The 57671-nt window shown below is 63.6% G+C and carries 47 protein-coding genes (1 of these 47 cut by a window edge); 30 read left to right on the top strand and 17 right to left on the bottom strand.

Annotated features, from left to right (window positions below):
* Positions 1-19 precede the first annotated feature (19 nt).
* Positions 20-430 (bottom strand): response regulator, encoded by a 411-nt coding sequence (locus PRZ01_RS10790; protein ID WP_273596788.1) that lies wholly within the window; start codon positions 428-430, stop codon positions 20-22.
* Between the two features lie 399 nt (positions 431-829).
* Here PRZ01_RS10790 and PRZ01_RS10795 point away from each other — a divergent pair, with 399 nt between their 5' ends.
* Positions 830-1597 carry an MHFG family PEP-CTERM protein gene (locus PRZ01_RS10795; protein WP_273596789.1) on the top strand — a complete coding sequence of 256 codons (768 nt, stop codon included), beginning with the start codon at positions 830-832 and terminating at the stop codon, positions 1595-1597.
* Positions 1598-1687: 90 nt separating this feature from the next.
* On the opposite strand, the gene uvrA is transcribed toward PRZ01_RS10795, so the two are convergent.
* Positions 1688-4618, bottom strand: coding sequence for an excinuclease ABC subunit UvrA (gene uvrA / locus PRZ01_RS10800; protein ID WP_458296225.1), 2931 nt, complete (start codon positions 4616-4618; stop codon positions 1688-1690).
* 291 nt (positions 4619-4909) lie between these two features.
* On the opposite strand from uvrA, the gene PRZ01_RS10805 reads away from it, so the two are divergent.
* From PRZ01_RS10805 to PRZ01_RS10825, 5 genes are all read left to right on the top strand, one after another.
* Positions 4910-6988 carry a hybrid sensor histidine kinase/response regulator gene (locus tag PRZ01_RS10805; RefSeq protein WP_273596791.1) on the top strand — a complete coding sequence of 693 codons (2079 nt, stop codon included), beginning with the start codon at positions 4910-4912 and terminating at the stop codon, positions 6986-6988.
* Between the two features lie 130 nt (positions 6989-7118).
* Positions 7119-8339, top strand: coding sequence for a hypothetical protein (locus PRZ01_RS10810; RefSeq protein WP_273596792.1), 1221 nt, complete (start codon positions 7119-7121; stop codon positions 8337-8339).
* A gap of 131 nt (positions 8340-8470) precedes the next feature.
* Entirely contained in the window at positions 8471-11557 is a 3087-nt protein-coding gene (locus PRZ01_RS10815; RefSeq protein ID WP_273596858.1) for an ATP-binding protein, read from the top strand.
* Positions 11558-11750: 193 nt separating this feature from the next.
* Positions 11751-12767, top strand: coding sequence for a TRAP transporter substrate-binding protein (locus PRZ01_RS10820; protein ID WP_273596793.1), 1017 nt, complete (start codon positions 11751-11753; stop codon positions 12765-12767).
* Positions 12764-14620: a TRAP transporter large permease gene (locus tag PRZ01_RS10825; protein WP_273596794.1), complete on the top strand. Its 1857-nt coding sequence runs from the start codon at positions 12764-12766 to the stop codon at positions 14618-14620. The genes PRZ01_RS10820 and PRZ01_RS10825 overlap by 4 nt, the downstream gene beginning before the upstream one ends.
* Position 14621: 1 nt before the next feature.
* Here PRZ01_RS10825 and PRZ01_RS10830 read toward each other — a convergent pair whose 3' ends face one another.
* A complete protein-coding gene (locus tag PRZ01_RS10830; protein WP_273596795.1) occupies positions 14622-18173 on the bottom strand; it encodes a Dyp-type peroxidase in 3552 nt (1183 codons plus the stop codon).
* 333 nt (positions 18174-18506) lie between these two features.
* Here PRZ01_RS10830 and PRZ01_RS10835 point away from each other — a divergent pair, with 333 nt between their 5' ends.
* The 3 genes from PRZ01_RS10835 to PRZ01_RS10845 all read left to right on the top strand — a co-directional run bounded on the left by PRZ01_RS10835 (position 18507) and on the right by PRZ01_RS10845 (position 21266).
* Positions 18507-18809 (top strand): hypothetical protein, encoded by a 303-nt coding sequence (locus tag PRZ01_RS10835; protein WP_273596796.1) that lies wholly within the window; start codon positions 18507-18509, stop codon positions 18807-18809.
* A 146-nt stretch (positions 18810-18955) separates the two neighbouring features.
* Positions 18956-19897 carry an ABC transporter ATP-binding protein gene (locus tag PRZ01_RS10840; RefSeq protein WP_273596797.1) on the top strand — a complete coding sequence of 314 codons (942 nt, stop codon included), beginning with the start codon at positions 18956-18958 and terminating at the stop codon, positions 19895-19897.
* A 61-nt stretch (positions 19898-19958) separates the two neighbouring features.
* Positions 19959-21266 (top strand): ABC transporter permease, encoded by a 1308-nt coding sequence (locus PRZ01_RS10845; RefSeq protein ID WP_273596798.1) that lies wholly within the window; start codon positions 19959-19961, stop codon positions 21264-21266.
* 24 nt (positions 21267-21290) lie between these two features.
* On the opposite strand, the gene recQ is transcribed toward PRZ01_RS10845, so the two are convergent.
* Complete coding sequence (gene recQ, locus PRZ01_RS10850) at positions 21291-23162, bottom strand: DNA helicase RecQ (protein ID WP_273596799.1); 1872 nt, start codon at positions 23160-23162, stop codon at positions 21291-21293.
* 32 nt (positions 23163-23194) lie between these two features.
* Here recQ and PRZ01_RS10855 point away from each other — a divergent pair, with 32 nt between their 5' ends.
* Both PRZ01_RS10855 and ssb read left to right on the top strand, forming a co-directional pair.
* On the top strand, positions 23195-23695 hold the full coding sequence (locus PRZ01_RS10855) for a cupin domain-containing protein (protein ID WP_273596800.1): 501 nt from the start codon (positions 23195-23197) through the stop codon (positions 23693-23695).
* 125 nt (positions 23696-23820) lie between these two features.
* Positions 23821-24387 carry a single-stranded DNA-binding protein gene (gene ssb, locus PRZ01_RS10860; protein WP_273596801.1) on the top strand — a complete coding sequence of 189 codons (567 nt, stop codon included), beginning with the start codon at positions 23821-23823 and terminating at the stop codon, positions 24385-24387.
* 106 nt (positions 24388-24493) lie between these two features.
* Here the strand turns inward: ssb and PRZ01_RS10865 are convergent, their stop codons facing one another.
* The gene (locus PRZ01_RS10865; RefSeq protein WP_273596802.1) at positions 24494-24793 is read right to left on the bottom strand and encodes a hypothetical protein; all 300 of its coding nucleotides are present in this window, start codon (positions 24791-24793) and stop codon (positions 24494-24496) included.
* Between the two features lie 101 nt (positions 24794-24894).
* Positions 24895-25143, bottom strand: a complete 249-nt coding sequence (locus PRZ01_RS10870; RefSeq protein ID WP_273596803.1) for a hypothetical protein — start codon at positions 25141-25143, stop codon at positions 24895-24897.
* A gap of 147 nt (positions 25144-25290) precedes the next feature.
* On the opposite strand from PRZ01_RS10870, the gene gspG reads away from it, so the two are divergent.
* From gspG to PRZ01_RS10940, 14 genes are all read left to right on the top strand, one after another.
* Positions 25291-25770 (top strand): type II secretion system major pseudopilin GspG, encoded by a 480-nt coding sequence (gene gspG, locus PRZ01_RS10875; protein WP_273596804.1) that lies wholly within the window; start codon positions 25291-25293, stop codon positions 25768-25770.
* A gap of 28 nt (positions 25771-25798) precedes the next feature.
* Positions 25799-27031, top strand: coding sequence for a type II secretion system F family protein (locus tag PRZ01_RS10880; RefSeq protein ID WP_273596805.1), 1233 nt, complete (start codon positions 25799-25801; stop codon positions 27029-27031).
* The gene (locus PRZ01_RS10885) at positions 27028-28581 is read left to right on the top strand and encodes a GspE/PulE family protein (protein ID WP_273596806.1); all 1554 of its coding nucleotides are present in this window, start codon (positions 27028-27030) and stop codon (positions 28579-28581) included. The genes PRZ01_RS10880 and PRZ01_RS10885 overlap by 4 nt, the downstream gene beginning before the upstream one ends.
* Entirely contained in the window at positions 28574-30094 is a 1521-nt protein-coding gene (locus PRZ01_RS10890) for a hypothetical protein (RefSeq protein WP_273596807.1), read from the top strand. The genes PRZ01_RS10885 and PRZ01_RS10890 overlap by 8 nt, the downstream gene beginning before the upstream one ends.
* Entirely contained in the window at positions 30091-30669 is a 579-nt protein-coding gene (locus tag PRZ01_RS10895) for a hypothetical protein (RefSeq protein WP_273596808.1), read from the top strand. The genes PRZ01_RS10890 and PRZ01_RS10895 overlap by 4 nt, the downstream gene beginning before the upstream one ends.
* Positions 30666-31295 carry a hypothetical protein gene (locus PRZ01_RS10900; protein WP_273596809.1) on the top strand — a complete coding sequence of 210 codons (630 nt, stop codon included), beginning with the start codon at positions 30666-30668 and terminating at the stop codon, positions 31293-31295. The genes PRZ01_RS10895 and PRZ01_RS10900 overlap by 4 nt, the downstream gene beginning before the upstream one ends.
* Positions 31292-33553, top strand: a complete 2262-nt coding sequence (locus tag PRZ01_RS10905) for a secretin N-terminal domain-containing protein (RefSeq protein ID WP_273596810.1) — start codon at positions 31292-31294, stop codon at positions 33551-33553. Before PRZ01_RS10900 ends, PRZ01_RS10905 begins: the two co-directional genes overlap by 4 nt.
* Positions 33554-33599: 46 nt before the next feature.
* Complete coding sequence (locus PRZ01_RS10910; protein ID WP_273596811.1) at positions 33600-34103, top strand: type II secretion system protein; 504 nt, start codon at positions 33600-33602, stop codon at positions 34101-34103.
* Positions 34103-34552 (top strand): type II secretion system protein, encoded by a 450-nt coding sequence (locus tag PRZ01_RS10915; RefSeq protein WP_273596812.1) that lies wholly within the window; start codon positions 34103-34105, stop codon positions 34550-34552. Before PRZ01_RS10910 ends, PRZ01_RS10915 begins: the two co-directional genes overlap by 1 nt.
* Positions 34553-34560: 8 nt before the next feature.
* Complete coding sequence (locus tag PRZ01_RS10920) at positions 34561-35091, top strand: type II secretion system protein (RefSeq protein WP_273596813.1); 531 nt, start codon at positions 34561-34563, stop codon at positions 35089-35091.
* Positions 35092-35208: 117 nt separating this feature from the next.
* Positions 35209-35577: a cation efflux protein, CzcI family gene (gene czcI / locus PRZ01_RS10925; protein WP_273596814.1), complete on the top strand. Its 369-nt coding sequence runs from the start codon at positions 35209-35211 to the stop codon at positions 35575-35577.
* A 67-nt stretch (positions 35578-35644) separates the two neighbouring features.
* On the top strand, positions 35645-36862 hold the full coding sequence (locus tag PRZ01_RS10930; RefSeq protein ID WP_273596815.1) for a TolC family protein: 1218 nt from the start codon (positions 35645-35647) through the stop codon (positions 36860-36862).
* 18 nt (positions 36863-36880) lie between these two features.
* Positions 36881-38086, top strand: coding sequence for an efflux RND transporter periplasmic adaptor subunit (locus PRZ01_RS10935; RefSeq protein WP_273596816.1), 1206 nt, complete (start codon positions 36881-36883; stop codon positions 38084-38086).
* A 13-nt stretch (positions 38087-38099) separates the two neighbouring features.
* Positions 38100-41303, top strand: a complete 3204-nt coding sequence (locus PRZ01_RS10940) for an efflux RND transporter permease subunit (RefSeq protein ID WP_273596859.1) — start codon at positions 38100-38102, stop codon at positions 41301-41303.
* A gap of 115 nt (positions 41304-41418) precedes the next feature.
* Here the strand turns inward: PRZ01_RS10940 and PRZ01_RS10945 are convergent, their stop codons facing one another.
* The 7 genes from PRZ01_RS10945 to PRZ01_RS10975 form a co-directional block, all read right to left on the bottom strand.
* Complete coding sequence (locus PRZ01_RS10945; protein ID WP_273596817.1) at positions 41419-42912, bottom strand: PA domain-containing protein; 1494 nt, start codon at positions 42910-42912, stop codon at positions 41419-41421.
* A gap of 5 nt (positions 42913-42917) precedes the next feature.
* Positions 42918-43373, bottom strand: coding sequence for a post-PEP-CTERM-1 domain-containing protein (locus tag PRZ01_RS10950; RefSeq protein ID WP_273596818.1), 456 nt, complete (start codon positions 43371-43373; stop codon positions 42918-42920).
* An 87-nt stretch (positions 43374-43460) separates the two neighbouring features.
* A complete protein-coding gene (locus tag PRZ01_RS10955) occupies positions 43461-44093 on the bottom strand; it encodes a choice-of-anchor J family PEP-CTERM protein (RefSeq protein WP_273596819.1) in 633 nt (210 codons plus the stop codon).
* Positions 44094-44419: 326 nt separating this feature from the next.
* Positions 44420-45589: an ABC transporter permease gene (locus tag PRZ01_RS10960; protein WP_273596820.1), complete on the bottom strand. Its 1170-nt coding sequence runs from the start codon at positions 45587-45589 to the stop codon at positions 44420-44422.
* Between the two features lie 6 nt (positions 45590-45595).
* Complete coding sequence (locus PRZ01_RS10965) at positions 45596-46753, bottom strand: ABC transporter permease (RefSeq protein WP_273596821.1); 1158 nt, start codon at positions 46751-46753, stop codon at positions 45596-45598.
* Between the two features lie 43 nt (positions 46754-46796).
* Positions 46797-47534, bottom strand: coding sequence for an ABC transporter ATP-binding protein (locus PRZ01_RS10970; RefSeq protein WP_273596822.1), 738 nt, complete (start codon positions 47532-47534; stop codon positions 46797-46799).
* 20 nt (positions 47535-47554) lie between these two features.
* Complete coding sequence (locus PRZ01_RS10975; RefSeq protein WP_273596823.1) at positions 47555-48835, bottom strand: efflux RND transporter periplasmic adaptor subunit; 1281 nt, start codon at positions 48833-48835, stop codon at positions 47555-47557.
* A 161-nt stretch (positions 48836-48996) separates the two neighbouring features.
* Between PRZ01_RS10975 and PRZ01_RS10980 the strand changes: the two genes are divergently transcribed.
* Positions 48997-49548: a CAP domain-containing protein gene (locus PRZ01_RS10980; protein ID WP_273596824.1), complete on the top strand. Its 552-nt coding sequence runs from the start codon at positions 48997-48999 to the stop codon at positions 49546-49548.
* 37 nt (positions 49549-49585) lie between these two features.
* On the opposite strand, the gene PRZ01_RS10985 is transcribed toward PRZ01_RS10980, so the two are convergent.
* From PRZ01_RS10985 to PRZ01_RS11000, 4 genes are read right to left on the bottom strand one after another with little or no spacing between them, the layout of a single operon-like run.
* Positions 49586-50281: a response regulator gene (locus PRZ01_RS10985; protein ID WP_273596825.1), complete on the bottom strand. Its 696-nt coding sequence runs from the start codon at positions 50279-50281 to the stop codon at positions 49586-49588.
* A complete protein-coding gene (locus PRZ01_RS10990) occupies positions 50278-51546 on the bottom strand; it encodes a sensor histidine kinase (RefSeq protein WP_273596826.1) in 1269 nt (422 codons plus the stop codon). The genes PRZ01_RS10985 and PRZ01_RS10990 overlap by 4 nt, the downstream gene beginning before the upstream one ends.
* Positions 51547-51550: 4 nt before the next feature.
* Complete coding sequence (mnmA, locus tag PRZ01_RS10995) at positions 51551-52708, bottom strand: tRNA 2-thiouridine(34) synthase MnmA (RefSeq protein WP_273596827.1); 1158 nt, start codon at positions 52706-52708, stop codon at positions 51551-51553.
* A gap of 45 nt (positions 52709-52753) precedes the next feature.
* Positions 52754-53257 carry an NUDIX hydrolase gene (locus PRZ01_RS11000; protein WP_273596828.1) on the bottom strand — a complete coding sequence of 168 codons (504 nt, stop codon included), beginning with the start codon at positions 53255-53257 and terminating at the stop codon, positions 52754-52756.
* Between the two features lie 152 nt (positions 53258-53409).
* On the opposite strand from PRZ01_RS11000, the gene PRZ01_RS11005 reads away from it, so the two are divergent.
* The 4 genes from PRZ01_RS11005 to PRZ01_RS11020 all read left to right on the top strand — a co-directional run.
* Complete coding sequence (locus PRZ01_RS11005) at positions 53410-54528, top strand: Re/Si-specific NAD(P)(+) transhydrogenase subunit alpha (protein ID WP_273596829.1); 1119 nt, start codon at positions 53410-53412, stop codon at positions 54526-54528.
* A 4-nt stretch (positions 54529-54532) separates the two neighbouring features.
* Positions 54533-54856 carry an NAD(P) transhydrogenase subunit alpha part 2 gene (locus PRZ01_RS11010; RefSeq protein ID WP_273596830.1) on the top strand — a complete coding sequence of 108 codons (324 nt, stop codon included), beginning with the start codon at positions 54533-54535 and terminating at the stop codon, positions 54854-54856.
* Positions 54853-56280 carry an NAD(P)(+) transhydrogenase (Re/Si-specific) subunit beta gene (locus PRZ01_RS11015; RefSeq protein WP_273596831.1) on the top strand — a complete coding sequence of 476 codons (1428 nt, stop codon included), beginning with the start codon at positions 54853-54855 and terminating at the stop codon, positions 56278-56280. Before PRZ01_RS11010 ends, PRZ01_RS11015 begins: the two co-directional genes overlap by 4 nt.
* Positions 56281-56513: 233 nt before the next feature.
* Positions 56514-57671: the 5' portion of a long-chain-fatty-acid--CoA ligase gene (locus tag PRZ01_RS11020; protein WP_273596832.1), read on the top strand. The gene runs 525 nt beyond the window's last position; only the first 1158 of its 1683 coding nucleotides appear in the window; its start codon is at positions 56514-56516; its stop codon lies beyond the right edge, outside the window.

The raw sequence follows: 57671 nt of genomic DNA on the forward strand, positions 1-57671 counted from the left end.
GCGTATCAAGCCACAGGCATCAAGCCGGCTGGGTCAGCAAGGGGGTCTGCAGATGAGATTGCAGCAGCGTCACGAATCGACGCACCTCGATGGGCTTGGGCCAGTAGTCGCAGAACCCGGCATTCTTGGCCGCTTCGATGGTGGCAAGATCGTCGTCGGCGGAGAGGGCCACGCAGCGCAGCGTTTCCAGGTGCGGGTCGCGTTGTAGGCGTCGCCGCAACTCCAGGCCGCTGGTGTCCGGCAGGTTCATGTCGATCAGCGCCAACACGGGAATCGGGCCGGCTTGCAGCAGTTGGAGCGCCTCGGCACCCGTTTCAGCGCAAATCAGCTGCCAGTCGGGCAGGTGCCGAAATACCTCTTCCATCAGGACGATGTTGATGCGGTCGTCCTCGACATAAAGCACTCGCTGCGGTGCTGAATCCTGCTGCATGGGTGCGGTGGGGGAAGCTGTTGAATGAAACGGCGCACAGAGTAGCAGTGAATTGCCCCCGCGATATCAAAACCCTGCACGGCGACGTCCTAAATCTGCGCGGGCCTTGTTTTTTGGCATGAATTGATGCTGTTGCTTGCACACGTGCCATCTGCGAAGGCTGGGGCAGAACCCTCAAACAAGGGGGTGATGAATTGCGCTGAATCGTGAATTTGCTCACCCCTTGGAGCGACGGAGGATGGGGTGAGCCACGGCTTTGGCGCAGCCACTTTGTACACTAGAGTCCTGGCAGTTTCTTGACGAACTACAGGGAAATCACAAGCCAAAAGCCCAAGAGCTTCGACCGCGCCGCCAGTCACATTCGGCGCTGTGGTCAGATTGAACGGAACAGGAACCAACATGTCTTTGCTCGCATCGATTGCACTCGCGGCCTCCGGCGCGGCGTCTGGCGCCGTGCTGCCGCATTGCTCATGGGACAAGCCGGGGGTGAACCCGTTCATGGGCGATGTGGTGGCCGCGGTTGACCGCTACACCGATATTCCCGCCGACACCCGGGCGCGTTTGAAAGAGCGCATGAAGAAGCGCGACTACGACGAACTCGTGAGCATTCAGCGCGACGGCATTGTTGGCAAAGCGCAGTACGGCAGCGAAATTCGCGACATGTATTTCGGCGCCAACAATGTTTGCAAGACGGTGAGCCGAGCCAAGTGGTCGCTCAAGGCCGAGGAGCGTGGCTTGGTGTATTGCGAAGATGGGCAGTGCATTCTGGTGCCGACGGTCTGCCGCAACGTCAGCCGTATCACCCGTTTGCCCTCCAAGGCGGCGCCCGTCGCTGCAGCCAATTCACCGGCGAATGATTCGCAGGCGCCCCTGGAGTTGGAGCCTACATCAGCCGGCCCCTTGGCCACTGGTGGCCCCGCTGCGCCAGGCAGCTTTGCACAACTTGCGGGTGCGGGTTCGGGGCTGGAAGGCTTGCCACCCACCTCGGCAGGCCCCCTCGGCACCGCCCTTCAGGGGCCAACGACGGGCGCAACCAGCGTCCCGAGCCTGCCCGCAGGTACCGCCACGCCACAGACAGTGGTGCCGGGTGTGCCAGAGCCGGGCACCTGGGCGATGTTGTTGTCGGGGCTGTTTGCCGTGGGTTTCGTGGCCCGCCGCCGTGCCTGATCCGCGGCTCTTCGCCTGCACGGCCCTTTGATCGCATCTGCTGCATCTGCCGCCTCAGCGCAGCAGATGCAGCAGCAGTTCCTCCGCCTTTTAGCGCAGCAGCGCTTTCAAATAGCGGCCCGTGTGGCTGCCTTCATGGGCGGCCAATTGTTCGGGCGTACCGGCCAGCAGCAACTGACCGCCACCTGAGCCGCCTTCGGGGCCCATGTCGATCAGCCAGTCAGCGGTTTTGATCACGTCCAGGTTGTGCTCGATCACGACGATGGTGTTGCCCGCATCGCGCAATTGGTGCAGCACTTTCAGCAACAGGGCAATGTCGGCGAAGTGCAGGCCGGTAGTGGGCTCATCCAGGATGTAGAGCGTGCGGCCGGTGTCGCGTTTAGACAATTCCAACGCCAGCTTGACCCGTTGCGCCTCACCGCCCGAGAGCGTGGTAGCGCTCTGCCCCAGCTTCACATAACCCAGCCCCACGTCCAGCAGCGTTTGCAGCTTGCGGGCCAACGTGGGCACGGCACTGAAGAATTGGTGCGCGTCCTCGATGGTCATGCCCAGCACCTGGGTAATGTTCTTGCCCTTGTACAGCACCTCCAGCGTTTCGCGGTTGTAGCGCGCGCCGTGGCAGGTGTCGCAGGGCACGTAAACGTCGGGCAGAAAATGCATTTCCACCTTCAGTACGCCGTCGCCCTGGCAGGCCTCGCAGCGGCCACCGGCGACGTTGAAGGAGAAGCGACCTGGGCCATAACCCCGTTCACGAGCGGTGTTCATTTCCGCAAAAAGTTCGCGGATCGGCGTGAATAAGCCGGTGTACGTGGCCGGGTTGGAGCGCGGCGTGCGGCCGATGGGCGACTGGTCCACATTGATGACTTTGTCGAAGGCGTCCAGGCCCTCGATGTCGTCGTGCGGCGCGGGGTCAGCATGGCTTTGGTAGAGCTTTTTGGCCACCGCGGTGTACAGCGTGTCGTTGACCAAGGTGCTTTTGCCGGAGCCAGAAACACCGGTCACACAGGTCAGCAGTCCGACCGGGATTTCGACGGTCACGCCTTTTAGGTTGTTGCCTCGGGCGTTGACGATTTTGAGCGACAGGGGCTCGGGCATGTCGGCCAGGCTGTGGCGCTTTTTCGGGACTTCAATGCAGGCGGTGCCCAGCAGATAGCGGCCGGTCAATGAGTCAGGGTTGTGCGCCACTTCGTCCGGGGTGCCCTGGGCAATGATGTGGCCGCCATGGACGCCGGCGCCGGGCCCCAGGTCCAAAACATAATCGGCCGCCCGGATGGCATCCTCGTCATGCTCGACGACGATCACCGTGTTGCCCAAGTCGCGCAAGCGGCGCAGGGTGGCAATCAGTCGGTCGTTGTCGCGTTGGTGCAGGCCAATGGAGGGCTCGTCCAGCACATACATCACGCCGGTCAAGCCGGAGCCGATCTGCGACGCCAGGCGGATGCGCTGCGCTTCGCCGCCAGACAGCGTGTCGGCACTGCGGTCCAGGCTGAGATAGTTCAAGCCCACGTCGTTCAAGAATCGCAGGCGTGAGGTGATTTCGCGCACCACCTTGTCGCCGATTTCGGCCTTGGCGCCCTTGAGCTTCAGTCCTTCGAAGTAGTGCAGGCAATCGCGCAGGGTTGAGTGTTCAACCTCGTAGATCGGGCGGCCTGTGCTGCCGGGTTCGGCATCGGCCGCCTGCAGCACCACATGGCGGGCTTCACGGCGCAGGCGGGCCCCTTCGCAATGGGGGCAGGGCTTGGCGGCCATATAACGCGCCAGGTCTTCGCGCACCGCAGTGGAGTCGGTCTCCTTGAAGCGGCGTTGCAGATTCGGCAAGATGCCTTCAAAAGGATGGTTGCGCTTGACCGAGCGCTTGCGGCCACTGCTGGCGCTGGTGCTGGTTTCGGCCTGGTAGACAAAGGTGATCTCTTCGGTGCCCGAGCCGTAGAGCAGCGCTTGGCGGGCGGGGGCCGGTAACTCTTCAAACGGCAGTTCGATGTCGAATTGATAGTGCGCCGCCACCGCCTCCAGCATCGAGAAGGTGTAGGCGTTGCGGCGGTCCCAGCCTTTGACCGCTCCACTGCCCAGGCTCAGCGACGGAAAGGCGACCACCCGCTCTGGGTCGAACACCGTCATCTGCCCCAGCCCTTCGCACGAGGGGCAGGCGCCCACCGGTGAGTTGAAGGAGAACAGGCGGGGCTCCAGTTCCGGCAGCGAGTAACTGCAGATTGGGCAAGCGAATTTGCTGGAGAAGATTTGCTCGACGCCGCTGTCCATATTGAGCACCAGAGCCCGGCCCTCGGCCAGGCGCAAAGCGGCTTCAAAGCTCTCGGCCAGGCGCTGGCGCAGGCTGTCAGCGCTGTCGGCCTTCAGTTTGATGCGGTCGACCACCACGTCGATGTCGTGCTTTTCGGCCTTTTTGAGCGTCGGAAAATCGGGCGCATCCACCGTTGCGCCATCCACCCGAAAACGGATGTAGCCCTGCGCCTGCAATTGCTCGAACAGGTCCAGAAACTCGCCCTTGCGGTCGCGCACCACGGGCGCCAGCACCATCAGTTTGCTGTCTTCGGGCATGGCCAGCACGGCGTCCACCATTTGGGCGATGCTTTGGGCTTCAAGCGGCAAATGGTGGTCGGGGCAGAACGGCGTGCCCGCACGGGCGTAGAGCAGGCGCAGGTAGTCGTGAATCTCGGTCACCGTGCCGACGGTCGACCGCGGGTTGTGGCTGGTGGCCTTTTGCTCGATGGAGATGGCGGGCGACAGGCCCTCAATCACGTCCACATCGGGCTTGTCCATCAACTGCAGGAATTGGCGGGCATAGGCCGACAGGCTCTCGACATAACGCCGCTGGCCTTCGGCGTAGAGCGTGTCAAAGGCGAGGCTGGATTTGCCCGAGCCGCTCAGGCCCGTGATCACCACCAGCTTGTTGCGGGGCAGATCAACGTCTATATTTTTGAGATTGTGGGTGCGGGCGCCCCGGACCCGGATCATTGGCACCTCGGGAGGAGGTGATACGGGGCGGGAGTCGAGGTCAGACATGGCTTTGACAGCGGGTGCGGGCTGAGAGAAAACAACTGGACATCATAGGCCGCTTGCCTATCCGCCGCTGATGGGGTGTGTGCGCCGCAGGTTTCAAGGGCACTTCATGGCGGTGCCCGTCGTCAATCGCACGGGTCATCGGAGCCGCGTCCTTCATTTTGGGGACAAACGACTCAAGTCTTCATGAGTCGCACCGAAGTGCATGGAGGAGGCTTGGCTGACCCAAGGTCAAGCTGCGTGGACGTTCTGAATGCAGACCGCTGTCCTGGGGCAGCGCAAGGAGAACCGGCAATGGCTGTTGTGACCCGGATGCGGACGGATGATCGCCACGCGTTGGACCAGCGCTTGTTGCAGATCGCGGCGCGCTTGTCCGAGCTGGGGGCGTGGATTCAGGAGCGCGGCCCGGCCGGGCGTTTCCATGCCAGCGGCAAGGCGCACGATATTTTGAACGTGCCCTCCGGCAGTCTTCAATCCTTGGCCGACTGCTGGGCCGTGTTGCAGGACCAAGATCGCGCTGCGGCCGAGCTGGCCCAAGCTCAGTGCGAGGCCGGCGGGCGCGCCTACACCCTGGAGTTCCGCTTGCCGGAGCTTGCGCGCTCAGGGCCGCAGGACGCCGATGTGGGGCCGGTCTGGTTGCGTGTTCAGGCGGTGCCGATGTTTGGGCCTGACGGCAGTGTCAGCCGGGTGGAGGGTGCATTCTTTGACATCAGTGCCGCCAAATCGGCCGAACTGGCGCTGCAAGATAGTGACATGCGTTTTCGTGCTTTGATCGAAGGGGTCGAGCGCGTCTCCGTGCAAGGTTATGACAGCCAGCGCCGGGTGATCTTCTGGAACAAAGCCAGCGAGCGCTTGTACGGCTACAGCGCAGACGAAGCCATCGGGCGCCAGCTTGAAGACCTCATCATCCCCGGCACGATGCGTGCGCAGGTGATTGAAGGCACCCAGCAATGGCTGCAGTCGGGCGTTGTCTCGGCGCCGGCAGAGGAGCTGGTGCTGTGTGACAAGGCCGGCGCACCGGTACCCGTTTTTTCCAGTCACACCCTGCAGTACAGCCGCAGCGGCGAGCCCTTGCTGTTCTGCGTGGACATTGACCTGCGTGAACGAGTCAAGGCCGAGGCGCTGCGCCACCAGTTGGAGTCACAGTTGCGGGAGGCGCAAAAAATTGAGGCGCTCGGCATCATGGCGGGTGGCATCGCCCATGATTTCAACAACGTGCTGGGCGCCATCTTGTCCAACGTCAATCTGGCCAGCGCCCTGTTGGGGGCAAGCCACCCCAGCGAGCGCCACCTGCGCCTGATCACCCAGGGTGCCGAGCGGGCCCGCAGCATGGTGAAGAAACTGCTCACCTTCAGCCGCCGAGATGCTCCTCATCCGCAATGGCTGGCGCTGGCGGAACAACTGCGAGACACCCTGGACCTGCTGCGCGCGGGGCTACCGTCGCAGGTGACTTTGAGCCTGGGTGAATTGGATGAAACCTTGCAGGTGGAGGCCGATGCGGCTGAGCTGCAGCAAGTCCTGTTCAATCTTTGCACCAACGCCTCGCAGGCCTTGCCGCCCGAAGGTGGCACGGTGCGTGTGAGTTTGTACCGCTGTCAATTGCCGGAGGATCGGCCGCTGCTTCAGCTGCCCCCGGGGCTATACGCGCAGCTGTCAGTGTGTGACAACGGCAGCGGCATCAGCGAGGCCCAACAGGCGCGGATTTTCGAGCCCTTTTTCACCACCAAGCCGGCAGGTGAGGGTACGGGCCTGGGTTTGTCGGTGGTGCACGGCATCGTCCATCGCCATCAAGGCAGCATCGTGCTGGACAGCAGGGAAGGCGAAGGCAGCTGCTTTCATGTGCTCTTGCCCTGCGCGACGGCGGTCAATTTTCCGGCGAACCTGTCGCCGCCCGATCCTCCGGGTATCTCCAGACCCAGCGAGAAAGGCGACAAGAACACCATGGACGAGTGGGGGCATCGGGTGCCGCGCTTGCTCTACGTCGACGACGATGAAGTGATGCGACTGACGGCGCAGAGCCTGCTGCAGCGCGCGGGCTATCAGGTGGAAACCTGTGCGTCAGCGGATGCGGCCATGCACTGCCTGGGTGAAGCGAACGGCCCGTCAGCGTTGCTGGCTGGGTCGCCCTTTGCTGCCGTCATCAGCGACTACAACATGCCGGACCGCGACGGTTTTAGCTTGGCAGACGCCTTGCGTCAGACGTACCCGGGCCTGCCGGTGATCCTGGCTTCGGGTCACGTGAGCGACAGCATGCAATTGCAGGCCCATGCGCTGGGCCTGGCCCCGCTCATCAAAAAAGAGAATTTGCTGGAAGAGCTGGTAGCTGCGGTTGATCGGCGCCTGGTTGAAATGGGGCGGCGAATGCCGACATGACCCTTTTCTGGGGCTCATGATCGAATGAATCGGGCGCCGGCGCCGCCCTCGCGTCGCCGGGTATCTCCGACAATGCCCCTGGCTGCATGCCGCAGGCCGCCCATCAAAAGAACCGGATCGGAGACTTGAGTTGAAGGACGCGCGACGCCAAAGAAAAAGCTGGCTGGATGGCTTCATGGCCTATGCCTGGCCCCTGGGCCTGAATGAAGCCCAACTGCGCGAACACATCATGCAGCTCGACCAGCGCCTCTACGGGCTTTGGGATCTGGGCCAGAACCTGGTGTACGGCTGGGCCCCGGCGCCTCACGGCTTGCGGCTTATTGTGGCCCCCCATGTGTTGTTGACAGAGTTTGTGCACGGCGGCGGGCATGCCCAGACCCCAGAAGAACGCGCACGGCGCGCTCATCTGCTGGATGCCGTGCTGGCGGAGCCGGGGCCCCTGCCCGACGCGCAGCTTGACGCGCTGGCGGCTGAGTTTGGCCTCGAGCCGCTGGCGCTGGCCCTGCCTTTCGCGCCGGAGAAGGGGCTGGGCCTGGAACTGCTGGCCGCTATCGTTGCGCGTTATGGCATTCGGCTGGTGGAAGACCGGGCGGTCATTTTGCTCGACACCGTGGGGTTTTCATTGCTGACGCCCTTGCAGCAAGTGGTGCAGCTGGCGAGTTTGTCGTGCTCGGTCAATGCGGCCTATGCGAAGCTGCTGGACCGCGAAATCAATATCAACTTTGCGCGGACCACCACGGGTGACGGTTTTTATATCTGGAACCGCATGCGTGGCATCGAAGCCAATGTGGAGCTGTATCAGCTGCTGCAATTCATTCTGGCCGACAACGCATTGGCGCGTGAACGGGCCTTGCGACCCGAGTCGGTGCCGCGTCTGCGGGCGGGCTTTCATGTGGGCTCACATTACGAGTTCTATCAATCCGAAGGGCTCAATCCCACCTCATTCAGCTACTTGGTCGGGCAAGTCACCATTGAGCTGGCGCGCATGCTGGACCGTGCCCTGCCCGGTCAGATCCTGGTGGGCAAATTCAACACCGTGATGCATGAGCAGACGGGCGGAGTCAGCCGCCGTGTGAACAGCATGGACTTCGTTGATCGCGCCCGGCACCCGCTCAAGCAACTCGGTGGGTTGGCCCTAGGCGGAGCCGAAATCGATGAAATCGCCTGTTACCTGACCGGCCGCCGCGACGCACAAGAGCAATTCGGCGTCAGCGAATTTGAGATCAATGACAAGCATGGTTTGGCGCATCGGGTCTACAACGCCAAGATCAACATCCATCGCCGCCACGGCGAACCGATATATCTGGGTCTGCGAGAAGAAGATTTGCAAAGTTTTGCTGCGCCCTTGTAACGGTAAATAATGCCAATTTCCCAGTCTCGCGTTAGGATTAGCCCTTAAATGCCGGCAAAAAAGATCGGCCAGGGAGTGGGTGTGAAATTCACACCCAGTGGAATTAAAAAAACTAGAACTGGGGCTTGACTGTGCAGTCCGATTTCAAGCCAGAGGCGAAAGCCTCGGGCCAGCGACGCAATTTGACGCTGCTGTTTGTTGATTTGTCCGAATCGACACGCTTGGCGGAAGCCATGGAGGCGGAGGATTACGCCCTGATGCTGGCTGAGTTGCGCCAGCTCTACCAGAGCGCGGTGGCCCGTCAGGGCGGCACGGTCGTGCGCATCCAGGGCGATGGCATGTTGGCCATCTTCGGCCATCCTCAGGCCGATGAAGAAGACGGGCGCCGCGCGGCCACGGCCGCGCTTGAGTTGCATGAAGCGGTGCGCTCGATGCGCCCGCCCTCGGGCCAGCCCTATTGGCCCCACCGCCAAGTCTTGACCCTGCACTCGGGCATTCATGCTGGCATGGTGCTGATGGAGGCCGGCGACGAGGTGCGCGGCCGCTTCGAGTTGCTGGGCAACGTGCCCAATATCGCGGCTCGCCTGTGCGACGCGGCGGGGCCGGACGAAATCGTGGTCAGCGAATCCAGCCTGGGATTGCACTGCCATTTCTTTCAGGTGAGCGAGCGCCGGGCCTTGTTGGTCAAAGGCAGGGGGACGCCGCTGTCGGTCGTCAACATACTCGGCCGGGCAGCCATCACCCGCCGTTTCGAGGCCAGCCAGCAGCGCGGCCTCGCGCCATTTGTGGGCCGGGGGGCTGAGTTGAATCTGCTGGAGCAAGCCCTGGCGGCGGCCAGCCATGGCCGACCCCGTTGGATCAGCGTGCAAGCGGGGCCCGGCTTGGGCAAGACCCGTTTGACCGAAGAATTTTTGCAGCGCGCGATGGACGAAAACTGCCAAATCCATCGCGGTTATTGTGAAAGCCATCTCAGCGCCGAGCCACTGCAGCCCTATCTGCAAATGCTCCGCACCCTGCAGGCCATGGGCTGCGCGGACGTCGACAAGATCATGCAGCTGCCGCCGAAGTCGCGAGCGGATGCCGTGTTGGCCTACTTTTTAAGCCAAGCCGAGCGACAGCCCCAATTGCTCTTCATCGACGACCTGCATTGGGCGGACGACGCGAGCCTGGCCCTGCTGCATCGCCTGCGCGGGGCGGCCTTGCAGGCACGCCTGCCGGTGTTTCTGCTCACGGCCAGCCGCCCGCTGGAGCAAGGTTCGATGGCTGCCATGCCTGAGCTTCTCAGCACAGCCAATGCGCCGCTCCAAGAAGATGTGCAGGTGTGTGAACTGCAGCCTTTCAATCTCCAGGAAGCCCGTGCCGCCACCGCACAGTTGCTGCCCCGGGTGGATCCATTCTGGGCCTTGGAGATTCAGCGTCACGCCGGCGGAAACCCCCTGTTCATCGAGGAGCTGTGCCACGCCCTCGCCCATCAGGGAGACGATCAAGATGCCGCCCGCAACTTCGGCGCCTTTGTGGCCAAAGTGACGCCGGCTGGTGCCACGGCGGCCAGTCCGCTGGGCAGTGGCAGTGCCTGGTTGTCGGCCCTGGTTGAATCACGGGTGGCACGCTTGCTGCCCGAAGAGGCCGAACTCTTGCGCATTGCCGCGGTGATCGGTAACGTGATCCCGTCGTGGCTGCTGCACCGTTTGACGGGCTGTGATGAAGACCACCCGGCGGTGCGCAGTCTGGCCGCGCAAGACTTCGTGTTTCCTGCGCAGCGGCAAGGCTATCTCCGTTTCAAACACGGCATCGCACGCGACGTGGTCTACGAGTCCACCGGCATGCAGAGCCGCCAGGCCCTGCACCACCGCATCTTGTCGGAGCTGCACGAGCGCAGCCAGGCGGGCGAAGAACCCGCCCATGAATTGCTGGCCTATCACAGCCGAGCCGCGCGCCAATGGGAGGCCGCCGCGCGCCACGCCGAACAAGCCGGTGATCTCGCCCTTGCTGGCTCCGCGCTGGACCGCGCCAAACAACAGTACCGCGCTGTGCTGGAGGCGTTGGAGCATTTGCCGCCCAGCGACGACATTGCGTTGCGCTGGATCTCCATCGCCCAGCGCTTTGGCATGGCCTGCGTTTTTGACGCGTCAGTGGCCGATTTGCGTGTGCTGCAACATGCCGCCAAATTGGCGCAAATGAGCGGCGACCGCGAGCTGATTGCCCGTGCCGAGTACTGGATGGGTTATGTCAGCTACGCGCTGGGGCAATCCCGGTCAGGCGCCTTGCATTGCGAGAACGGTCTGACGGCTTCCCTACACGGTGTCGACGAGGCGCTGACGGCGCAACTGAGCGGCGCTTTGGGGCAGATCCGTGCCGCCGCAGCCGACTATGCGTCGGCCCTCGAATTGTTGGATCAGGCCATTGCCTTTCAGCGCCCGCGTCAGCGCCCAGGGCGGGCGCCCATCGGGCTGGCTTATTCGCTGGCGTGCCGGGCCTATGTGCTGGGCGACCAGGGCGATTTCAAAAGCGCGCATGAAGCCTTTGAAGAGGCCTTGTCCGGCATCCTGGGCAGCAACCATGCCGTCGAGGCCTCGATCCAGGGCTGGCGTGCCGCCGTGCTGCTCTGGCAAGGGCGTTGGGCTGAGGCGCAGGTTTGCGGCAGCGAGGCGCGGCGTATCGGCACCCAGGTGCGGAGCTTGTTCACCTGCGCCATGGGCCACGCTGCGCAGGCCTATGGCGCCTGGAAGATGACGGGCTCCGAAGCTGCCTGCGACGCCTTGATCAACGCCACCCATTGGCTGACGCCGCGTGGCGGCGGCTTGTTCAACTCGCTCAATCATGGCTGGTTGGCCGAGATCAGCGCCGGGCGCGGGGAGTTTGCAAAGGCGCGGCACCATCAGGCCGAAGCGCTCATGCGCGCGCGCAGCAATGATTTGATTGGCGTGGCCATGGCCCATCGCGCCGGTGCGCGGGTGGCTGCGCAGATGGGCCGTGCGGTGCATGTAAAACGTTATCTCGACAGCGCTTTCCGGGTGGCGGAGCGCCGCCAATCCTTGCATGAGCAGGCCGTGACCTGGCTTTGCAGTGCGGAGCTCGCGGCCGTACCAGGGGGGGCATCGGGTGCAGCTTCGGGGCGCGACGCGCAGCGTGATCTGGACGCTGCAGAGCGCGCCTTCGAGCGCATGGGCATGAGCTGGCACCTGGGTGAAGTCGCCCGTTTGCGCCAGCGGGGCTGAAGCGCCGGCGGCCCGGCGCTCTGCGGCGGGCGATGCTGGCCGTCGCACCGTCGCGATCAAGCTATATTTCAGCCCGAAACAAGTGCAGGAAATTGCGCAGTAAAACGGTCAAGCAACTGCGTCGTAACGCAGCCGGCCCACGGCGTGCTGACTCGTTTGCGCCCGAACCCCAAACACAAGCAGGAGACATGACATGACCCTCAATCGTCGACAACTCATCATCCAGGGCACTGGCGCGCTCGTGCTGCCCGCCCTGACCATTCCCAAGGCGTTTGCCGCCGCGGAATTCACCTTCAAATACGGCAATAACCTGCCGGTGACGCACCCGATGAATGTGCGTGCCGCCGAAATGGCCGCCGCCATCAATGCCGAGTCAAAAGGGCGCATCGATTTTCAGGTCTACCCCAACAATCAGTTGGGCAACGACACCGACATGCTGTCGCAGGTACGCTCGGGCGCGCTGGATTTCTTGAGCTTCTCGCCACTGATTCTTGGCACGCTGGTGCCGGCAGCCCAGATCAGCGGTGTCGGGTTTGCGTTCAAGGACTATGGCCAAGTGTGGGGCGCGATGGACGGCGAGTTGGGCGCGCATGTGCGCCGCCAGATCGCCGCGTCCAGCAGCCTCTTCGCGTTTGAAAAAATCTGGGACAACGGCTACCGTCAGGTGACCACCAGCACGACCGCCATCAACAAGCCGGAAGACTTGAAGGGCTTGAAGATCCGCATCCCGCCCAGCCCGTTCTGGGTGTCCATGTTCAAGGCCTTCGAGGCGTCGCCGCAGACCATCAACTTCGCTGAGGTGTACTCCGCCTTGCAGACCAAGGTCGCTGACGCGCAGGAGAACCCGCTGGCCGTCATCGCCACCGCCAAGCTCAACGAGGTGCAAAAGTACTGCTCGCTCACCAATCACATGTGGGACGGCTTTTGGGTGCTGGGCAACAAGAAGTCTTTCGACCGCCTGCCGCAGGATTTGAAGGATTTGGTCTCCCGCCATATCAATGCCGCCGGCATGAAGCAGCGCGAGGATGTGAAGAAGCTCAACGATTCCCTGCAGGCCGATCTCAAAGCCAAGGGCATGGTCTTCAACGGCACCGACGCCGAGCTGTTCCGCAACAAGCTGCGCGCTGCGGGCTTTTATGCCGATTGGCACAAGAAATTTGGCGCTGAAGCCTGGGCGCTGCTGGAGAAGTACACGGGCAAGCTGGTATGAGTTCAGGGGTCGGGGTCGCGGTGGCCCCACAGGGATGGCTGACCCGCCTGGAGACGGGCTTGGGCTGGCTGGTGGAGGTGCCGGCGGCTTTGCTGGTGCTGGCCGATATCCTCGTGCTGTTTGCCGGTGTGGTGGCACGTTATGTCTTGCACGACCCCTTGCTGTGGTCGGACGAGCTGGCGTCCATCTTGTTCTTGTGGCTGGCGATGTTGGGGTCGGTAGTGGCCTTGCGGCGCGGCGAGCACATGCGCATGACGGCATGGGTTGGCCGTGCGGCCCCCGCGCGCCGGGCGCAGCTGGAGCTGCTGGCCACCTTTGCTTGTCTGGCCTTTCTTGCCCTGGTCGCGGCACCCGCGTGGGAATACGCGGCCGATGAGCAGGCCATCACCACGCCGGCGCTGGAAATCTCCAATCTGTGGCGGGCCGCGGCCCTGCCTGTGGGCATTGGCTTGATGGGCTTGTTCGCGGTGCTGCGGCTGGCGCGTAGTGGCACGGTGGGGCAACGGCTCAAAGTGGCGGTGGCTTTGGCGGCGGTCATCGGCCTGTTCTGGTGGGCTGGCCCGGTTCTGGCGCCGCTGGGCCGCTGGAATTTGCTGATCTTTTTTGTCGGGGTGGCGGGCGGCTGCGTGCTTGCCGGCATTCCGATTGCCTTTGCCTTTGGGCTGGCGACGTTTGGTTATCTGGCTTTGACGACGCAAACGCCGATGATGGCGCTGGTGGGTCGCATGGATGAAGGCATGTCGCACCTGATCCTGCTGGCCGTGCCCTTGTTTGTGTTTTTGGGCCTGCTGATCGAAATGACCGGCATGGCGCGCGCCATGATTGCATTTCTCGCCGCGTTGCTGGGGCATGTGCGGGGTGGGTTGTCCTATGTGCTGGTGGGGGCGATGTATCTGGTCTCGGGGATTTCAGGCTCCAAGGCGGCGGATATGGCGGCCATCGCGCCGGCGTTGTTCCCTGAGATGAAGGCACGCGGCGCCAGGCCCGGCGATCTGGTGGCCTTGCTGGCCGCCACCGGGGCGCAGACCGAGACGGTGCCGCCCAGCCTGGTGTTGATCACCATCGGTTCGGTCACGGGGGTGTCGATCGCCGCACTGTTCACCGGCGGCCTGCTGCCGGCCCTGGTGCTGGGTGCTTTGCTGTGCGCCGTGGTGTGGCACCGCTACCAGGGCGAGGATTTGAGCGGCGTGCAGCGCCGGCCGCGCGCCGAAGTGTTCAAGCTGTTCTTGATCGCCCTGCCGGCGCTGGCCTTGCCCTTTGTGATCCGGGCCGCCGTGGTGCAGGGCGTGGCCACCGCCACCGAGGTATCCACATTGGGCATTGCCTACGCGGTGCTGGCTGGCTTGTTGATCTACCGGCAGTTCGACCTGAGGCGCCTGCTGCCCATGCTGGTGGATACCGCGGCATTGTCGGGCGCCATTTTGTTGATCATCGGCACGGCCACGGGCATGGCCTGGGGGCTCACGCAGTCGGGTTTCTCACGCTGGCTGGCGCAGTCCATGGCGGCCTTGCCCGGGGGAGCGCCCATGTTCATGGCAGTGTCGGTGCTGGCCTTTGTGGTGCTGGGCTCGGTGCTGGAGGGCATTCCGGCCATCGTGCTGTTCGGGCCCTTGTTGTTTCCGATCGCACGGCAATTGGGCATCCACGAGGTGCACTACGCCATGGTGGTGGTGCTCTCCATGGGCCTGGGCCTCTTCGCGCCACCTTTGGGCGTGGGCTATTACGCCGCCTGTGCCATCGGGCGCGTCAGCCCCGATTTGGGCTTGCGCCCCATCGTGGGCTACCTGGCCGCCCTGCTGGTGGGCGTTGTCGTTGTGGCGGCCGTGCCCTGGATTTCGATCGGGTTTTTGTGACTCAGGTCTGCACGGCCAGCACCGTGGGTGAGCCCGTATAGCGCAAGGTGCCGGCCTCCAGCACGCCTGCGATCACGCCCATCATCACGCCGATGGCCATGGCGTAGCCGGGGCAGGCGTGCAGGGGAGCGGGTTTGACGGGGTCGTGGCGATCGCCGCCGAACATGGGGTAATGCTCGCCGGGGCTTTGCTGCGTGGCTGAGCCGATGCCGACGATCACTGTGTCGCCCGTGTCCAGCGCGAGCGGCCCGAGTGAATGGGGCTTGCGCACCTTGCGCCACACGGCGCCGGGCACGGGCCGCCCCACCATGGTGGCAATCAAGGCGGGGCGCAAGACGGCCACAGCCTGTTGATGAACTTGCGCGGCGGCTGCGTCCGGGCTGTGGTGGGGCCAGGCTTGCTGAAAATCCCACAGCTTGCGGCTCACCACCCAGGCGCCCAGGGTGGACAAGGTGTTGCCGTGTACCGTGGGTGGGAAGCCCAGCATGATGCCGGCGATGGTGCGGGGAACGATGTCGGCATCGGCACCACTCATACCGTGCAGGGCCGCCCGTATGGCCTCGCTCAGCACTGGCAACGGGGCGCCCGCAGGTTGATTGGCCAGCCATTGGCGAACAGCGGCGAACAGTGCCTGCCCAGTCTGCGGCGCTACCTGTTGAACCACGTCGTTAGGGTGAGGGCCAAACACAAACCGGGACACCGCTAGAAAGCCCTGCGGGCAGCGCGGCGCCTTGGCTAGGCCGGCGGCATGCCACTCCATGCCCCACATGTGCAGGCCATCGGGCAGGCCAAACCAGGTTGTGCACAGCGCCGCCAGCACTTGCTCGGACAACTGCTCCATGTCCAGCAACGCTTCTTTCAACTGCAATTGCCGTGCTCCGGCGAGCACGTGGCCCACCACGGTGTTGGCCACGCTGCGCGCCAGGGTGAAGGCGGTGCCTTCGTCGATGGCTTCGATGGCCGCGTTGATCAACGGTGCCTGCTCGCGGTGGCCCGTGTCTTCGTCCATGCCGAGATAGCCGCGCCCGATGGACGCTGCCATGCGCTCGCCGTACCCGCTGACCGAGTAGCGGGCATCCGGGTCGCGGAACACCTCGCACACTCGCGCCGCCTCGCCCACCAGCACGCCATAGGCCGTGCGCAGCACCCCACCGGGCTGGCTGCGCACATAGGCCCAGGCCGCGTCGTGGGTGGCCGGGTCTTCCAGCCATTGCTGCCAGGCGGCGAAGTTGTCGAGATCGGGCGCAGCCATGGGCGTGGCGATGGAGGCGGGAAAGGTCGGCAACTCAACCCAAGCCGGCAATTGCCGCAGCGCTGTCATCGCTGGTACGAAGAAGTACGCCCCCCACTGCAGTTCGACAAAAGGCTGATCGCCCAGGTTCAGATGAATCGGCTTGCCTTCATGTTCGAAGCGGAACACGCGCGGCGCAGCGCCGGGCAGGCGGTCGGTTGCGGGCGTCTTGGGCACTGCCACGCCAAGAAAGGGGTCGGACTGGCCGGCATAGCCGCCGCTGCTGTTGCCGCCGGCAATCCAGCGCTGCACGGTTTCAAACTGCTCGGCCAGATTGGCGTTGTAGGCCATGAAGACCAAGCCCCGGTCCGCTTCGTCTTGCGTGTCCTCCTGGCCGCCCTGCTGATAGGCCGGGCCGTAGGACATGCCGCGCCGCAGCAGTCGGGGGACGGCCGGTGCCTTGATCGGATCTGTGCGTGGGTTGGCGCGGCGGATATGGGCGTGGAAGGGGCACTTTGCGCCTTGCTTGTCGTCGGCATAACTGAAGGTATTGGCGGCGCCGATTTCAGGCGCAGCAAGGGGGCGGCCGTCGGGCCAGCGGCCCATCATTTTGGCGAGCAGGGATTCTTTGGGTAGATTCAGCGTGGCGGCCTGATCCTCCAGTGTTTGGTTGAGGCGGCCCACGTATTGGCGCAGCTTGCGCACCACCAAGAAGGTGCCCTTGTCCAGCAAGGCGTCGGCCTCTTCGGGTACCGCGCAACTGTCGCGGTCGGTGCGAAAGCCCAGCAGCAACTCGCCGCGGTTCACGACATCGGCGTAGGGTGCCTCGGCGGTGGGGGCGCTGGGTGTGCCGACGCTGGGTTGGCTGATGCCGTCGACGAAGCCGAAATTCTCCACCGTCTGGCGGGGGTGATGCGGCCGGGCGTTGCGGCGCATCGTCTGCACGGACAGCACTTGCAGGCCACTGCCGCGCTCCAACTCGTTGATGGCCTTGTGCAGGGTGTTGGCGCGAAACTCGGTGTTATGGCGCAGCTGGATCAGCACATGCATGCTGCCGAGATCAACGCGGCGAGGGTCGGCGCTGCCGCCCTCTGGGGTCGGTGGCCAGTTGCGGGGCGGCAGCTTCCAGTAGCGCGGGTGGTTGTGGCGCAAATCACCGAGCACGCCGGCGCGGGCCTCCATGCCTTCTTTGAATGGTTGGGGCATGCGCTCAAGCCGTTGTGGGCTGACGCCCAGCGCCTTCAGGCCAGCCAGGCTCAGGGCCACGTTGCGGTACAGCCCGTCAGCGGGCTTGCGCTCGGCCAGCACGTCGGCTTCGGTCGTGGCTTGAAAGGCGCTGAGCCAGGCCACCGCCAGCGCGGGCTGCGTGACGCGCAGCAGCACGAGCGCACCGCCACCCAGGTCAGGATAGGCGGTGATCATGCCGCCTTGAATGTCGGCGTCTGAGTAGGGCAGCGCCCGGGCGGACAGCGTCGTTTTGGGCACCGGTTTTTCGAACCAGTCCAGCATGGGGTAGTAGGCCGCGCGCAAGGGGCTGCCCGTGGGAAACAGTGTGGCGGTGTTCAGTCCGTGCAATTCGAACAAGATGTCCTGGGCCGCTCGCAATAGGCAGTGGCCGTCCGGCGCCGTGGCTGAAAAGTAGCGGTCCAGCGTGTACAGCGTGGCCAGCGCGGGCAAGGCGCGCACGCCCATGGCGAGTTGTGCGGCGGGGCTGCCTGGCAAAGGCGTGGGCTCGTCCAGCTGAGGCAGGCGCAGCCGGGTGGCGTCCAGATCAGCCGGCGGGGCGTGCTGGCGCTGCTGCCACTCCAGCGCCGCCAGCAGCTCATGATCGGCGGCGCTGCGGCCCGACTCGAAGTAGAGGAAATCACTGGCAATTTCATGGGCGCGCACCCAGGCCTGATAGCGCTCGAAGCTGGTCTCGCTGGCCAGGCGGTAGTCCACGGCATGGCACAGGATCAAGTCGAGCATGCTGCCCAGCTGATTCCAGATCACCCGCATATAGGGCTCCCAGCCGCCGTCGAAGCAGACATTCAGCAGGAGTTTGGTGGGCGTGCCTGGCGCGGCATCCGCACCGGGCTCGATGAGGGCCCAGCGGAAGGAATGGACGATGCGGAAGTGGCTGACGACGTCGGTGAACAAGCCCGGCGCGTCGCTGGACTCCCGCGAACCCAGCCGCAGTGCGTTCAACGATTTCAGGACACGGCGCAGGCGGTCAACGTAAGTGATGGTTTCGAAGGCGGTGACAAAGCCGGCCTTGACGGGCGTGATCAACACCAGATCGGTGATGCCTTGCAGCTGCGTTTCTGCGGGGGTGGGTGCCATGGCTTGTCTGTCTCCCTGTTTCTCTGTTTTCATATGAGGCGCGCACGGGTGCACGTGGGCGCACGTTAGTGGGCTTTGCTTTTTTTGTCGTCCAATGAAATAGGGATGGAGTGCACGCAGATCTTCAGTTAGCAACCGGATCGGTGGCCACCCCGGAGCCATCAGGCATGCGGTGCGCTTGGGCGGCATGGATTTGCGTTCATCCGCTGGGATTGCATTTCAATCGGCGCGGTCGTCGCTTGGTCGCTTGCACCTGGAAAACCCCAGGGCCAAGGCCGAAACTGCAGTCATGGGTCGCAAATCAGCAACCCGCTAGCCGCAGGAGTTATCACCATGATTGCCAGCCCCAAGACCTTTGCCCTGACCCTTTTCACCGCCGCCGGCCTCTTGATGGGCGCCGCCACCGCCTGGGTGGCGCACGCCAAGCCCGAGGCCCCGATGCGCACGGTTCAGTTGGAACGCGTGGTGATCACGGCCAAGCGTGTGGCGGTTGAGGTGCCCGCAGCGCACGCGGCGAAGGAGGCTCCAACTGATGCCGTGGCGCACCTGCCGCGCGTCGTCATCGAATCCCGCCGCAGCCCTGACAGCGTGCAGATGGCCGCCGCCCGATCGTGTGAAGGTGCCGAGTTTTGCTGATGGAATCTGGCAGCCCGTCTGGGGGTGCCGTTAGCGAAGCCTGAAGTCGATTGGCGCTCCAAATTCACAAGTCCGTCGCAAAGTCTCAAGGCGAGCCCAAGTGTCCTTAAGATCGCGCCCATTCCACTCATTCGGGGCGTTGATTCATGACAGCGGTGCTACAGGTACTCGGATTGCACAAATCCTATGGCGCCCGGCAAGCGGTGCGGGATGTGTCGTTTGAAGTCTATCCAGGTGAGTTGTTAGGCCTGCTCGGCCCCAACGGCGCGGGTAAATCCACCACCATCGGCATGATGGCCGGCTTGTGCGGGCCGGACGCTGGCAGCGTGCAGATCGGCGGCGTGAGCTTGGCGGTTGACGAGGCTACTTACAAACGCCGCATCGGCTTGGTGCCGCAAGACATTGCCTTGTTTGATGAGTTGCCGGCGCTCGCCAATATCGAACTCTTTGGCGCCCTCTACGGCATGCCCAAGGCCTTGCTTCAAGCGCGGGCGCGTGAGGTGTTGGCGCAAGTGGGCTTGAGCGAGCGCGCCAAAGACAAACCCGCCAGCTTCAGCGGCGGCATGAAGCGCCGCCTCAACATTGCCTGCGCGCTGGTGCACGACCCCGACGTGCTCTTGCTGGACGAACCCACGGCAGGCGTGGACCCGCAGAGCCGCAACGCAATCTTTGACCAACTCGAAGCGCTCAAGCGTGCGGGCAAGGCGCTGGTCTACACCACGCATTACATGGAAGAAGTGGAGCGCCTTGCCGACCGGGTGCTCATCATGGACCACGGCCAGATGCTGGCCAGCGGCACCTTGCCCGAGTTGTACCGGCGCCTGCCTGCTGCGCAAACGCTGTTGCTGGAGCTGGAGGCGCCGGTGACACCCACTCAGCTCACCGGCTTGCGCGCGTTGCCCGCGCTCAAACAAGTCGAGCAGCGGGGCGGCCAGCTGCGCCTGGGCCTGGACGACCTGGGGCAGGGTACCCGTGACCTGATGCAATGGCTCGTCGAGGCAGGTATGCCGGTGCGGCACCTCAATTCGGGCCGCGCCAATCTGGAAGATGTGTTCTTGATGCTGACCGGCCGGCAATTGCGAGATTGACAGCGAGATTGACCTCGTCATCCCCCTCCTGCTGACCCAAGCCCAACGAGCGCCCCACCCCATGAATGCTTTCATTGCCCTGCTGCGAAAAGACTTGCGGCTGTATTTTTCCAACCGTCGCGCTGTGTTGATGAGCGTGGCTGCGCCGATCTTGATTGCCGCATTCTTCGGCAGCCTGTTCGGTACCGACAGCAAGCCCGCCAACGTGCCCGTCGGCATCAGTGATCTGGACCGCAGCGTGATGTCCGGCAAGATCGTGGCTGCCTTGCGCGCTGACGCCAGCCTGGCAGTCAGCGAGCTACCGCAGGACGAGGCCTTGGCGCAAGTCCGCCAAGGCAAGTTGCGCGCAGCCATCGTCTTGCCCGCGGGCTTTGCTTCACAGGCCAGTCGTGCCCTGTTCGGCGGGGGCGACAAACCGCAGGTGGGGCTGGTCTACGACCCCTCCCAGGCGATGACCCTGCCACTGGTGCGTGGCTTGTTGTCACAGCATGTGATGAGTTATGTTACCCAAGATGTGTTCAGCGCCAACAGCCCCATGCTCAAGGAGGTACAGGCGCACCTGATGCAAGACAGCAGCTTGCCGACTGAGCGGCGGCAAGACTTGCTGAAGCTGTTCGATCAAATCGACCGCGTGCAGCAGCCGCCCGCATCGGCGGTGAGCGATCCGGCGGCCATGCCGGCACGGCAGGCGGAGTCCCGCAGCTTCAGCCTGCCGTTCAGCACCCAGGAGACTGAAGCCGGGGCAGGCCTTGGCACTGAACAGGGGCGGCCCTACAACAGCTACGCTCACTCCTTTGCCGGCATGGGCGTGCAGTTCATCCTGATGATGGGGGTGGACATGGGCGTGGGCCTCTTGCTGCTGCGCCGCCAAGGCCTGTGGCAGCGCCTGCGTGCGGCGCCGGTGTCGCGTGCCAAATTGCTGGGCAGCCGCATTGCCAGCTGTGCCTTGATTGCCCTGCTTGTATTTCTCGCCATCTACGCCGTGGCGATGGCGGTGTTCAAGGTGCGGGTGGACGGCAGTTGGCTGGGGTTTGGTGCCGTGTTGCTCGCGTTCTCGGTGCTGACGGCCAGCTTCGGCCTGCTCGTGGCAGCGATCGGCAAAACGCCCGAAGCCACCCGAGGGTTGGCAATTTTGGTCACCCTGCTGATGGTGATGCTGGGCGGCGCCTGGGTGCCTTCGTTCATCTTTCCCGCCTGGCTGCAGAGCTTGTCGCTGCTGATGCCCACCCGCTGGGCCGTTGACGGCCTGGACGCCATGACCTGGCGTGCCCAGGGGCTCGCGGCAGCGGGCCTGCCGGTGGCGGTGATGTTGGCGTTCTCGCTGGTGTTCGGCCTGCTGGCACTGGCCCGCTTCAAGTGGGAAGAATAAGGGTCAAGTGCCCTGGCGCTGAACTCAATCAGCATCGAGCACGCGCAAGATTTCCTGCCCGTAGGCTTCCAGCTTTTTGGCACCCACGCCGCTGATCTGCCCCAACGCCTCCAGGTTGCGCGGATGTTGGCGAGCCATTTCGGCCAGCGCCACGTTCTGAAAGATCACATAAGCGGGCAGGCCGTGCTCTTTGGCCACCTCGGCGCGCCAGGCTTTCAGCTGATCGAAGCGGTCTTGTGCAGCGGCGTCCAGATCCGTGGGGGCACCGCTGCCGCCACTCCCGCTGGGTCGATTGCCCCGCGTGAGCTTGCCGCGTTTGGGGGCTACGGCGGGCACACGCAGCAGCAATTGCACTTCGCCCTTGAGCACCGCCCGCGCTGAGTCTGCCAGGGCCAGGGTCATGTATTCGCCCTCTGTGACGACATGGCCCAAGGCAATCAATTGGCGCAGCACGGCGCGCCATTGCGTTTCAGGCAGATCGGCCCCCACGCCCCAGGTGCTCAGGCTCTGGTGGCCGTATTGGGTGACCTTGTCGGTTGCCTTGCCACGCAGCACGTCAATCAAATGCCCGGCGCCAAAGCGTTGGCCGCCGTTTTGTTGGAAGCGGTAAATGCAGCTGAGCAGCTTGCGGGCGGCCTCGGTGCCGTCCCAGGTGGCGGGGGGCAAGAGGCAGTTGTCGCAGTTACCGCAAGGGGTACTGGCTTCACCAAAATAGCTTAACAGTCGAACTCGGCGGCAATCAGTTGCTTCGGCCAGCGCCAACAAGGCATCCAGTTTGCCGCGCTGACCCTTTTTGAATTCTTCCCCGGCGGGGCTTTCGTCAATCATGCGGCGCTGGTTCACCACATCGGCCAGGCCATAGGCCATCCACGCGTCGGCTGGGGCGCCGTCGCGTCCGGCGCGGCCGGTTTCCTGGTAGTAGCTTTCGATGTTTTTGGGCAAGTCCAGATGAGCCACAAACCGCACGTCGGGCTTGTCGATGCCCATGCCGAAGGCGATGGTGGCCACCATCACGATGCTGTCTTCCCGCAGAAAGCGGTCTTGGTGTTTTTGCCGCACAGCGGCGTCAAGCCCGGCGTGATAGGGCAGGGCTTTGAGGCCCTCGGCGACCAACCAGTCGGCGGTTTCCTCCACCTTTTTGCGGCTCTGGCAATAGACCACGCCCGCATCGTTTTCATGCTCATCGCGGATGAAGCGCAGCAGCTGCTCGCGCGGCTTATCCTTCTCGATAATCGCATAGCGGATATTGGGCCGGTCGAAGGATGAGATGAAAACGCGCGCCTCTTCCAGCCGCAGGCGGCTGATGATGTCGGCGCGGGTTAGGTCGTCAGCCGTGGCCGTCAGCGCGATGCGTGGAACCTCGGGGTAACGTTCATGCAACAGCGACAGCGCCAGATACTCGCTGCGGAAGTCATGCCCCCACTGGCTCACGCAATGCGCCTCGTCAATCGCGAACAGGCTCAGCAGCCCACGTTCAGCCAGGGAGTCGAGTTGGGCCAGAAAGCGCGGATTGGTGATGCGCTCCGGCGCGGCATAGAGCATCACCAGGCGGCCGCTCATCATCTCGCGCTCCACATGCTGCGCTTGTTCACTGCTCAGGGTCGAGTTCAGGAAGGCGGCATGTACGCCGGCTTCTTCCAGCGCACCTACTTGGTCGTGCATCAAGGCAATCAGCGGGCTCACCACCACCGTTACGCCGCGGTCGGCGCGGTGCCTTGCGATGGCCGGGATTTGATAGCACAGACTTTTTCCGCCGCCCGTGGGCATCAGCACCAAGGCGTCGCCGCCTTGCGAGACCTGGTCAATGATGGCTTCTTGGGCGCCTCGGAATGCGGGGTAGCCAAACACCTCTTGCAGGATGTTCAGCGGGGCAGGATGATGGCTCGTTTGGGTCATGTAGGCCCGCATTGTCGAGGAGAACCCATCGCATGAGCCCGCTCAACGAAAAACAAGCGGCCTTGCGCGCCAAGCTGATCCGCAATCACCAAGAGGTGCCGCGTGAGCATTTTGCGCGTGCGCCGCGCTATGACAGCATGATCGGCGCCCTGTCAGACGGCACCTTGGCGCGCAAATTGGGTTGCGGCGTCGATACGGTAGCGCCCGGCCAGCAGAGCTGCCCCTATCACTTCCACCACACGCAGGAGGAAATGTTTATCGTGCTCTCCGGCCATGGCACCCTGCGGGTGGCGAATGAGCTGCTGCCCATCAAAACCGGCGACGTGATCTTCATCCCCTGTGGGCCCGACTATCCGCATCACATCCTCAACACCTCGGACGCACCCTTGAGTTATTTGTCCATCAGCACGCAAGAGCGCCCCGAAGTCTGTGAATACCCTGATTCCGGCAAGATCGGCGTGTTTGCCAACAAGGGCCGCAGCTTTGTGCAACGCCTGGAAAATGGCCTCGACTACTGGGAAGGCGAGCCCTGAACTGGCGCAAAACGCGCTTTGAACGTTCTTGCGCTTCACGACGCCGTACAAGCCCTCAGGCCCGACCGGGGCCGTCACCGGCATAATCCTGCCTTTGGTTTTCTCTCTCTCCTGCGGAGCGCATCATGGCCTCGGTCAACAAAGTCATCCTCATCGGCAACCTGGGTCGCGACCCCGAACTGCGCTACAACCCCAGCGGCACGGCTTGGTGCACCATCAGCCTGGCCACCACCCGCAACTGGAAGAACCGCGAATCTGGCGAACGCCAGGAAGAAACCGAATGGCACCGCGTCGTCTTCAACGACAAGCTGGCTGAAATCGTCGGCCAATACTGCAAAAAGGGCCGCCCCATCTATGTGGAAGGCCGCCTGAAGACCCGCAAGTGGCAAGACAAAGAAGGCCGCGACACCTACACCACCGAAGTCATCGCCGACCAGATGCAATTGCTGGGTGGCCGTGACGGCGCCGAAGGCGGCGGCGATGAAGGCGGCAGCAGCTACGGCGGTGGCCGCGGCGCCGCCCGCGGTGGCGACAACTTTGGTGGCGGCGACGACTACGGCGATGCCCAACCAGCCGCCCGCGCCCCCGCCGCCCGCCCTGCCGCCCCCCGCGCCCCGGCCCCTCGTGCCCCCGCGCCAGCCCCCCGCGCCGCGACCGGGTTTGACGATATGGATGACGATATCCCGTTCTAGGATTTATCTTTGCCTAAATGGTAAAAAAGCCCTAAGTGCTTGTCACTTAGGGCTTTTTTCTTGTTGACGTGGCTCTTGGGGCTTGGGGAGTTCTCTTGGCTACAAGTTACTTTTCAAGACTTGTAAACAAACTTCCCTGCACATATCCATCGCTTGCCTTGAACCCGTGGGGGCGCACCAGCGAGTTCGCCATGGCATTTGCCAAAGGCGCCAGGCGCGGCACCGCTTCAATTCGACCCAAGGTTCGCAGGATGGCTTCGAAGAGCTCATCCTTGAAACGTTCAGTGAACCAAGACAGGCTCAGCCGAAAGCTCAGCCGTGAAGTCGGTGGGACGATCGCCCAGACGGCTGCGATGACGCCAAAAATCGTCAGAAGCGAAGTGGTATCGATCCCCGGGGAGCCCATGTGATGCCAAGCGTTATTCGTCGTTGCATCAACTATCGCCGCAAGGTCATCTCGACCTTTGGTTGACGCTCAAGCGAAGTCCGTACGGCGGCGTTACCGCGTCAGAGACTCAGCAACTTCTTGCCCGACGTGTGGCGCCAAGGAATGCGGTGAATGCCGCCTTCGATCAACCGTGCGTGCTCCAACACTTGAGGCCACCACAGCACCCATTGAGTCGACTTGGCCCAGAACTTATGCGCTGCCCACTGAGAGTCCAGAACATACACCGTGTGCCTTGCTCTGCGGAGGGCCTCTCGCTCAGCGCCACGGCTCTTGGTGAACTTGTCGAGGCTGATGACATACCCCCGCATCGTTCTGTCATCTTCCCTCGTTAGAGTGCTCTGTCGCTTGATTTTGTGACAGTCAAACACCCATGGTGCTCTGAAAAGAGCATGCCATGGTTGATGAGTTGAGCCGGTACCGGCTGGCGTTGAGCTGCCAAGGATAGACAAAGCTTCATGGACTCCAATCGTTCCTCGCGATACCCGCGTTTTTCGCGTTACTCGCATTTCTCGCTGATTTCCCAGCCAGCACCTGCCGCGCGAGGCTTCACCCTGCTTGAGTTGCTGGTGGTGATGGTCATCATTGGCTTGCTGGCCGGCTATGTGGGGCCGAAGTTCTTCAGCCAGATTGGCAAGTCCGAGGTCAAGGCCGCGAAGGCGCAGATTGATGGCTTGCAGAAGTCGCTGGACCAATACCGGTTGGATGTGGGCCGTTACCCCACGACGGAGCAGGGCCTGGCCGCCTTGGTGAGCAAGCCAGCGGACGAGGTGCGTTGGGCGGGCCCTTACCTGAGCAAGGCCTTGCCGAAGGATCCTTGGCACAACGACTATCAATACCGTTCGCCCGGCGAGCATGGCGACTATGACCTGCTGTCGTTCGGCCGTGACGGCCGCCCGGGCGGTGAGGGTGAAGACGCTGATTTGACCAGTTGGTGAGCCGGGCTCTGAGCCAGTTTTTGATCACATGCCCAGCTACTTGATCCGCGTGTTTCACCCGGGCGCCGGGGTGACGACCCAGTGCGTTGAGGCGCCTGACCGCCATTCGTTGGCGGCGGTGCTGGGCGTGGCGCCTCAATATGTGTTGGACGTGCAGGAGCGGGGGACGGTATCGGCATCATCGTCATCTGCAGCGTCATTGGCGGGCGAGCGCAGGACAGTGCTGGGTCGTGGCAAGGCCTTTCCGCTGCAGCTCTTCAGCCAGGAATTGGCGGTGCTGCTGGATGCGGGAATTGCCTTGCTGGAGGGCTTGAGCACCCTGCGCGAAAAAGAAGCCAATGCGTCGGTGCGCGAGGCTTTGAGTGGCGTGATCGAGCGGATTGAACAGGGCCAGCCGCTGTCGGCCGCCATGCGGGCGCAGCCGCAGGCCTTTGATGAATTGGTGTGTGCCATCGTGGCGGCCAATGAGCGCACCGGCCAGCTCAGTGCCGCCCTGGCCCAGCACGCCAAATACCTGGCCTGGGTGGAGGGCCTGCGCGCCCGCTTGATCGCCGCCTGCGTCTACCCGGTGATGCTGCTCAGCGTGGGCGGCGCGGTGATCATGTTTTTGCTGCTCTTTGTGCTGCCGCGTTTCGCCGGCATTTTGGACGGCTTGGGCGGCGATCTGCCCTGGGCGTCGCTCGTGTTGATTCGGTTTGGCACCACGGCGGGTGCGCACCCCGGTGTCGTGCTGGGCGGGATGGGTTTGATCTTGTTCGCGGGCGTTGCCATCTGGCGGCACCCGGCGGTGCGGGAGCGTGTGCAGGCCGCCTTGTGGACCCTGCCCGGCCTGGGGCCGCGCCTGCGGGTGCTGGCACTGGCCCGCCTCTACCGCAGCCTGGCCATGTTGCTGGCCTCCGGCGTGCCGGTGCTGGCCAGCTTGCGCATCGTGCACGACGTGGTGGCTGCCCCCTGGCGTCCGGCCGTGGCGGCGGCGGCAGCACAGGTTGAAAACGGTGAGCGTTTGTCAGAGGCGCTGGATGCCCAAGATCTCGCCACCCCGGTCGCGCGGCGCATGGTGCGCGTGGGCGAACGCAGCGGCGAGGTAGCAGCCATGCTGGAGCGGGCTGCGGCCTTTCACGACGAAGAGGCCGCACGTTTGACTGAACTGTTGACGCGTGCGATCAACCCCGCCCTCATGCTGATCATGGGCGTGTTGATCGGCGGCATCGTGGTGCTCATGTACTTGCCGATATTTCAGCTGGTGGAGCAGGTGCAATGAGCGATCTGCAACTCAGCGACAAGGTGTCTCTGCACGATTGGCTACCGGCCGAACAAGGCCCTTGGCATCTCGATTTTGAAGCGTGGCCGCAAGCCCAGGCCCAGCGCTGGCGTGCCGTACTGGCTGTGGGTGCGCAGGGGCGCCAGATGTTGCTGGGCGAGCGCGATGGCGATGCCATGCTGCTGCAAAGTGTGGAGGCGCGGCTGCAGCGCCCGGTGCGTTGGCTGCGCTGTGACAGCGCGGCCATCACCCACTGGCTGGGCGCGGGCGAGGCGGATTTTCGCGCGTTGTCTGACGTTGAAGAATCGGTGCTCGACGGCGATGTCAGTGCCCAAGGTGCGGCGCAAGAGTTGTCCGCCTTGATGATGTCCGAGCAGGCCAGCCCGGTGGTGCGCCTGCTCAACGCGATTCTCTACGACGCCTTGCAAGACGGCGCCAGTGATGTGCACATCGAATGCACCTTGCGCGGCGCCAGCGTGCGCTTTCGGGTGGACGGCGTGATGTCGATGGTGCGCACTGTTGAAGGTGCCTCGGTGGCCGAGCAACTGGTGTCGCGCCTCAAGGTGATGGCGGAGCTGGACATCGGCGAGCGCCGCCTGCCGCAGGACGGCCGCTTCAAGCTCAAGGTGCAGGGCCGGGAGGTGGACTTTCGCCTCTCCATCATGCCCAGCGTGTTTGGTGAAGACGCGGTGGTGCGGGTGCTTGACCGTGCGCGCATCGAGCAAGCCGGTGGCTCGCTCACGCTGGATGCCCTGGGTTTTCAGCCCGATGAACGCGCCGCCATACGCGCCCAGGCCCGCCAGCCGCACGGCATGCTGCTGGTGACCGGGCCCACGGGCAGCGGCAAGACCACCACGCTCTACGCAACGTTGGCGGAGATTCACACCGGCACCGACAAGATCATCACCATTGAAGACCCGGTTGAATACCAGCTCGCCGGCGTGGTGCAAATCCCGGTCAATGAGAAGAAAGGGCTGACCTTCTCGCGCGGGCTGCGCTCCATCCTGCGCCACGACCCCGACCGTGTGATGGTGGGTGAAATTCGTGACGCTGAAACCGCGCAGATCGCTGTGCAGGCCGCGCTGACCGGGCACTTGGTGTTCTCGACCGTGCACGCCAACAACGCCTTTGACGTGATTGGCCGCTTCATGCACATGGGCCTGGATCTCTACAACGTGGTGTCCGCGCTCAATGCGGTGCTGGCGCAGCGATTGGTGCGTCTCACCTGCAAGCACTGCGCGCGGCCCCATCAACCAGACGCCGCCGTGTTGGCGCGTTATGGGCTGCGCGAAGGCGAACATTCCTACCTGCTGGGCGAGGGTTGCGGCCATTGCCGGGGCACCGGTTACAGAGGCCGCCGTGCGGTCGCCGAGTTGCTACGGCTGGACGATGGCTTGCGCGATTTGATCGCCGCCCGCTCCCCCATGTCGCAAATCAAGGAGGCGGCCCGCGCACGCGGCATGAAACCCCTGCGGGAGATGACTTTGCAGTCAGTCTGCCGCGGCGAAACCACCTTCGAGGAGCTGGAACGTGTCACCCTCGATGAATAGAAGCACCAGCATTAGCACGAGCCCCGTCGCTCCCGAAGGCCGCCCGGCGCTGGCGCGATGGGCCCCGCTGCGGCGTTGGCACCGCCGCCTGTTGGCTCGGCTGCAACGCCACGCCCAACCCCTTTTTCTTACCGTCGATGGGCTGAATGGCCTGGACGGGCAGGTGCCCAGCCGCCCGCAGGACTGGGCGCATATTCAGCCCGGGCATCAAACTCAGCGCTTGGCCGGTCCAGCGGTGCAATTGCTCATCTCGGCACAGCTGCTGCATGAGTTGGTGTGTGAGCCCGGCCTGCCCTTGGCGGATGAAGCCAGCCTGCAGGCCTATGGCCGTCAGCAATTTGCCCACTATTTTGGTGCCGCCGCCAAGCATTGGCCCTTGGCCACCTGGCGGCTGGAGGCTTTGGGTGAGGGCGCCCTTGAACAGTGCGGCTTGAGCGCGCTGCAAGGGGTGGATTGGCCCGCCTTGCGTCAATATTTCGACACGCACGACATGCACCTGCGTGCGGCACAGCCGGCATGGGCGGCCGTGCTGCGGCATCTGTGGGGGGCCGAGCCTGAGTGGGCTCGTGCGCCGCATGCTGCGCTGGCCTGGGTTGAGGGTCATGTCTTGACATGGTTGCAGCTGCGCGAGGGCCGGCTGCTGGCGCTGCGTCAGTTGCGGTTGCGCAGCGCCACGCTCGCCGCTCTGCATGAAACGGTGGCAGAACTTTGCCAACGCGACGACACGCCGCAGTCTGTGCGGATTTTGGGTTATGGCTTGAATGCTGAAGACACGGCTGCGGCCTCTGACGTGCTGCATCCCCTGCCTCACAACTTACGCCTGCTGGCCGATCTGAGTGGCACGGCGCCCCTGCCGCAGTGGTTTGCGCCCTTGTCGCGGGTTGAAATGCAAGTGTTGCCTGCGCCAGATTTTCTCGGGCCGCGTCGGCATCACGCGGCGTTGGCCTGGGGCTTGGCGATCACCGCCAGCCTGGTGTTGGGCGTGTCCTCATGGGGGCTGTGGCAAAGCCATCAAGACCAAACTTTGGCGGCGGAACAGGTCCAGGCTTTGTCCGCTGAACTTGCGCATTTGCGTGCGGCTCAAGTGGGCCCATCGGCCCAGCCCTCTCGGCCAATATCTTCGCAATCGGCTGCCACTGCAGCGCAAACCTGGCGTGCGGCGATGGAAGTGCAGCAGCTGCTCCAACAACCCTGGGAGGCTTTGCTGAGCAATGTGGAGCAAGCCGGCTTGATGACCCCCCCTCCCGCCGCAATCAATTGGCTGGCCCTTGATTACACGGCGGCACGCGGCGATTTGCGGCTGGAAGGGCTGGCGCCCGACAAGTTGCTACCTCTGCAGATGACCGACCGGCTGAATGCTGCGCCAGGTTGGCATGCGGTGATGCTCAGTCGCTTTCAAACGGCCGAGCAAGGCTTGAGCGGCCAGCGCTTCGAGATCACCGCGAAAGTGCAGGCCCAGAGGCTGCAGCGCACAGGGTTTGCCGCCGACAGTAGTGGGGGCGCCAAGCCATGATGGGCTGGGCACAACATCGGCGTGTGGCCTCGTTCATTCGCCAAGTGCGCTCATTGGGTTGGGTGGGGGCCGTGGCGCTTGGCGGCCTGATCTTGGCGCTGGCGGTGGGCCTTATCGCGCAGCATTGGGACCGTCAGACGGCGCAGCTTCAGGCCGAGGCCGATACGTTTCGCATGCAAATCAGGCATCAACGTGCAGCGCGGTTGGCGCCTGCGCCGGCCAGTGCCGCACCCGCCACCGCGGCGCAATGGCGAGCCGCCTTGCCAGCGGCAGATCAGCGGCAACAGCGCCTGGCTGATTTGTTGGAAATCGGCCTGCGCCTGGGCTTGTTGAGCCAGCGCACGGAACATCGGCTGACGGTGGACACCGCAGCGGGCCTGGAGCGCCTGCGCGTCACCATGCCGGTTGCCGGTGGCTACGCGCAAGTGCGGCAATACATTGCGGCCGCCTTGCAGCACGACCCTGCGCTGAGCCTGGACGGGCTCAAATTGCGTCGCCCCACGCCCCTGGCGCCTGAAGTCGAGGCGGAGTTGCAGTGGTCTTTGCATGCCCGCTCAGACGGGAGCCCACCATGAGTCAAAAGACCGATCAATTTCGTCGTTATGGTCTGATCGCCGCGTTGTTGCTGACGCTGGGCGCCACCTGGTGGGCCGCCGGCAGCGATGATGAACCGGCGGTGGACAAGGTGCAAGCTAGCGCGGGAGCCCGGCGTGCTCAGGAAGCAAGGCCTGGCACGGCGCGGGCGCCGGCGCAGCGCACCCCTGCTGTGTCCCTGGCATTCACCGCCCCTGATACGCAAGAGGCAGGCGTGGGTCGCCCCCAGGGCGATGCGCCGCCCCAGGCGCCCTTCGACTGGACCCCCGTGCAGCGCGAGCCTTGGGCAGACGCCCGCGAGGCGCAGTTTGCTGCTTGGTCTCCGCCGCCGCCGCCCGCACCGCCGGTGGTCGCCAAAGGGCCGCCGCCCCCGCCGCCGCCGCCGGTGGCTCCGCCCTTTCCCTACCAGGTGATGGGCAGGTTGGTTGACGGTGTGGAGGCGCAGGTATTTTTGGTCAGCGCAAACCGCAGCATCGCCGTCAAGGTGGGGGATGTTGTGGACGCCCAGTGGCGCGTTGAAAACATCTCCGAACAGGGCGCACTCAAGCTCCTCTGGCTGCCCGGCCGGCTCACACAAACCATGGCCCTGCGTGCTTCTTCCCCATGAACAAGACCGAAATGCTTTCAAGCACGAATCGCCCGCGCTCTGGCTGGATGTTCACCCCGCTGTGCGTGGCTGTGATCGCCACCTTGGCCGGTTGCGCCAACCCGGCCATTCGCCAAGCGGAAGTGCTGAGCCACGACAACCAGATGCCGCAAGCCTACAGTTTGTTGACTGAGGCCTTGCGCCAGTCCCCCGACGACCATGCGCTGCGCGCCGCTCAACTGCGTACGCAGCAGCAACTGGTATCGCGCTTGTCAATGCAGGTGGAGGGTTATCGCGCCAGCGGCCGTTGGGACGAAATGCGTGAATCGCTGCAGCAGTTGCGCGACATTGATCCGCGCCAGCCCCGCCTGCCTTACTTCGACGCGGAGCTGGCACGCGGGCCGCGCCAAGATGCCCAATTGAGCGCCGCACGGGCGGCCTTGCGCGAGGGCAAGCTGGAGCGGGCCGAGGCCATCGCCCGTGAGATTCTGGCTGAATCGCCGGGGCAGAGCGGCGCACGCTTGTTGCTCAGCCAGGTGGCGCAGGCGCGCCCTCTGGAGTCAACGTCCCAGGAAATGGGGTCCGCGTTTCAGAAGCCCGTGACGCTGGAGTTTCGCGATGCGCCGCTGCGCCAGGTGTTCGAGGCGCTGGCACGCAGCAGCAACATCAATTTTGTTTTCGACAAAGACGTGCGCGGCGACACCAAGATCACCGTCTTCTTGCGCAATGTGTCGCTGGATGAAGCCATGCGCGTGGTCTTGAGCACGCAGGGCCTGGATCGCAAGCTGCTCAACGAGAGCTCGGTGCTGATCTTTCCCAACACCGCCAACAAGCAGCGCGAACACCAGGAGCTGATCACCCGCACCTTGTATTTGACGAACGCCGACGTCAAGCAGGTGCAGGCCATGCTGCGCACTATCGCCAAGGTGCGTGACATCCACATCGACGAACGCCTCAACCTGATGGTCGTGCGCGACACCCCGGAGGTGATGCGTCTGGTGGAAAAGCTGATTGCCTCCGTCGATCTGCCTGAGCCCGAAGTGATGCTGGAGCTGGAGGTGATGGAGCTGAGCACCGACCGGGCGGATGCCCTCGGGCTCAAGTTGCCGGACACGGTGCAATACGGCTTGACTGGCGTGACCGGGCAGGTGGATTTGGGGCAGCGCGGCAATTTCACCGCCTCGGTGGCCAACCCTGCCGTGGTGGCGACGCTGCGCGGGTCGACTGGCGATGTGAACATTTTGGCCAACCCGAAGATCCGCGTACGCAACCATGAAAAGGCCAAGGTGCACATCGGCGAAAAGCTGCCTGTTTTCACCACCACGGCGTCGGTCAATGTGGGCGTGGCGGCCTCGGTGTCTTACCTCGACGTGGGCTTGAAGCTGGACGTCGAGCCCACCATTCAGCTGGACAACGACGTCAGCATCAAGGTGGGCCTGGAGGTCAGCAACCTGATCAGCGAGGTGAGCGGTCCGTCGGGCTCGACGGCCTACCGCATCGGCACCCGCGTCACCTCCACAACCTTGCGCCTGAATGATGGTGAAACGCAGGTGCTGGCCGGTTTGATCAACGATGAAGACCGGCGCACCGCCACGGGTGTTCCTGGTTTATCCACGCTACCGGTGGTGGGGCGCCTGTTCGGCGTCACGCAGGACAACCGCACCAAGACGGAGATCGTGCTCTTGATCACGCCCCGCATCGTGCGCAATCTGGCCCTGCCTGACGCCAGCACCACCCGCTTGGCCGGCGGCACCGATGCTTCGCCGGGCGCCTTCAGCAGCTTGTTGCGAGCCAATGCCAAGGCTGGCGTCGGCCCAGTGGGGGGAGGCGGCGGGGCCGGCTGGATGGCGCCACGTGGGCCGGAGGCGGCACCCAGCCCGCCAACGCCGGGCGCAGCGGGTTCGCCCCCTGCGCTGCCCGCCGCCATGCAAGCCCCGGCCAGCGAAGCCGTTCTGCACATGGATATCACGCCGCAGATTGCTGCGGGCGGCACCGTGGCGGTCACCTTGCGCAACGACAGCGGCAGCACGGTGCATGCCACCGTCGAGTACGACGCGACCCGATTGGCTCCCACCCAGGCCGGCGAGCCTGCAGGGCGTGCGCCAGTCGAGCTGGCACCCCATGGCGAGCGCGTGGTGATTCTGCGGGCGCTGCCGGCGGCCAACGGTCAAGTGCTCAGTATCAACGTGAGCGGCGCGCAGGGCAGCGGGCCCAACGGTGAGAGCGTGCCGGTGCGATTGGACGGCAGCGGCTTGCTGACCGTCGAAGCGGCGCCGTGATCCGCGCCGTGGCGGCCATTTGGAGTGGTCAGGCGTGCTGAACTTCATGCGCATCAGAGGAGTGAGTCCGGGCCGGTTCAATCCGCGCCATGGCGGTTTCACCTTGATTGAAATGCTGGTGGTGCTGGCCATCATGGCCATGCTCGCTGGCACCGCGCGGCCCTTGCTGGAACTGTCGGTTCAACGCAGTCGCGAGCATGAGTTGCGGGGTGCCCTGCGGAGTTTGCGCGGCGCCCTTGACGCCTACAAAAAAGCCGCTGAAGCCGGCCAGATCCGCATGAGCCCGGAGGACAGCGGCTATCCACCCAATTTGCAGGTTTTGGTGACGGGCGTGACCGATGCGCGCACCGTGGCCGGGCGCAAGCTCTACTTTCTGCGCCGGTTGCCGCGAGACCCGTTTGCTGATGCCACCCTGCCCGCCGCTGAAACCTGGGCGCTGCGAGCTTCGGACAGCGCCCCGGACGATCCACGCCCGGGGCGCGATGTGTTCGACATCGCCTCGCGTTCAGACCGTCGCGCACTCGATGGCTCCCGCTACAAGGACTGGTGATGCGCACGCACACGCACACGCATTCGCAATTGCACCCTCACGCCGCACCGGCCTCGCGACACGGTACGCGGGTGCAAGCACGCGGCTTCACGCTGATCGAGTTGATCGTGGTGATGGCCATCGTCGCCCTGCTGGTGTCCATCGTGGCACCGCGTTATTTCAACAGCCTGCAGAAATCGCGGGAAACGTCGGTGCGCACCTCCTTGAATGTGATGCGTGACGCCATCGACCAATACGCCGCTGACAAAGGCCGTTATCCCGACTCCCTCGCCGCCTTGGCCACGGCGCGTTATATCCGCGAAGTGCCCGAAGACGCCTTGACCGCCAGCCGTGACACCTGGGTGACCCTGGCCCCGCCCGCCGATGCGCAGATCAGCGGCGAAGTCTATGACGTGCGCAGTGGCGCGGCGGGGCGCGGCAGCGACGGCCGCTTGTTCGCTGACTGGTGAGGCTTGCAATGCCGGCGTCAGCGCAGCAAAGAGGCTTCACCTATCTGGGGCTGCTTTTCTTCGTGGCTTTGCTGGCTGCCGGAATGGCCGCCCTGGGGCAGAGCTGGCAGCTGGCCGCGCAGCGTGAGCGTGAGCAGGAGCTGGTGTTTCGGGGTGAAGAAATTGCCCGGGCCATTGCCAGTTATGCGAAGGCGGGAAGCACGTCGGCCAGCCAGTACCCGGCCCGCTTCGAGGACCTGCTCGAAGATCGGCGTGGGCCCGTGCCACGCCACCACCTGCGCCGCCTTTATGCCGACCCGTTTACCGGTCAGGCGGACTGGGTCTTGGTCAAAGAGACCGGCGAGGTGCTCGCGTCAGCGTCTGTGTCCGGGTCTTCGCCTGAGCCGGGTATAGGCTTCAGCTTCAGCGCGGTGCACAGCCGATCCAACCGGGCTTTGCTGCGATCCCAGCCTGGGCATCCGACGACGTCCGGTCGTGCCAGCGATTGGGTGTTTGATGGCAAGGCTTTGTTGACACCGCCGGTTGCGGCTCATCCGTGAGGCTCTGACGCCATGGGATCATGGGGGCCTGCCGGCCATTGTCACGTGTTGGAGGCGAGTCGCCGGCTTGGCAAATGGGGTCTCTTTGACTGCCGTTACACTGAAAGGATGCGCCGCATGTTGCTCATCCTGATCGCTGTTTTGCTGCCACTCCAGCTGAGCTGGCGTGCGGCCGCGACCTATTGCCAGCATGAAGTACTCGCTTCGCAAGCGGTTGAGCACGTGGGTCACCATGCGCATGTCCATCAGGGTGACCCGGGCGATCAAAGCGATCAAGGCGACCCAAAAAAGCTGGCCGCTGCAAAGCTGGCCATCGACAACGACTGTGGCGTTTGCCACGGCGCCGGTACCGCGGCACCGGCTATGGTGTTGGTCGCGCCTGAGTTTTCTCCCGCAATGGAATCTGGTGTGGCGGTGGTGGCCACCGGCCATCCTTCAGCGTCTGCCGGCCCGCCCGAACGCCCTCAGTGGGCCCGTCTCGCCTAGCCGGCGAGACGTGTGACAAGTTCTCACTTTCCACTCTCGCCGAATCCTGGTTCAACCTTGAGATTCGATGAGAAAACTTCTATGGCCGCTTGGGCTGGCGGCGACGCTATTCAGCCCCTTTTTTTCGCACGCGCAGACGTCCAACGCGCCTCTCACACTGGCGGGCACCTTGGAGCGGGTTTTGGCCTACAGCCCCGGCATTTCTGCTGCCTTGCATGAGGTGGAAGCGACGCAGGGTGCGATCCAGCAAGCCGGGGCCTTGCGCAATCCGACATTCAGCACTGTGGTCGAGGACACGCGGCGTGATACCCGCACGACAACGGCTACGCTGGACTTTGTGCTGGAGCTGGGAGGGCAACGCGGGGCGCGTGTCAACGTGGCCACCCGCGCCAGCGAGATCGCTCAGGCGCAGCTGAGCCATGCCCGGGCGCAGGCGCGGGCCTCGGCCATTGCTGGCTACTTCACCATGCTGTTGGCGCAGGAGCGCAGCAAGCTGGCGGCCAACTCGGCCGAGCTGGCCGCGCGGGGCGCCGAGGCAGTGGCCCGCCGTGTGGCGGCTGGCAAGGTCTCTCCCGTGGACGCAATGCGGGCGCGTGTGGACGCCGCCAATGCCGGGCTCGAATGGGCGCAAGCTCAGGCCGAGTTGCAGGGCGCGCGGCAGGCGCTGGCGGCCTTGTGGGGAGAGTCCGCGCCAGTGGACTTTGCGGTTGAAGGAGATGTCACCGCCGTCCCGAGCCGGGACTCCGTGGCGGCGTTGGCGCTTGAGCTGGAGGACGCCCCGATGCTTCGTGCCGGGCGCCTGGAGGCCGAGCGCCGGCGCGCGCAGGTTGAGGTGGAGCGGGGCAAGGCCTTGCCAGACGTGACATTGAGCGTGGGCGCCAAGCGCGACAACGAGGCCGGGCGGACGCAGGCCGTGATTGGCTTGTCGATGCCTTTGCCGGTGTTCGATCGCAATCAAGGGGCTGTTTCTGAAGCGGGCAAGCGCGCCCAGCAGGCCGACGACGAGTTGGCGCTCTTGCGCACGCGCGCACTCACCGAGTTGCAGCAGGCCGCCAGCCAGTTGGCGCTGGCCCGATCGTCCCTGCAAGTCCTCATGGGCGCGGTATTGCCCGCTGCGCAAGAGGCGCTGGCTGCGGCGACGCAGGGCTTTGATGCTGGCAAGTTCGGGCTCATCGATGTGCTGGACGCACAGCGCTCGCTGCTGCAGGCGCGCACCCGTTACTTGAACACGCTCGCCACCGCATATCAGGCCGCAACGGCCATCGACCGCGTGCTCGGTCGTTAACTTCCATTCTTTCGCATCATGACCCTCAATACTTTTCAACGCACTGCGATTGCAGCGATCGTGCTTGTCGGCCTTGCCGGCGGTGCGGCGGTTCTTTTGACAGGACGCCAACCGACCAGCGTGACCAACAGCGAACGCCCGTCCTCGGACCCGGGCACCAACCCCACGCCGGCTGCGGCCGCCCCCCACGCCGCCAATGATGTGATCCCGATCACCGCTGAGCAAGCGCGGGCCGCCGGCATCACCGTCCAACCTGTGGGGCCAGGCCAGCTCAAAACTGCGGCTGAATTTTCTGGTGAGATCCGTTTCAACGAGGACCGAACCACCCATGTGGTGCCCAGGTTCAGCGGTGTGGCGGAGGCGGTGAACGCCGACCTCGGGCAAGTGGTGACGCGGGGCCAATTGCTGGCCGTCATCGCCAGCACGGCCTTGTCGGAGCAACGCAGCGAGTTGCTGACTGCACAGCGCCGCTGGGAAACGGCGCGTGTCACCTTCGAACGCGAGAAGACCTTGTGGGAGGGCAAGATATCCGCGCAGCAAGACTTTTTGCAGGCTCAGGCGGCCCTTCAGGAGGCCGACATTGCGGTGCGCAATGCGCAGCAAAAATTGGCGGCTGTTGGCGCTCCGGCGGCGTCCAGCGGTTTGAACCGGTTCGAGATTCGTGCGCCGTTCGAGGGCACGGTGGTCGAGAAGCACCTCAGCCTGGGTGAGGCGGTCAAGGAGGACGCCAGCATCTTCACGGTGTCCGACCTGCGCTCGGTTTGGGCTGAGTTTGCGGTGGCGCCGAAAGATCTTGCTGCCTTGCGGGTGGGGCAAAAAGTGGTGGTCTCATCCAGCGCTTTTGACAACCGGGCCGAAGGACGTGTTGCCTACGTGGGTGCGCTGTTGGGTGAGCAGACCCGCACCGCGCGTGCCCGGGTGACGTTGGTGAATCCGAGCGGCGCTTGGCGGCCGGGCCTTTTCGTGACGGTTGCCGTGCTGGGCGAGGGACAGCGCCTTGCCTTGACGGTGAGTGCAGCGGCGGTGCAGACCGTAGGCGACAAGCCGGTGGTGTTTCTGGCCGTGGCCGGCGGGTTCAAGCCCGTGCCAGTCAAACTTGGCCGCTCAGATGGCCAGACCGTTGAAGTGCTGGAGGGGCTGAAAGCCGGCGACCCGGTCGCTGTCACGCGCACGTTTGTACTCAAGTCAGAACTTGGAAAAGAGGCGGCCGAGCATGAACACTGAAGCACGCATCTCTTTGTTTGACCGCATCATCCGTTTTTGCATTGCGCAGCGCTGGCTGGTCATGCTGACGGTCATCGCGGTGGCGGGCCTGGGCGTCTACAACTACAGCCGCCTGTCGATTGACGCCGTTGTTGATATCTCCAATGTGCAGGTTGTTGTCAACACATCGGCGCCGGGCTACTCGCCTTTGGAGACCGAGCAGCGCGTCACCTATCCGATCGAAACGGTGATGGCCGGCTTGCCGGGCCTGGAGCAAACCCGTTCGCTGTCGCGCTACGGCCTGTCCCAGGTCACGGTGATTTTCAAGGAGGGCACCGACGTCTACTTTGCGCGCCAGTTGGTGAATCAGCGCGTGCAAGAAGCGCGGGACAAGCTGCCCGACGGCATCGCACCGAACATGGGGCCGATTTCAACCGGTCTGGGTGAAATCTATTTGTGGACGGTTGAAGCCAGCGACGCCGCAAGAAAGCCGGACGGCTCACCGTACACCGCAACCGACCTGCGAGAAATTCAGGATTGGGTGATCAAGCCGCAGCTGCGCAACGTCAAGGGCGTCACCGAAGTCAACGCCATTGGCGGCTTCGAGAAGCAGTACGTTGTGGCGCCTAATCTGGAGCGGCTTGGGGCCTTTGGCTTGAGCTTGTCAGACGTGGTCAAGGCGCTGGAGAAGAACAACGCCAACCAGGGCGCCGGCTATATCGAGCGCCGCGGTGAGCAATACCTGGTGCGGGCGCCGGGGCAGGTGAAGTCGCTCGACGATCTGCGCGACATCATCATCGACACCGCACAAGGGCAGCCGATTCGCGTGCGTGACGTGGCCGATGTGGCGCTGGGGCGCGACCTGCGCACGGGCGCCGCCACCGAGAACGGCCGGGAGGTGGTGCTGGGCACCGTGTTCATGCTGATGGGCGAAAACAGCCGCGCTGTATCGCGAGCCGTTGACCAGCAGATGAAGGCCATCAACAAGACCTTGCCGACCGGTGTGCAGGCCGTCACGGTCTATGACCGCACGGTGTTGGTGGACAAGGCCATATGGACGGTGCAGAAAAACCTGGTGGAAGGCGCAGTGTTGGTGATGGGCGTGCTGTTCTTGTTTCTCGGCAACTTCCGCGCTGCCTTGATCACGGCGCTGATCATTCCGCTCTCCATGCTCTTCACGTTCACGGGCATGGCCTTCTACGGCATCAGTGCCAATCTGATGAGCTTGGGCGCGCTGGACTTTGGCATCATCGTCGATGGTGCGGTTGTCATCATCGAGAACGCGCTGCGTCGTTTGGCCCATGCCCAGGCACTTCTGGGGCGACCGCTGACGCGGCCTGAGCGCTTTCGGGAGGTATTTCTCGCCGCTGGCGAAGCCCGCCGCCCCTTGCTGTTCGGCCAACTGATCATCATGGTCGTGTATGTGCCCGTTCTTGCACTGAACGGCGTGGAGGGCAAGATGTTCCACCCCATGGCCTTGACGGTGCTGCTGGCGCTGCTGGGTGCCATGGTGTTGTCCATCACCTTCGTGCCGGCGGCGATTGCACTGTTCATCGGGGATCGGGTCGCTGAAAAGGAAAATCGCTTGATGGAATGGGCCAAGGCCTGGTACCAACCGGCCCTCAAGGCCACGCTGTCGAATGCGCCGGTTGTTCTCGCATTTGCCGGGGTGGCGGTGCTGTTTTCAGCTGCGGTGGCAAGCCGTCTAGGCAGCGAGTTTGTTCCGCATCTCAACGAGGGCGATTTGGCCATCCAGGCCTTGCGCATTCCCGGCACGAGCTTGTCGCAGTCCGTCGAAATGCAGCAGCAACTCGAATCGCGCCTGAAGGCGAAGTTTCCCGAAATCGAACGCATCTTCGCGCGCACAGGTACTGCGGAAATTGCGGCCGATCCGATGCCGCCGAACATCTCTGACGGCTACATCATGCTCAAGCCGATGTCGGAGTGGCCGCAGCCCCGGCGCACGCACGAGGCCTTGCTGGCAGCAGTGCGCGAGGAGGTGGCACAGGTTCCCGGCAGCAGTTATGAGTTCTCGCAGCCGATCCAGCTGCGCTTCAACGAGCTGATCTCCGGCGTCAGATCAGACGTCGCCATCAAACTCTTTGGTGACGACCATGAGGTGTTGAACAGCACGGCGGGCGCCCTGGCCGCCGCGTTGCGCAAGGTGCCCGGCGCTACGGAGGTGAAGGTCGAACAAACCACCGGCCTGCCGATGCTGTCGGTGAATATCGACCGCGCCAAGGCAACGCGTTATGGTTTGAACATGAGCGATGTTCAAGACGTGATCGCCACGGCGATCGGCGGGCGTGAGGCGGGCACCTTCTTTCAAGGCGACCGCCGCTTCGGCATTCTCGTGCGGCTCCCCGAAGACGTGCGGCAAGACATCAGCGCGCTGAGCCGCCTGCCCATCCCCTTGCCCAAAGGTTTGAACTCGGGCTCGGCCAGCTATGTGCCTTTGTCGGAGGTGGCCTCGCTTGATCTGGCGCCGGGGCCGAATCAGGTGTCGCGCGAGAACGGCAAACGCAAGGTCGTCGTGAGCGCCAATGTGACCGGGCGCGACCTCGGCTCTTTTGTTCGCGAGGCGCAGACGGCGGTGGAAAGCGTGAAGATTCCTCCCGGCTACTGGACCGCCTGGGGCGGTACCTTCGAGCAACTGGACTCGGCCACAAAGCGACTCCAGTTGGTGGTGCCGCTGGCGTTGCTGATGGTGTTCGTCCTGCTCTTCACGATGTTCGGCAACATCCGTGATGGCTTGTTGGTGTTTACCGGCATTCCTTTTGCACTCACCGGCGGGGTGCTGGCGCTGTGGATGCGGGGCATTCCTCTGTCGATATCGGCGGCTGTGGGCTTCATCGCGCTGTGCGGAGTTGCCGTGCTCAATGGATTGGTGATGCTGTCTTTCATCCGCACGCTGCGCGAGCAGGGCAAACGGCTGGATGACGCAATCTGGGAGGGCGCCCTGACGCGGCTGCGGCCCGTGCTGATGACGGCGCTGGTGGCCTCGTTGGGCTTTGTGCCCATGGCAATTGCCACAGGCACGGGGTCGGAGGTTCAGCGCCCGCTGGCCACGGTGGTCATCGGCGGCATCTTGTCTTCAACGGCTTTGACGCTGCTGGTGCTGCCCGTGCTCTATCGCCTGGCGCATCGTCGTGAAGTGAATGAACAGTGCGAAGCCCCCTTGGCGATGGGTGACGCGGGTGTAGACGGTGTTGGCGAGCGGGTTGGTGGCTCGGTATAGAAAAAGCACGGTGCTTGTGGCACCGTGCTTTTTCACTCGCCGCTACCGAAGGCAGCATTGAAGCGTCAACTGCTGCGCGCCTGCGCCTGCGCTGACGCGCAGACGCCGCGCCCGATCACCAGCCGATGTCCTTCAACAGCGGCAGTGTCAGGTCTTTTGGCGGGACCAGCGAGGTGGTGAGGTCGCTGTTGATGAAGGGTTCCATCAGCAGGTTGGGCGTGGCGGTCACATCCCAGTGCGATACCGACGACCCGCCCGCCAGCACGGTCGGTGTGTACAGCAGCGGGCGGCCCACAGCGTCAGCACCTGCGATGCGGGTGGCGTCCACCGCCCAGGCGCCGGCCACGGTGCCGGCCTTGCTGCGCGTGCCGTAGGCTGGCGCCTGCGCCACGGCGGCTTTCAGTAGCGTGCCGTTGGCCTTGGTGATGCGGGCGGACGGGATGGTGATGCTGGTATCTGAGCCACCCAGGCCACTCAGTGCTGCGTCAACGTTGTCCGCCACCAGCACACCAACGGCACCGGCGTTCTGCGCGTTCTTCACTTTGATGACGAAGGCGCAGGTGCCACGGTCAATGATGGCGACCTTGCCGTTGACTGCGGCGGTGTCAGCCGCGCTGAACGCGGTGCAGCCCAAGGGGTTGGCCGCACTCATCACCGCCAGCGAGCCCAGGCTCGAGGGTGAGGCAATGGTTGGCCCGAAGGACGCCGCGCCGTAGTCATACAAGCCCGAGACACCCGGCACCGGGGTGGTGATCTTCAGCACCGATGTGGGCTTGAGCGTTGCGGCCGCACCGGTCACTGCGTTGTTGCCGGTCCAGGCCAATTTCAATGGGTTGACGGCGGAGGCTTTGCGCTCTGCATTGCTCATGGTCAGCCAGGTCTTGCCGGCTGTGTTGTCGTACATGAAACCTTCCCAGATGCTGGGCAGGCCACCGCTGGTCACGTAGTAGTTGCCGGTGGGGTCGACGCGATAGCCGGTGGAGGTCTGTACCGTCATGACGGAAAAGCCCAGGCCATGGCCCAGTTCATGCAGCAGCGTTTCAACGAAGTTGACATTGCTGCCGGCGTTGCCGTCGTAGCCCAGATAGAAGGTGGAGCCAGCCAAGCAATTGGCTTGCCCCAGGTTCACGTTGAACTGGGTCTTGATGTCGACGTTGTCGTAGCCGGTGCTGTCAGGGTTGCCGTCAGACAGATTCACGCCGGCGAGCTTGTTGGCCAATGCTTGGGGGTACCAGGTGCCAGGGACCGCGCCGGGAAAGTCGTGCCAGATGTTCCAGGCGCCTGCGCTGCCCAGCACGGCCGAGCCAGCGTCGCAGGTCAGGGCTTCCCAACCCGCATTGACGGTGATGGTGACATTGCTGGTGAGAGCTTGTTCCCAGATGTCGGCCACGTGACGGTAGACATTCATGCGCTGTTGGCCCAGGGTCGTGCCTGGGTTGCCACCTACAGGCGCGACCGGGGTGGGGTCGTTGAAACCTACGCCAGCGGGATCACGGCTGGTGATGGTGATGGTGGCGGCCTGTGCGCTCATGCAGAGCACAGCGCTTGCCAAGGCCAGCAGGTGGCGGGTGTGTTTCAGGCGGGCAGAGGTGATGTTTGAAGTCAGCATGGCGATTACTCCGTTTCCAGCGTGGCGGCGGCTTTGCCGATGACGGTGCCTGACTTGGTGGCCGCCAGGGCGGCCTCAGCTTCTTCCTTGGAGCTGAAGCAATCTTGGGCCAGCGTGCCATCAGGCTTGCGCACGGCGACGGACATGCTCATGAAGGCATCGCTCAAGCGGGCCCCTGTGGCGCCGCTGGCGTGTTGCTTTTGCAGGTGATTCATCGCTGCGCCGCTGCGTTGGGCCTGCAGGCGTTGAGTCTTTGCGGTCGATGCGGTGAGCTTGTTGTGCTCTTCGGCAGTGGCGGCGCGCAGGCGGCCGGTGTCTACGTCACGAACCACCACCTGGTCGGCGCTGGCGGTGGGTGCTTCGAGGCTGTGCTCTTCGTGGGCCAGGGCTGGCTGCGAGGTGGCGGCGAGTGCGGCCAATCCTGCAAAGGCCAGGGCCATGTGTGTGGATTTGAAGATCATGAGAGAAAACTCCTGTGATTCAGGGTGAGATGACCGCTTGCCCCGGTCGGGCAAGTCAGACAGGGTGGGCGGCGGGTCCGTTGTCGATCAACCGGCCTTGCGCTTGCGGCTCAGCGCCAGTGCGCCAAAGCTGGCGAACAGCAGGGCCACGCTGGAGGGCTCGGGCACAGTGACGGCCAAGGTGTCGATGCCCATGAAGTTGGCGCTGTCGGCGATGCCGGTGTACTGAATGGCGAAACGACCCACGCTGCCTGCACCTTGGGCGCCCACATTGACGGCGAACTCGGTCCAGCCATCGACGGGGGCGGTGAAGACCTCGCCGATCGAGAAATCGCTGATATTGCTGCCACCGTTGCTCAGGCCGAAGGAGAATTGGTCGAAGTAGCCGACGGAGTCGTCACCTCGAACCCAGAAGGTGACTTGCACATTCTTGGCGGTCGAGAAGGTGGGGGTGATGAGCCAGTTGCTGATCTGGCCGCCTGCAGCGGCATTGTTGTAGTTGCCGGAGATATAGGACTCGTCGGAGCCCGCCTGCGCGGTGAAAACACCACCGCCTTGGCCCCAACCGGAGGTGCCCGCAGGGGTGCTGGCGTTTTTCAGCACCCAGCCGGAACTTTGCAGTTTGGCGATGTTTTCAAAGCCCTCGGAGAGCAGAACTTCAGAGTGAGCGGCAGCAAGGGCACTGGTCAGTGCGAGGGCCGCAAAGGCTTGCTTGAACATAAGAAATTTCCAGAAAAAAAGAAAAAAACCTCTGCCGGTAAGCGAGGCTGCCAGGTCTCGATTGGGTCGAGCCCCAAGTCACTCTGTTGCAGTTCTGACTTTTTGAGGGATGTCTCTTGAATCACAAAGCAAGCCTTGGGTGTCTTGATTCTGTGTGACAAGTTCAGTGGTCGTTCTCATTTTTCGACTGTCATCCCTAGCTTGTAGGATAGTTATTTCACCTAAGGGAAACACCTCGATTACAAAAATCAGAACTTGTGAGTGCCTTGCTTTTGCAAGCAAGGAGGGCGCCTTAAGTGGCGCACCAACTGGCAATCAAACTACGTTCAAACCGCACGCAAACAGTCGACGATCTTCATCCGTGCGGCGCCCCATGCCGGGATGAATCCGCCCGCAAAGCCCATGAACAGTGCAAACGCCATGGTTTGGCCCATGATGGCGGGCGTGAGCTTGAACTGAAAGGCCAGCTCTGAGAAGGTTTGAAAATTGGTGGTCGACACGTTGACGGTTTGCATCAATGACGCAGCGGCCAGGCCGATCAGGCCACCGACCAGCGAAAGTAGCAAGGACTCCAGCAGAAAGGCCAGCAGCACGGCGCTGCGGCGAAAGCCCAGGGCTCTGAGGGTGCCGATTTCGCCGGTTCGTGATGCCACGGCGGCGAACATGGTGATCATCGCGCCAACGATGGCGCCGATCGAAAAGATGATCGACAGCGCCGTGCCCAGGATACTGATGAACTTGGCCAGCGCCTCGCTTTGTTCTGCGTAAAACTGGATCTCGGGTTTGAGCTCGACCGTCATGCGCGGGTCGGCTTCGATCTGGGCCTTGATCGTTTCGAACTGCAGGGGGTCCGCCAGCCGAAACACCACGCTGGAGAAAGCGCCGCGCCGGAAGGCCTGCAGCATCTGTTCGGCGTCACCCCATATTTCAGAATCAAAGCCGCTGCGGCCCGCATCGAACACCCCCACCACGCGCCAGTCGCGCCCCGCGAAATGCAGGGTTTCGCCCAGCCTCGCGCCTTGGAAGCCCGTGGCCACAGCGTGGCCGGTGATGATCTCGGACGTGCCGGGGCGGAACATGCGGCCCTCCACCATGCGCACTTGCGGCCGCATCAACAGGCCACTGAGGCGGGTGCCCCTAACTGTCACGTTACTCGGCTTACCGCTACCGCGCTTGGGCAAGTTGTTGAGCACCACGGGTTCTTTGGTGATAAGCGGGTGCCCGTCGGCGTCAGTGGCCAGGCCGGGCAGGCTTTCGAGGATGGCGGCCTGAGTGCGATCAATGCCGCTGTTGATCTCGGCGCCGGCGCCCTTGCGCAGGGCAATGACGTTGTCCGGTTGGCCGGTGGCGACCAGGGTCGCACGGATGCCTTCGCTCATCATGAGCACCGTGGCAAACACGTACACCACCAGCGCCATGCCGCCGGCGGTCAGCAAGGTAGTGACGCGGCGCACCCAGAGGTTGCGGGCGATGTAGCTGAGCGGGATGGCTTTCATGGTGATTCAGGCCACATGGCGCAGGCCTTGCACGATGTCGATCCGGCTCATCTTCCAGGCCGGCCAAGCGGCAGCAACCACTCCCACGATCAGGGCCGCCAGCAACTGCAGCGCCATGGTCAGACCGGTGACTCGGAAGCTGGGGAACAGGCTGCCCACTGCGCTGGCAAAGCCGGCCGCCAAGGGCAATGTGAGCGCCAGCCCGATGCCACCGCCGATCAGGGCGATCAACAAACTTTCACCGAACAGCAAGCGCACCACGAAGGCCGGCGGGAAACCCAGCGCCTTGAGCGTGGCGTACTCGGCCAGCCGCTCTCGTGCTGTCATGGTCATGGTGTTGGCCATGACGGCCATGATGATGACCACGATGATCAGGCTCACTGCATTGATGGCGACCAGAATGGTTTCGCTCATCGAGACGAAGCTGAGCTGGAAGGCGGACTCGGTTTCCGTCAGGGTCTCCGCCAGCGAGTTCTTGAACAGCGCGTCGACACGCTGAGAAATCAGCGCTGCGTTCTGCGGGTCGTTGATGCCCAGGATGTAGACGCCCACGGCATCGGCCCGTTTGGGGTAGAGCTTGCGAATGGTTTCGTTGAGGTAGGCCCAATGCATGAGCATGTGGTTCTCGTCGGTCTTGGCTTCGGCGCCATCCCAGATGCCGCGCAGATTGAAGGTCCAGGTGCCCGGGTAAATGGTGCCGCGCAGGGGGATCTGATCGCCGACCGCCCAGCCGTATTTGTTGGCGAGCTTGCGGCCTACGATGATGCCTTGGCGGTCGCGTAGAAAGGCCAATCGTTCGGCGTCTTTCAGGCGGTATTCAGGATAGAGCGCCAGATAACTAGAAGGCTCGACGGCGAATTGCGGGAAGAAATTTCGCTCGGTGATGTAGACGCCGCCAAACCAGTTGGACCATGAAATGCCGGACACTCCTTCTACTGCCTTCAGGCGTTGCCCGTAGTTGAGCGGCAGCGCAAAGGTCAGCGAAATGGCGCTGCGGGTGACCAGCCGTGTGCTGCTCGACCCCTCCACGCCGGCGTACCATGCGCCGACGATGGTGCGCAGCAAGCCGAAGGCACAAATCGCCACCACCAGGCCCACCAGGGTCAGGCTGGTGCGCAGCTTGTGCCGGAAGACGTTCTTGAGCAGCAGCTTGAGGATGAACATGGCGCTTTTGCCGTTGTCTTCTGTTTCGCGTTGAAATTGAGGGTCAGGCCTTGCCCGGTGAAGTCGTGGCTGCCGTTGTGATGGGGTCTTCATCCACCAGCACGCCTTTTTCAAGGTGCACCATGCGTCGGGCCCGCGCGGCGGCCTTGGGGTCGTGGGTGACCATCACGATGGTCTTGCCGAGATTGCGGTTGAGCTCGTCCAGCAAGCTCAGCACCTCTTCGCCGGTGTGGCGGTCGAGGTCGCCGGTGGGCTCGTCGGCAACGATGAGGGTGGGGTCGCTGACCAACGCCCGTGCAATCGCCACGCGCTGCTGCTGACCACCGGAGAGCTCGTTGGGGTAGTGATCCATGCGATCGGTCAGGCGCACCATGGCCAGGGCGGCTTCGGCATGCTCGCGCCGTTGCCGGGCGGAGAGCCCGGTCAGCAGCAGTGGCAGCTCGACGTTTTCCAGCGCCGTCAGCACCGGCAGCAGGTTGTAGAACTGAAAAATGAACCCCACGTTGTGGGCGCGCCAGTCGGCCAACTGACCTTCGCTTAAATGGGCGATGTTCACGCCGCCGATTTCGATGGTGCCGCGGGAGGGTTGATCGATCCCGGCAATCAAATTCAGCAACGTGCTTTTGCCGGAACCGCTGGGCCCCATGAGGGCGACGAAGTCACCGGCCATCACATCCATCTGGATGTCCAACAGCACGGGGATGTCCTGGCCCCCGCGTTGGTAGGCCTTGCTCAGGTCGCGGATACGGATCAGCGGTTCGGCGGGGTTCACTGCGCTCATGGGGCGGATGACCTAACGAGTTATTTGCTAGCCAATTTGACCTGCGCGCCGTCTTTGAGCCGGGCATCGGGCGAGAGCACCAGGCGGTCGCCGGATTTGAGGGAGGCGCCCGGGGCGGCGATCACTTCAAGCACGTCGCCCAATGTGCGGCCGCGCTTGATCTCGATGGCTTCGAGCAACTCTTTGTCGCCCTCGTGTCGCAAGCGCATCAACCAGCTTTTGCCGTCGCGCTCCAACACCGTCTTGGGGTTCACGGCGAGCACCGGCTGTCGTTCGGCTGCGCTCGGCACTTGCGACAGAAAGCTCACTTTGGCGCTCATCTCCGGCAGGATGCGGGGGTCGAGTTGGTCGAACTGCACTTTGCTGATGACCGTGGCCTTGGCACGGTCCACGGTGGGCACCAGCCCAACGACCTTGCCCAGAAAGCGTTTGTCAGGCAGCGCGTCGAGCGTGATTTCTACGGGCTGGCCTTTGCTGGCCTTGGAGAGGCTGCCTTCAGAGACATCGGCCTCTACCTCCAGGGTGCTCATGTCGGCCATGGTGACCACGGCGCCTTGCGAGCCAGCGGCGTTGGAAAAGGGCGTGATGATGTCGCCCACATTGGCGTTTTTGTTCAGCACCACGCCGTCAAAGGGCGCGCGGATTTCGGTGTAATCGCGGTTGACCTGCTGCGCATTCACTTGCGCCTGCGCCTGGGCTACGCTGGCCTGCGCTTGCGCCATGCTGGCTTGGGCGGCGGCTTGTCCGGCGCGAGCCGCGTCAAGGCGGCGCCGCGCCGCGTCCAGGGCTTGGTCGGAGACAAAGCCTTGGGCCTTCAGCGCTTGGCTGCGCTGTAATTCGGCGTCGGCATTGGCACCCTCCACGTCGGCCTGGCGTTGTTGGGCCAGTGCTTGGCGCACGCCCGCTTCGGCTTGCCTCACACCGGCCTGGGCGGTGGCTACGGCGGCTAGAACGTCGCTGGCGTCGAGGCGGGCGATCAGGTCCCCCTTCTTCAGCACGCTGCCTTCGCGCACGTTCAGCTCGATCAATCGGCCGGTGGCCTTGGAGGCCACGGCGGCACGCCGTTGTGCAACCACATAGCCTGACGCGGTGAGTTGCAGGTATTGCTGCGAGGGATAGCTCTGCAGCACCGAGCTGGTTTGCACCTCGGGCCGCGAGGGCATCAACACAGCGGCGATGACGACGAGCGCCACGCCGCCACCGGCCAACCAGGGCCATGTCTTGCGACGGCGACCGGCCGGGTGTGTTGGTTGCCGGTCAATTTTCAACTGCCCGAGGGGCGAGCTTGCGGTGTCAGCCATGTCATTCCAACGCTGTAGGAATGGCGCGATTGTGCAGCTTTGGCGAATCTTTGAAGCCAGCGCATGCGGGACCCCCTGACCTTTGGGGGGTGGCGGGTTGTGTCGGTGCTTCGGGGGGGCGAGGCATCTAAGATGTCGTGTTCATCGGATTTAGGGCCTTCATGCGCCGCTTTAGTGTTCTCCTTGCTGGTCTTGTTGTTTCGGGGTTGCCGGTCTTTGCGGGCGAAGCGCAAAGGGCCGTGGCCGGCAGCAGCCCGGCGGAGCAGCGCGAGCCGAGAGTTTGCGACGGCGCGCCTGACCCGGTGCAAGTGCTGCGTGATCTCAACGCACTGCGCTCGCAGGCGCGGCAGTGCGGTGACCACCCGTTTTCAGCGGCTGAGCCCTTGCGTTGGGACAGTCGACTGCAGGCTTCCGCGCAGGCCTATGCCGATGAAATGGCGCGCAATGATTTCTTCTCGCATGTGGATGGCGAGGGGCGCGGGCTGCGCTACCGGGTGCTGCGCCAGGGCTATTCATTTCGCCGCGTGGGCGAAAATCTGGCTGCGGGGCCCCAGCGGCTGGACGAGGTCATCACGGGCTGGATCGACAGCGCTGGCCACTGTGAAAACATCATGGAACCGCAGTTCGTTGATGCCGGGCTGGCGTGCGTGAATGGCCCGGGGCGCTACGCGCGGTATTGGGTGCTGCACCTCGGGCGGGTGTTGCGGGAGTGAGGCGCGCCCCGCTGGGGGCTTCGGCGCGTGGTGACGGTCAAATCCAGCCCAGGTCGATCGCTCTGAGCACGGCTTGTGTGCGGTCCCGCACCCCCATCTTGGAGAAGATGGCGGAGCAATGGTTCTTGATCACCCCTTCGCTATTGCCCAGCAGGGTGGCGATCTCGGTGTTGCTGCGCCCGCTGGCCACCAGGCGCAAGACCTGCAATTCTTTGGGCGACAGCGGGTCGGGCTGAGGGGTGGATAAGAAGGCCCGCTCGTTGCGGGTGCCAACCTGCTCCATCCGCGTGGTCAGCGTGGGGCGAAAGGCGGTGCCGCCCGCCTGCACGTCACGCAGAGCTTGCAGCAGTGTGTCCGGGCTGATGGCCTTGAGCAAAAAACCGCGGGCGCCGGCGCGCACGGCTTCGTCGAAGGCGGTGGCATCGTCAAAGGTGGTCAGCAATATGACGGGAATGCTCAAAGCACGGGCCGCCAGGGCGCGGATCAAACCCAGCCCGTCGAGACGGGGCATGCGCATGTCCGACAAGATGATGTCGGGCCAGACGGCGTCGGCCGTGTCTAGATGCGCCAGCGCCTCCACGCCGTCGCTGGCTTCGCCGACGAGCTGAATCTCATCGTGCAGGCTCAGCAGCCCTTTGAGGCCTTCGCGAACCAGTTGCTGGTCTTCCACCAGCAAGAGCTTGATGGGGGGAGTCGTGTCGCCGTCCATGCGGGGGCTGGTCTGTGTCTTCATGCCGTCCTCGGACATTGGAGGTCTATTCGGAAACCCGGTCGCTGGGCGTCAATCTGCATCTGTCCACCCAGCTCCGCCATGCGCTCGGCCATACCTTGCAGCCCGTTGCCGGGCTGGAGTGTCGCCGCACCCCGCCCATCATCGGCGATCTTGACATGCACAAGGCGGTCATCCACCCACAGGCTCAGCTCAACTTGGCTGGCCCCGGCATGGCGCACGCTGTTGGTGATGGCTTCTTGCACGCAACGCAGCAGGGCATGGGCCACACGCGGGCTGAGGTCGCGGGCGGCGGGCGAGATGTTCAGGGTAATGCGGGTACTGGCCACATGCTCAGCCAGGGCTTGCAACGCACCGCTGAGGTCGATGCGGGCGGCGCTGCGTTGCTGTGAAACGGCTTCGCGCACATCGGCCAGCAGTCGTGCGGCGCTGAGTTGCGCGCGGTCGACTGCGGTGGCGGCGCCTTCAACATCGGTTCTCGCCAATAAGGCGCTGCTCAGCTGAAGTTGCAGGTTCAAGGCGGTGAGGTGGTGCCCGACCACATCGTGCAACTCCCGGGCCATCAGGGTGCGTTCGTGGTAGCGCATTTGCTCGGCTTGCAGCTGCTCCGCACTGAGTTGCTCGGCCAGCATCACTTGCAACCAGCGGCGTTTTTCGGCTTCCACCGCCGCCATGCGCCCCAGCCCCAAGGCCATGCCGTGCAAGGCCACCATGGCCATCAGCAGGCCCAGCGTGTCCAGCCAGGCCGGCAAGTCGCCAGTGGCGGTTTGCGCGTCAGCGAGCGGCAGCAGCCAGTACAGCAGCAGGTTGATGCCCACTTGCGCCAGGGCGAACAAGAAGGCCGGCCGCGCGCGCAGCAGCACGGCCGCCAGCGCCGTCACCAAAAAGGGCAGGCCGGGCGTAACAGCGATGGCCAGCAGGTCCACCCACACCAAACGGCGCAGCACCTGGGGCGGTGCTTGGTCGGCCCGGGCGTCCTGGGCCAACCGCCAGTAGGCATGGGCGAAAACGAGCACCAAGCTGAAGCAGGTCAGCAGCAGCGCCGGGTCGTTGCTGGAGCCCCCCATGCGCAGGTAGAGCGCGGCGATGGCACCGTCATAGGGCTCGGTGCGGTAGCCCGCCAAGCCGGCGATGGCGGCCGCCAGTTCCAGCAGGCACATGGTGAATGCGGCTACCTGCAGCACCACTCCCGGTTGGGCGATGCGTGCCAGCAAGCGATCCAGTCGGCGGCCGCGCGCACCCGCTGCAAGGGCCTCGCCGGCGTTCATGCGTTCAAACCGCAGAGGACATGTTGGCCGGGGTGGCCGAGGCGATCACGCCGCCGCCCAGGCACACTTCACCGTCATACAGCACCAGGCTTTGGCCGGGCGTGACGGCCCATTGCGCCTGCGCAAAATCAACCCGGCATTGGCCCGGGGCCGGGGTGCCGGGATGAAGGGCGCAGGCCGCGTCAGCCTGGCGATAGCGCGTTTTGGCGCCATAGCCGCCAAATGGGGGTGCTGCGCCGGTCCAGGACAAATCGTCGGCCACCAGGCTCTGGCTCAGCAGCCAGGGGTGGTTGTGGCCTTGCACCACGTACAAGGTGTTGCTGGCCATGTCTTTGCGGGCGACAAACCAGGGCTCGTGCTCGCCACCGCCGCGCGGGGCGCCTTTTTCCTTCACCCCGCCAATGCCCAGGCCCTGGCGTTGCCCCAAGGTGTAAAAGGACAGGCCCAGGTGCTCGCCAAGCTTGCGGCCGCGGGCGTCTTTGATGGGCCCGGGTTGGTGAGCCAGATAGCGGTTCAAAAACTCGCGGAAGGGCCGCTCGCCGATGAAGCAGATACCGGTGGAGTCTTTCTTCTTGGCGTTGGGCAGGCCGATTTCTTCGGCGATGCGGCGCACCTCGGTCTTGTGTAACTCACCCACCGGAAACAGTGTTTTGGCGAGTTGCGCCTGATTCAGCCGATGCAAAAAGTAGCTTTGGTCCTTGCTGTTGTCCACGCCCTTGAGCAACTGGGTTTGTGCGCCAAGCAGCGGGTCGGTGACTTGCCGCACCCGCGCATAGTGCCCTGTGGCGATTTTTTCAGCGCCCAGGCGCATGGCATGGTCCAGAAAGGCCTTGAACTTGATTTCGGCATTGCACAGCACGTCCGGATTGGGCGTGCGGCCGGCCTGGTATTCGCGCAAAAAGGCGGCAAAGACGCGGTCTTTGTAATCCGCCGCGAAGTTGACGTGCTCGATCTCGATGCCGATCACATCGGCGACAGCGGCGGCATCCACGAAGTCGATATTGGACGAACAGTACTCGCTGTCGTCATCGTCTTCCCAGTTCTTCATGAAGATGCCCACCACTTCGTGCCCCTGCTGCTTGAGCAAATAGGCGGTGACGGCCGAGTCCACGCCGCCGGAGAGGCCGACGACGATGCGTTGTTTCTTGTCCTGCAAACTCATGCCGCGATTGTCCCGCATCGCGCGGGCGCTTGCCGGGCGTCGAATTCAGCCCTTGACCTGGGGCTTGTAAAGACTCGGGTCCACATGGATCAGGTCCAGCGGCAGGCGCTTGCCGGCGAGGTGGTCTTCAATGCAATGCAGCACCAAGGGGCTGCGGTGGCGTGCGGCGCTGGCGCGAACCTCGTCGATGCTCATCCACACGGTGCGGACAATGCCCTTGTCTAGCACCCAACCGGGCACCTCTTCGCTCGCCACACCGGAAAAGGCCAGACGGAGGTAGGTGACATCCTCTAAAGAGGCGGCCGGCCGGACAAACCGGGCCATGTAGACGCCCAGCAAGGCCTGCGGCGTGAAGTGCCTGCCGGTCTCTTCGAGCGCCTCGCGAACGGCGCCTTCTTGCGGCGATTCTCCTGGGTCGAGGTGGCCGGCGGGGTTGTTCAGCTGCAGGCCTTCGGGGGTCTCTTCTTCGACCAGCAGATAGCGCCCGCCATGCTCAATGATGGCCGCGACGGTGACGGCGGGTTTCCAGCGTTCAGTGTTGTTTGGCATCTGCAGTCCCTGGCTTGTACGGGTGACAAGTAAACCCCCTATTGTGTAAGCTGAATCGAGGCAGAGACTCTGTCAACGTTGCAGAGCGAGGGTTTTATAACTTGGTCTTTTGGCGGTACCCCTGCGGGGTGCGGCCCAGGAGGGATTGATTCATGTTGATTGGAGTTCCGCGCGAAAGTGCGGCCGGTGAGACACGGGTGGCCGCAACGCCAGAAACCGTCAAGAAGCTCAAGGCCCAAGGCCATGTGCTGCGGGTTGAACAAGGCGCCGGCCTGGCTGCCAGTGTGACAGACGAGGCCTACGCCGCCGCTGGCGCAGAGATCGTTGATCGCGCTGCAGCCTTTGCCTCCGATCTGCTGCTGAAAGTGCGCAGCCCCGACACCGATGAGCTGGCGCTGGTCAAACCAGGCACGGCCTTGGTGGGCATGCTCAATCCGTTTGACAAAGACGGTTTGGCGCGTCTCGCGGCGGCTCAGCTGACCAGCTTTGCGCTGGAGGCCGCCCCGCGTACCTCGCGCGCGCAGAGCATGGACGTGTTGAGCTCGCAGGCCAATATTGCCGGCTACAAGGCAGTGATGATGGCGGCGGAGCGGTATCAACGTTTTTTCCCCATGCTGATGACGGCGGCGGGCACAGTCAAGGCCGCCCGCGTGGTGATTCTGGGTGTGGGCGTGGCGGGCTTGCAAGCCATTGCCACGGCCAAGCGCCTGGGCGCCGTGATCGAGGCCTCGGATGTGCGGCCTTCCGTCAAGGAGCAGGTTGAATCGCTGGGCGGCAAATTCATCGAAGTGTCTTATGACACGGCTGAAGAAAAAGAAGCCGCCGAGGGTGTGGGCGGTTACGCCCGGCCCATGCCGCAAAGTTGGTTGGATCGCCAAAAAATCGAAGTCGCCAAGCGCGTGGCGCAGGCTGATGTGGTGATCACCACCGCGCTGATTCCCGGCCGCGCTGCGCCGGTGCTGGTCAGTGAAGAGATGGTGCGCAGTATGAAGCCGGGCTCGGTCATCGTCGACTTGGCGGCGGCGGCTGGCGGCAATTGCCCGCTGACCGAAGCAGGCAAGACGGTGGTCAAACATGGCGTGACGCTGGTGGGTGAAACCAATTTGCCCGCGCTGGTGGCGGCGGATGCCTCGGCCTTGTACGCCCGCAATATTCTCGACTTCTTGAAGCTGGTGATCACCAAAGAAGGCACGCTCGACGTGCCGATGGATGACGACATCGTGGCAGCTTGCCTGATGACGCAGGCCGGTGAAGTGAAAGCAAGGAAATAAGCGCATGGAACACATCGTCAACCCCACCGTCACCAACCTGATCATCTTCGTGCTGGCCATCTATGTCGGCTATCACGTGGTCTGGACGGTCACGCCTGCTTTGCACACACCGCTGATGGCGGTGACCAACGCGATCTCGGCCATCGTCATCGTCGGCGCCATGCTGGCTGCTGCGCTGACGCAAACCGATCTGGGTAAATTCATGGGCACGCTGGCGGTTGCGCTGGCTGCCGTCAACGTGTTCGGCGGCTTCCTCGTGACGAGGCGGATGCTGGAAATGTTCAAGAAGAAAGACAAGAAGGCCGCCGAGGGAGCCAAGAAGCCATGAGTCTGAATCTCGTCACTCTGTTGTATCTGCTTGCCAGCGTCTGCTTCATTCAGGCGCTCAAGGGCCTGTCGCATCCAACCACCTCAATCCGGGGCAATCTGTTCGGCATGGTGGGTATGACCATCGCTGGGCTGACCACGGCGGCCCTGATCGTCAAATTGGCTGACGGCAACGCCTTCGGCTTGAGCTATGTGTTGGCCGGCTTGGTGATCGGCGGCGGCTTGGGCGCCTATATGGCGAACAAGGTCGAAATGACCAAGATGCCCGAGTTGGTGGCCTTCATGCACAGCATGATCGGCCTGGCGGCGGTGTTCATCGCCGCCACGGCGGTGCTGGAGCCCGCAGCCTTTGGCATCACCGTCGCGGGGAGCAGCACCATTCCGGGCGGCAACCGGGTTGAGCTGGCCTTGGGCGCCTTCATCGGCGCAGTCACCTTCAGTGGCTCGGTCATCGCCTTCGGCAAGTTGTCGGGCAAGTACAAGTTCCGGCTTTTCCAAGGGGCGCCGGTGTCCTTCACCGGGCAACACAAGCTGAATCTGGCGCTCGGCCTGGCGGCGGTGGTCAGCTGCTATGGCTTCTGGGAAACCCAGTCTTGGGCCGCCTTCAACACCATCCTGGTCATTGGCTTCGCGTTGGGCGTGCTGCTGATCATCCCGATCGGTGGCGCTGACATGCCGGTGGTGGTGTCCATGCTGAACAGCTATTCGGGCTGGGCAGCGGCAGGCATTGGCTTCTCGCTCAACAACAGCATGTTGATCATTGCGGGTTCGCTGGTGGGCTCTTCGGGCGCGATCCTGAGCTACATCATGTGCAAGGCCATGAACCGCAGCTTCTTCAACGTGATTGGCGGCGGTTTTGGCGGCGATACGACCAGCGCTGCGGCCGGTGGCGCGGTGCAGCGCAACGTCAAGAGCGGTAGCGCTGACGATGCCGCCTTTGTGCTCAGCAATGCTGAAACCGTGATCATCGTGCCCGGTTACGGCCTGGCCGTGGCGCGCGCCCAGCATGCGGTCAAGGAGCTGGCCCAAAAGCTCACTGACCATGGCGTCACCGTGAAATACGCCATTCACCCGGTGGCGGGCCGCATGCCCGGCCACATGAATGTGCTGCTGGCCGAGGCCGAGGTGCCGTATGACCAGGTGTTTGAGATGGAAGACATCAACGCTGAGTTCGGCCAGGCCGATGTCGCCATCATCCTGGGCGCCAACGACGTGGTGAACCCTGCCGCGCATGTGAAGGGCAGCCCCATCTACGGCATGCCCATCCTGGAGGCGTTCAAGGCCAAGACGGTCATCGTCAACAAGCGAAGCATGGCGGCGGGCTATGCCGGCCTCGACAACGAACTCTTCTACATGGACAAAACCATGATGGTGTTCGGCGACGCCAAGAAGGTGGTCGAGGACATGGTCAAAGCGGTGGAGTGAGTCTGGCTGCCGCGCTAACTGCGCGGCAAGTCATCGCTGGGGCGTTGGACCGCCCACCCGTTTGATCCTCCGACGGCGCAAGTGTTGCTGATTGCGCGCAATGCCCTTTCCTGGGGGCGAGATGTTTGCTTTCTTCATCTTTTTTGACACGCCCGAGGCGGCTGTCGAAACGTCCGACAATGGGCTTGTCAGCAATAGGTCAGAATTCAGGGATAGCTAGGAGACTGCAAAAGATGGAGAAGATTTGGCTGAAGAACTACTCTGAGGGGGTTCCAGCAGAGGTGGATGCGTCGAGGTACCCGTCCCTGGTGGACTTGATGGACTCGGCGTTCAAGAAATTCCCGAGCCTGCCTGCGTACAAGATGATGGGCCGGCAGCTGAGTTTTGGTCAGCTGGACGAGGCTTCGCGCGCACTGGCAGCTTATTTCCAGAGCTTGGGCCTCGAAAAGGGTGACCGTATCGCCCTGATGATGCCCAACGTGATGCAGTACCCGGTGGCCGTAGCCGCCGTCTTGCGGGCGGGTTATGTGGTGGTCAATGTGAACCCCCTGTACACGCCGCGTGAACTGGAGCATCAACTGAAGGACGCTGGCGCCAAGGCCATCGTGATTCTGGAGAACTTTGCGTCGACCCTGCAGCAGGTGATCAAGCAGGTCCCGACCCAGCACGTCGTGTTGGCCTCGATGGGCGAGATGCTGGGCTTTCCCAAGGGCATGATCGTCAACTACGTGCTGCGTAAGGTCAAGAAGATGGTGCCGGCCTTTGAGTTGCCGGGTGCCGTGACTTTCAAAGATGCGGTTGCCAAAGGGCGCAGCCTGACGTACCGGGCCCCGGCGATTGCCGCCAATGACATCGCCGTGCTGCAGTACACCGGCGGCACGACCGGCGTGTCCAAGGGCGCTGTGCTGCTGCACCGCAATTTGGTGGCCAACGTCATGCAGGCCGAGGCTTGGTACAAGCCCGCGCTCAGCAAAATCCCCGCGGGCGAGCAGTTGGTCAGCGTCTGCGCGCTGCCGCTGTATCACATCTTCGGGTTCACCACCAACATGATGCTGTCCATGCATGTGGGCGGCTGCAATGTGTTGATTCCCAATCCGCGAGATCTTTCCGGCGTGTTCAAGGAACTGGCCCAGCATCGCTTTCACAGCCTGCCTGCGGTCAACACCTTGTTCATGGGCATGGCGAACCACCCTGAATTCAAGACCGTCGATTGGAGCCATTTGGTGATCGCCGTGGGCGGCGGTATGGCGGTGCAGCAGGCTACAGCCAAGCTGTGGCTGGAAAAAACCGGCTGCCCCATCTGCGAGGGCTACGGCTTGTCCGAAACCTCCCCGATTGTCAGCTGCAACCCGACCGACAGCAAGGCCTACACCGGAACTATCGGCTTGCCG

Source organism: Roseateles koreensis, from assembly GCF_028595305.1.
Classification (GTDB): domain Bacteria; phylum Pseudomonadota; class Gammaproteobacteria; order Burkholderiales; family Burkholderiaceae_C; genus Paucibacter_A; species Paucibacter_A koreensis.

Excerpts from the sequence above, each read along its gene's own strand:
- PRZ01_RS10945 (WP_273596817.1), bottom strand. The coding sequence starts at position 42,912 with ATGCTGACTTCAAACATCACCTCTGCCCGCCTGAAACACACCCGCCAC.
- PRZ01_RS11015 (WP_273596831.1), top strand. The coding sequence starts at position 54,853 with ATGAGTCTGAATCTCGTCACTCTGTTGTATCTGCTTGCCAGCGTCTGC.
- PRZ01_RS10835 (WP_273596796.1), top strand. The coding sequence starts at position 18,507 with ATGATTGCCAGCCCCAAGACCTTTGCCCTGACCCTTTTCACCGCCGCC.
- PRZ01_RS10865 (WP_273596802.1), bottom strand. The coding sequence starts at position 24,793 with ATGGGCTCCCCGGGGATCGATACCACTTCGCTTCTGACGATTTTTGGC.
- PRZ01_RS10870 (WP_273596803.1), bottom strand. The coding sequence starts at position 25,143 with ATGCGGGGGTATGTCATCAGCCTCGACAAGTTCACCAAGAGCCGTGGC.
- PRZ01_RS10805 (WP_273596791.1), top strand. The coding sequence starts at position 4,910 with ATGGCTGTTGTGACCCGGATGCGGACGGATGATCGCCACGCGTTGGAC.
- PRZ01_RS10880 (WP_273596805.1), top strand. The coding sequence starts at position 25,799 with ATGCCCAGCTACTTGATCCGCGTGTTTCACCCGGGCGCCGGGGTGACG.
- gspG (WP_273596804.1), top strand. The coding sequence starts at position 25,291 with ATGGACTCCAATCGTTCCTCGCGATACCCGCGTTTTTCGCGTTACTCG.
- PRZ01_RS11005 (WP_273596829.1), top strand. The coding sequence starts at position 53,410 with ATGTTGATTGGAGTTCCGCGCGAAAGTGCGGCCGGTGAGACACGGGTG.
- PRZ01_RS10950 (WP_273596818.1), bottom strand. The coding sequence starts at position 43,373 with ATGATCTTCAAATCCACACACATGGCCCTGGCCTTTGCAGGATTGGCC.
- PRZ01_RS11000 (WP_273596828.1), bottom strand. The coding sequence starts at position 53,257 with ATGCCAAACAACACTGAACGCTGGAAACCCGCCGTCACCGTCGCGGCC.
- PRZ01_RS10975 (WP_273596823.1), bottom strand. The coding sequence starts at position 48,835 with ATGGCTGACACCGCAAGCTCGCCCCTCGGGCAGTTGAAAATTGACCGG.
- PRZ01_RS10855 (WP_273596800.1), top strand. The coding sequence starts at position 23,195 with ATGAGCCCGCTCAACGAAAAACAAGCGGCCTTGCGCGCCAAGCTGATC.
- PRZ01_RS10955 (WP_273596819.1), bottom strand. The coding sequence starts at position 44,093 with ATGTTCAAGCAAGCCTTTGCGGCCCTCGCACTGACCAGTGCCCTTGCT.
- PRZ01_RS10845 (WP_273596798.1), top strand. The coding sequence starts at position 19,959 with ATGAATGCTTTCATTGCCCTGCTGCGAAAAGACTTGCGGCTGTATTTT.
- PRZ01_RS10965 (WP_273596821.1), bottom strand. The coding sequence starts at position 46,753 with ATGTTCATCCTCAAGCTGCTGCTCAAGAACGTCTTCCGGCACAAGCTG.
- mnmA (WP_273596827.1), bottom strand. The coding sequence starts at position 52,708 with ATGAGTTTGCAGGACAAGAAACAACGCATCGTCGTCGGCCTCTCCGGC.
- PRZ01_RS10915 (WP_273596812.1), top strand. The coding sequence starts at position 34,103 with ATGCGCACGCACACGCACACGCATTCGCAATTGCACCCTCACGCCGCA.
- PRZ01_RS10905 (WP_273596810.1), top strand. The coding sequence starts at position 31,292 with ATGAACAAGACCGAAATGCTTTCAAGCACGAATCGCCCGCGCTCTGGC.
- PRZ01_RS10885 (WP_273596806.1), top strand. The coding sequence starts at position 27,028 with ATGAGCGATCTGCAACTCAGCGACAAGGTGTCTCTGCACGATTGGCTA.
- PRZ01_RS10935 (WP_273596816.1), top strand. The coding sequence starts at position 36,881 with ATGACCCTCAATACTTTTCAACGCACTGCGATTGCAGCGATCGTGCTT.
- czcI (WP_273596814.1), top strand. The coding sequence starts at position 35,209 with ATGTTGCTCATCCTGATCGCTGTTTTGCTGCCACTCCAGCTGAGCTGG.
- PRZ01_RS10990 (WP_273596826.1), bottom strand. The coding sequence starts at position 51,546 with ATGAACGCCGGCGAGGCCCTTGCAGCGGGTGCGCGCGGCCGCCGACTG.
- PRZ01_RS10970 (WP_273596822.1), bottom strand. The coding sequence starts at position 47,534 with ATGAGCGCAGTGAACCCCGCCGAACCGCTGATCCGTATCCGCGACCTG.
- PRZ01_RS10930 (WP_273596815.1), top strand. The coding sequence starts at position 35,645 with ATGAGAAAACTTCTATGGCCGCTTGGGCTGGCGGCGACGCTATTCAGC.
- PRZ01_RS10825 (WP_273596794.1), top strand. The coding sequence starts at position 12,764 with ATGAGTTCAGGGGTCGGGGTCGCGGTGGCCCCACAGGGATGGCTGACC.
- PRZ01_RS10985 (WP_273596825.1), bottom strand. The coding sequence starts at position 50,281 with ATGAAGACACAGACCAGCCCCCGCATGGACGGCGACACGACTCCCCCC.
- PRZ01_RS10960 (WP_273596820.1), bottom strand. The coding sequence starts at position 45,589 with ATGAAAGCCATCCCGCTCAGCTACATCGCCCGCAACCTCTGGGTGCGC.
- PRZ01_RS10980 (WP_273596824.1), top strand. The coding sequence starts at position 48,997 with ATGCGCCGCTTTAGTGTTCTCCTTGCTGGTCTTGTTGTTTCGGGGTTG.
- uvrA (WP_458296225.1), bottom strand. The coding sequence starts at position 4,618 with ATGTCTGACCTCGACTCCCGCCCCGTATCACCTCCTCCCGAGGTGCCA.
- PRZ01_RS10830 (WP_273596795.1), bottom strand. The coding sequence starts at position 18,173 with ATGGCACCCACCCCCGCAGAAACGCAGCTGCAAGGCATCACCGATCTG.
- PRZ01_RS10895 (WP_273596808.1), top strand. The coding sequence starts at position 30,091 with ATGATGGGCTGGGCACAACATCGGCGTGTGGCCTCGTTCATTCGCCAA.
- PRZ01_RS10910 (WP_273596811.1), top strand. The coding sequence starts at position 33,600 with ATGCGCATCAGAGGAGTGAGTCCGGGCCGGTTCAATCCGCGCCATGGC.
- ssb (WP_273596801.1), top strand. The coding sequence starts at position 23,821 with ATGGCCTCGGTCAACAAAGTCATCCTCATCGGCAACCTGGGTCGCGAC.
- PRZ01_RS10790 (WP_273596788.1), bottom strand. The coding sequence starts at position 430 with ATGCAGCAGGATTCAGCACCGCAGCGAGTGCTTTATGTCGAGGACGAC.
- PRZ01_RS10900 (WP_273596809.1), top strand. The coding sequence starts at position 30,666 with ATGAGTCAAAAGACCGATCAATTTCGTCGTTATGGTCTGATCGCCGCG.
- PRZ01_RS11010 (WP_273596830.1), top strand. The coding sequence starts at position 54,533 with ATGGAACACATCGTCAACCCCACCGTCACCAACCTGATCATCTTCGTG.
- PRZ01_RS10890 (WP_273596807.1), top strand. The coding sequence starts at position 28,574 with ATGAATAGAAGCACCAGCATTAGCACGAGCCCCGTCGCTCCCGAAGGC.
- PRZ01_RS10820 (WP_273596793.1), top strand. The coding sequence starts at position 11,751 with ATGACCCTCAATCGTCGACAACTCATCATCCAGGGCACTGGCGCGCTC.
- PRZ01_RS10840 (WP_273596797.1), top strand. The coding sequence starts at position 18,956 with ATGACAGCGGTGCTACAGGTACTCGGATTGCACAAATCCTATGGCGCC.
- recQ (WP_273596799.1), bottom strand. The coding sequence starts at position 23,162 with ATGACCCAAACGAGCCATCATCCTGCCCCGCTGAACATCCTGCAAGAG.
- PRZ01_RS10920 (WP_273596813.1), top strand. The coding sequence starts at position 34,561 with ATGCCGGCGTCAGCGCAGCAAAGAGGCTTCACCTATCTGGGGCTGCTT.
- PRZ01_RS10795 (WP_273596789.1), top strand. The coding sequence starts at position 830 with ATGTCTTTGCTCGCATCGATTGCACTCGCGGCCTCCGGCGCGGCGTCT.